General features: G+C 71.5%; 49 protein-coding genes and 1 pseudogene. 29 read left to right on the forward strand and 21 right to left on the reverse strand.

The annotated features are described in order from the left end of the window. The first annotated feature begins 167 nt into the window (after positions 1–167). From AB0M59_RS48065 to AB0M59_RS48075, 3 genes are read left to right on the forward strand one after another with little or no spacing between them, the layout of a single operon-like run. The gene (locus AB0M59_RS48065) at positions 168–1,532 is read left to right on the forward strand and encodes a pitrilysin family protein (RefSeq protein WP_364629265.1); all 1,365 of its coding nucleotides are present in this window, start codon (positions 168–170) and stop codon (positions 1,530–1,532) included. Further along, entirely contained in the window at positions 1,529–2,269 is a 741-nt protein-coding gene (gene dapB / locus AB0M59_RS48070) for a 4-hydroxy-tetrahydrodipicolinate reductase (RefSeq protein ID WP_364629268.1), read from the forward strand. The genes AB0M59_RS48065 and dapB overlap by 4 nt, the downstream gene beginning before the upstream one ends. Then, a complete protein-coding gene (locus AB0M59_RS48075; RefSeq protein ID WP_364629271.1) occupies positions 2,266–2,712 on the forward strand; it encodes a tetratricopeptide repeat protein in 447 nt (148 codons plus the stop codon). The genes dapB and AB0M59_RS48075 overlap by 4 nt, the downstream gene beginning before the upstream one ends. Positions 2,713–2,736: 24 nt before the next feature. On the opposite strand, the gene AB0M59_RS48080 is transcribed toward AB0M59_RS48075, so the two are convergent. Beyond that, entirely contained in the window at positions 2,737–3,255 is a 519-nt protein-coding gene (locus tag AB0M59_RS48080; protein ID WP_364629274.1) for a hypothetical protein, read from the reverse strand. A gap of 245 nt (positions 3,256–3,500) precedes the next feature. Between AB0M59_RS48080 and AB0M59_RS48085 the strand changes: the two are divergent. Further along, positions 3,501–3,851: pseudogene (locus AB0M59_RS48085) on the forward strand (GtrA family protein); the annotation flags it as partial. Positions 3,852–3,875: 24 nt separating this feature from the next. On the opposite strand, the gene AB0M59_RS48090 reads toward AB0M59_RS48085, so the two are convergent. Continuing rightward, positions 3,876–4,433, reverse strand: a complete 558-nt coding sequence (locus AB0M59_RS48090; protein ID WP_364629277.1) for a GNAT family N-acetyltransferase — start codon at positions 4,431–4,433, stop codon at positions 3,876–3,878. A gap of 59 nt (positions 4,434–4,492) precedes the next feature. Here AB0M59_RS48090 and AB0M59_RS48095 point away from each other — a divergent pair, with 59 nt between their 5' ends. Then, a complete protein-coding gene (locus tag AB0M59_RS48095; RefSeq protein ID WP_364629280.1) occupies positions 4,493–5,707 on the forward strand; it encodes a crosslink repair DNA glycosylase YcaQ family protein in 1,215 nt (404 codons plus the stop codon). Position 5,708: 1 nt separating this feature from the next. Here AB0M59_RS48095 and AB0M59_RS48100 read toward each other — a convergent pair whose 3' ends face one another. The 3 genes from AB0M59_RS48100 to AB0M59_RS48110 all read right to left on the reverse strand — a co-directional run bounded on the left by AB0M59_RS48100 (position 5,709) and on the right by AB0M59_RS48110 (position 8,358). After that, entirely contained in the window at positions 5,709–6,800 is a 1,092-nt protein-coding gene (locus AB0M59_RS48100) for an ADP-ribosylglycohydrolase family protein (RefSeq protein WP_364629283.1), read from the reverse strand. Positions 6,801–6,868: 68 nt separating this feature from the next. Beyond that, complete coding sequence (locus AB0M59_RS48105) at positions 6,869–7,834, reverse strand: DUF4097 family beta strand repeat-containing protein (RefSeq protein WP_364629286.1); 966 nt, start codon at positions 7,832–7,834, stop codon at positions 6,869–6,871. A gap of 11 nt (positions 7,835–7,845) precedes the next feature. Next, positions 7,846–8,358 carry a toxin-antitoxin system HicB family antitoxin gene (locus AB0M59_RS48110; protein ID WP_364629289.1) on the reverse strand — a complete coding sequence of 171 codons (513 nt, stop codon included), beginning with the start codon at positions 8,356–8,358 and terminating at the stop codon, positions 7,846–7,848. Positions 8,359–8,480: 122 nt separating this feature from the next. On the opposite strand from AB0M59_RS48110, the gene thyX reads away from it, so the two are divergent. The 8 genes from thyX to AB0M59_RS48150 all read left to right on the forward strand — a co-directional run bounded on the left by thyX (position 8,481) and on the right by AB0M59_RS48150 (position 17,877). Next, on the forward strand, positions 8,481–9,233 hold the full coding sequence (gene thyX / locus AB0M59_RS48115) for an FAD-dependent thymidylate synthase (RefSeq protein ID WP_364629292.1): 753 nt from the start codon (positions 8,481–8,483) through the stop codon (positions 9,231–9,233). Continuing rightward, a complete protein-coding gene (locus AB0M59_RS48120; RefSeq protein WP_360669000.1) occupies positions 9,233–9,631 on the forward strand; it encodes an ACT domain-containing protein in 399 nt (132 codons plus the stop codon). The genes thyX and AB0M59_RS48120 overlap by 1 nt, the downstream gene beginning before the upstream one ends. A gap of 128 nt (positions 9,632–9,759) precedes the next feature. Further along, entirely contained in the window at positions 9,760–11,001 is a 1,242-nt protein-coding gene (locus AB0M59_RS48125; protein WP_364629295.1) for an Nramp family divalent metal transporter, read from the forward strand. A gap of 25 nt (positions 11,002–11,026) precedes the next feature. Continuing rightward, positions 11,027–11,473: a hypothetical protein gene (locus AB0M59_RS48130; RefSeq protein WP_364629298.1), complete on the forward strand. Its 447-nt coding sequence runs from the start codon at positions 11,027–11,029 to the stop codon at positions 11,471–11,473. Between the two features lie 106 nt (positions 11,474–11,579). Beyond that, positions 11,580–13,073, forward strand: coding sequence for a serine/threonine-protein kinase (locus AB0M59_RS48135; RefSeq protein ID WP_364629301.1), 1,494 nt, complete (start codon positions 11,580–11,582; stop codon positions 13,071–13,073). A 102-nt stretch (positions 13,074–13,175) separates the two neighbouring features. Beyond that, entirely contained in the window at positions 13,176–14,189 is a 1,014-nt protein-coding gene (gene dapA, locus AB0M59_RS48140) for a 4-hydroxy-tetrahydrodipicolinate synthase (RefSeq protein ID WP_364629304.1), read from the forward strand. Then, positions 14,186–15,883, forward strand: coding sequence for a ribonuclease J (locus AB0M59_RS48145; RefSeq protein WP_364629307.1), 1,698 nt, complete (start codon positions 14,186–14,188; stop codon positions 15,881–15,883). The genes dapA and AB0M59_RS48145 overlap by 4 nt, the downstream gene beginning before the upstream one ends. Before the next feature lie 347 nt (positions 15,884–16,230). After that, on the forward strand, positions 16,231–17,877 hold the full coding sequence (locus AB0M59_RS48150; protein ID WP_364629309.1) for a VWA domain-containing protein: 1,647 nt from the start codon (positions 16,231–16,233) through the stop codon (positions 17,875–17,877). Here AB0M59_RS48150 and dgt read toward each other — a convergent pair. The 5 genes from dgt to AB0M59_RS48175 all read right to left on the reverse strand — a co-directional run bounded on the left by dgt (position 17,874) and on the right by AB0M59_RS48175 (position 23,287). Then, positions 17,874–19,235, reverse strand: coding sequence for a dGTP triphosphohydrolase (dgt, locus tag AB0M59_RS48155; protein ID WP_364629312.1), 1,362 nt, complete (start codon positions 19,233–19,235; stop codon positions 17,874–17,876). The two genes, AB0M59_RS48150 and dgt, sit on opposite strands and share 4 nt — an antisense overlap. 136 nt (positions 19,236–19,371) lie before the next feature. Further along, positions 19,372–20,727, reverse strand: coding sequence for an amino acid permease (locus AB0M59_RS48160; protein ID WP_364629391.1), 1,356 nt, complete (start codon positions 20,725–20,727; stop codon positions 19,372–19,374). An 89-nt stretch (positions 20,728–20,816) separates the two neighbouring features. Beyond that, positions 20,817–21,764, reverse strand: coding sequence for an EamA family transporter (locus AB0M59_RS48165; RefSeq protein WP_364629315.1), 948 nt, complete (start codon positions 21,762–21,764; stop codon positions 20,817–20,819). Positions 21,765–21,813: 49 nt separating this feature from the next. After that, positions 21,814–22,428: an NAD(P)H:quinone oxidoreductase gene (gene wrbA, locus AB0M59_RS48170; RefSeq protein ID WP_364629318.1), complete on the reverse strand. Its 615-nt coding sequence runs from the start codon at positions 22,426–22,428 to the stop codon at positions 21,814–21,816. Between the two features lie 34 nt (positions 22,429–22,462). Further along, a complete protein-coding gene (locus AB0M59_RS48175) occupies positions 22,463–23,287 on the reverse strand; it encodes a lysophospholipid acyltransferase family protein (RefSeq protein ID WP_364629321.1) in 825 nt (274 codons plus the stop codon). 299 nt (positions 23,288–23,586) lie between these two features. Between AB0M59_RS48175 and AB0M59_RS48180 the strand changes: the two genes are divergently transcribed. Together AB0M59_RS48180 and AB0M59_RS48185 are read left to right on the forward strand one after the other, a co-directional pair. Beyond that, complete coding sequence (locus AB0M59_RS48180; protein ID WP_364629324.1) at positions 23,587–26,082, forward strand: DNA translocase FtsK; 2,496 nt, start codon at positions 23,587–23,589, stop codon at positions 26,080–26,082. A 36-nt stretch (positions 26,083–26,118) separates the two neighbouring features. Then, positions 26,119–26,547 (forward strand): hypothetical protein, encoded by a 429-nt coding sequence (locus AB0M59_RS48185; protein WP_364629327.1) that lies wholly within the window; start codon positions 26,119–26,121, stop codon positions 26,545–26,547. A gap of 7 nt (positions 26,548–26,554) precedes the next feature. Here the strand turns inward: AB0M59_RS48185 and AB0M59_RS48190 are convergent, their stop codons facing one another. Both AB0M59_RS48190 and AB0M59_RS48195 read right to left on the reverse strand, forming a co-directional pair. Then, positions 26,555–26,989: a phospholipase gene (locus tag AB0M59_RS48190; protein WP_364629330.1), complete on the reverse strand. Its 435-nt coding sequence runs from the start codon at positions 26,987–26,989 to the stop codon at positions 26,555–26,557. Between the two features lie 126 nt (positions 26,990–27,115). Beyond that, positions 27,116–27,619, reverse strand: coding sequence for an amino-acid N-acetyltransferase (locus AB0M59_RS48195; protein ID WP_364629394.1), 504 nt, complete (start codon positions 27,617–27,619; stop codon positions 27,116–27,118). A 96-nt stretch (positions 27,620–27,715) separates the two neighbouring features. Between AB0M59_RS48195 and rimO the strand changes: the two genes are divergently transcribed. From rimO to AB0M59_RS48230, 7 genes are all read left to right on the forward strand, one after another. Continuing rightward, positions 27,716–29,152, forward strand: a complete 1,437-nt coding sequence (gene rimO, locus AB0M59_RS48200) for a 30S ribosomal protein S12 methylthiotransferase RimO (protein WP_364629333.1) — start codon at positions 27,716–27,718, stop codon at positions 29,150–29,152. Beyond that, positions 29,149–29,790, forward strand: a complete 642-nt coding sequence (gene pgsA / locus AB0M59_RS48205; protein ID WP_364629336.1) for a CDP-diacylglycerol--glycerol-3-phosphate 3-phosphatidyltransferase — start codon at positions 29,149–29,151, stop codon at positions 29,788–29,790. The genes rimO and pgsA overlap by 4 nt, the downstream gene beginning before the upstream one ends. A 50-nt stretch (positions 29,791–29,840) precedes the next feature. Continuing rightward, entirely contained in the window at positions 29,841–30,338 is a 498-nt protein-coding gene (locus tag AB0M59_RS48210; RefSeq protein WP_364629339.1) for a CinA family protein, read from the forward strand. 99 nt (positions 30,339–30,437) lie between these two features. Continuing rightward, positions 30,438–30,905, forward strand: a complete 468-nt coding sequence (locus AB0M59_RS48215) for a helix-turn-helix transcriptional regulator (protein ID WP_364382760.1) — start codon at positions 30,438–30,440, stop codon at positions 30,903–30,905. A 409-nt stretch (positions 30,906–31,314) separates the two neighbouring features. Next, the gene (locus AB0M59_RS48220; protein WP_364629341.1) at positions 31,315–32,160 is read left to right on the forward strand and encodes a PspA/IM30 family protein; all 846 of its coding nucleotides are present in this window, start codon (positions 31,315–31,317) and stop codon (positions 32,158–32,160) included. Between the two features lie 29 nt (positions 32,161–32,189). Continuing rightward, positions 32,190–33,182: a hypothetical protein gene (locus AB0M59_RS48225; protein WP_364629344.1), complete on the forward strand. Its 993-nt coding sequence runs from the start codon at positions 32,190–32,192 to the stop codon at positions 33,180–33,182. 434 nt (positions 33,183–33,616) lie between these two features. Next, the gene (locus tag AB0M59_RS48230; protein WP_364629347.1) at positions 33,617–35,062 is read left to right on the forward strand and encodes an amidase family protein; all 1,446 of its coding nucleotides are present in this window, start codon (positions 33,617–33,619) and stop codon (positions 35,060–35,062) included. Here AB0M59_RS48230 and AB0M59_RS48235 read toward each other — a convergent pair. The 5 genes from AB0M59_RS48235 to AB0M59_RS48255 all read right to left on the reverse strand — a co-directional run bounded on the left by AB0M59_RS48235 (position 35,034) and on the right by AB0M59_RS48255 (position 39,970). Further along, positions 35,034–36,071 carry a quinone-dependent dihydroorotate dehydrogenase gene (locus tag AB0M59_RS48235; RefSeq protein WP_364629350.1) on the reverse strand — a complete coding sequence of 346 codons (1,038 nt, stop codon included), beginning with the start codon at positions 36,069–36,071 and terminating at the stop codon, positions 35,034–35,036. The genes AB0M59_RS48230 and AB0M59_RS48235 overlap by 29 nt on opposite strands. 65 nt (positions 36,072–36,136) lie before the next feature. After that, positions 36,137–36,709, reverse strand: a complete 573-nt coding sequence (locus AB0M59_RS48240; RefSeq protein ID WP_364629353.1) for a GNAT family protein — start codon at positions 36,707–36,709, stop codon at positions 36,137–36,139. 386 nt (positions 36,710–37,095) lie between these two features. Then, the gene (gene add, locus AB0M59_RS48245; RefSeq protein WP_364629355.1) at positions 37,096–38,142 is read right to left on the reverse strand and encodes an adenosine deaminase; all 1,047 of its coding nucleotides are present in this window, start codon (positions 38,140–38,142) and stop codon (positions 37,096–37,098) included. Positions 38,143–38,263: 121 nt separating this feature from the next. Next, positions 38,264–39,073, reverse strand: a complete 810-nt coding sequence (locus AB0M59_RS48250) for a DNA-formamidopyrimidine glycosylase family protein (RefSeq protein ID WP_364629358.1) — start codon at positions 39,071–39,073, stop codon at positions 38,264–38,266. Positions 39,074–39,076: 3 nt separating this feature from the next. Then, positions 39,077–39,970 carry a ParA family protein gene (locus AB0M59_RS48255; RefSeq protein ID WP_364629361.1) on the reverse strand — a complete coding sequence of 298 codons (894 nt, stop codon included), beginning with the start codon at positions 39,968–39,970 and terminating at the stop codon, positions 39,077–39,079. A gap of 140 nt (positions 39,971–40,110) precedes the next feature. On the opposite strand from AB0M59_RS48255, the gene AB0M59_RS48260 reads away from it, so the two are divergent. From AB0M59_RS48260 to AB0M59_RS48270, 3 genes are all read left to right on the forward strand, one after another. Continuing rightward, positions 40,111–40,836 (forward strand): methyltransferase domain-containing protein, encoded by a 726-nt coding sequence (locus AB0M59_RS48260; protein WP_364629364.1) that lies wholly within the window; start codon positions 40,111–40,113, stop codon positions 40,834–40,836. A gap of 106 nt (positions 40,837–40,942) precedes the next feature. Next, entirely contained in the window at positions 40,943–42,157 is a 1,215-nt protein-coding gene (dinB, locus tag AB0M59_RS48265; protein WP_364629397.1) for a DNA polymerase IV, read from the forward strand. 428 nt (positions 42,158–42,585) lie between these two features. Beyond that, on the forward strand, positions 42,586–42,993 hold the full coding sequence (locus AB0M59_RS48270) for a DUF3040 domain-containing protein (protein ID WP_364629366.1): 408 nt from the start codon (positions 42,586–42,588) through the stop codon (positions 42,991–42,993). A gap of 341 nt (positions 42,994–43,334) precedes the next feature. On the opposite strand, the gene AB0M59_RS48275 is transcribed toward AB0M59_RS48270, so the two are convergent. The 3 genes from AB0M59_RS48275 to AB0M59_RS48285 all read right to left on the reverse strand — a co-directional run bounded on the left by AB0M59_RS48275 (position 43,335) and on the right by AB0M59_RS48285 (position 48,356). Then, positions 43,335–45,812: a DUF3488 and transglutaminase-like domain-containing protein gene (locus tag AB0M59_RS48275; protein WP_364629369.1), complete on the reverse strand. Its 2,478-nt coding sequence runs from the start codon at positions 45,810–45,812 to the stop codon at positions 43,335–43,337. A gap of 70 nt (positions 45,813–45,882) precedes the next feature. Further along, on the reverse strand, positions 45,883–47,157 hold the full coding sequence (locus tag AB0M59_RS48280) for a DUF58 domain-containing protein (RefSeq protein WP_364629372.1): 1,275 nt from the start codon (positions 47,155–47,157) through the stop codon (positions 45,883–45,885). A gap of 107 nt (positions 47,158–47,264) precedes the next feature. Next, entirely contained in the window at positions 47,265–48,356 is a 1,092-nt protein-coding gene (locus AB0M59_RS48285) for a MoxR family ATPase (protein ID WP_364629374.1), read from the reverse strand. Between the two features lie 306 nt (positions 48,357–48,662). On the opposite strand from AB0M59_RS48285, the gene AB0M59_RS48290 reads away from it, so the two are divergent. Genes AB0M59_RS48290 through AB0M59_RS48305 form a run of 4 tightly spaced genes read left to right on the forward strand, consistent with a single transcriptional unit; the run spans position 48,663 to position 50,854 of the window. After that, positions 48,663–49,013, forward strand: coding sequence for a hypothetical protein (locus AB0M59_RS48290; protein WP_364629377.1), 351 nt, complete (start codon positions 48,663–48,665; stop codon positions 49,011–49,013). After that, the gene (locus AB0M59_RS48295; protein WP_364629380.1) at positions 49,006–49,557 is read left to right on the forward strand and encodes a DUF3558 domain-containing protein; all 552 of its coding nucleotides are present in this window, start codon (positions 49,006–49,008) and stop codon (positions 49,555–49,557) included. Before AB0M59_RS48290 ends, AB0M59_RS48295 begins: the two co-directional genes overlap by 8 nt. A gap of 17 nt (positions 49,558–49,574) precedes the next feature. Further along, positions 49,575–50,132 carry a PPE domain-containing protein gene (locus AB0M59_RS48300; RefSeq protein ID WP_364629383.1) on the forward strand — a complete coding sequence of 186 codons (558 nt, stop codon included), beginning with the start codon at positions 49,575–49,577 and terminating at the stop codon, positions 50,130–50,132. After that, positions 50,129–50,854 (forward strand): ESX secretion-associated protein EspG, encoded by a 726-nt coding sequence (locus AB0M59_RS48305; protein WP_364629385.1) that lies wholly within the window; start codon positions 50,129–50,131, stop codon positions 50,852–50,854. The genes AB0M59_RS48300 and AB0M59_RS48305 overlap by 4 nt, the downstream gene beginning before the upstream one ends. A gap of 63 nt (positions 50,855–50,917) precedes the next feature. Here the strand turns inward: AB0M59_RS48305 and AB0M59_RS48310 are convergent. Beyond that, the coding region (locus tag AB0M59_RS48310) for a hypothetical protein (protein ID WP_364629388.1) at positions 50,918–51,602 on the reverse strand (685 nt) is incomplete at its 5' end.

Genomic DNA, 51,602 nt, shown 5'->3' on the forward strand with positions numbered 1-51,602 from the left:
GGCGTGACCAGCCGCTGCCCGGCGTCGAACATCTCCTCGGTGAAGACGCCTTCGAGGTCGCCCGCGACGGCCACCGAAGACACGTGGTGCAAACAGTGTTCTAACCCTGTTTCTCACTCACGACCCCGGCGGCAGGGGGCCTTCGCGGCATCGTGAGTAAGGAACCCATGGCACGGCAGGTTTCCGGGCACGAGCAGCCCGTCGGCACCACCCGCACGCTCGAGTCCACTCCGGACGGTGCGGTCGTCAAGCGCAGCGTCCTGCCCGGCGGTCTGCGCGTGATCACCGAGCACGTCCCGGCGTCCCGCTCGGCCACGGTCGGGCTGTGGGTCGGCATCGGCTCCCGCGACGAGCCGGTCGCCGTCGCCGGTGCCGCGCACTACCTCGAGCACCTGCTGTTCAAGGGCACGAAGAACCGCGACGCCGCGCAGATCGCCGAGGAGATCGACGCCGTCGGCGGCGAGTTCAACGCCTTCACGGCGAAGGAGCACACCTGCTACTACGCGCAGGTGCTCGACGCCGACCTCCCGCTCGCCGTGGACCTGGTCACCGACGTCGTGTTCGAGGCGCTCTGCACCGACCGCGACATGGACATGGAACGCAGCGTCGTCCTCGAAGAGATCTCGATGCGCGACGACGACCCCGAAGACCTGCTGCACGAGACGTTCGTGACCTCGATCCTCGGCGACCACCCGCTGGGCCGCCCGGTGCTGGGTACCGAGAAGTCGATCATCGGCATGACGCCGCCGGCCCTGCGCAACTTCTACAAGCGGCGCTACACGCTGCCGCGGATGGTGCTCGCGGTGGCCGGGAACATCGACCACGGGCAGGTGCTTCGCCTGGTGCGCAAGGCGTTGCGCGACAAGCTGGCCGGCTCGGCGACGCCGGTCGCGCCGCGCGAGGGCCGCGCCCGGATCAAGACCGTCCCGAAGCTCGCCCTGCACACCGACGACACCGAGCAGGCGCACGTGATGCTCGGCCTGCGGTCGCTGTCGCGCCACGACGAGCGCCGCTTCGCGCTGTCGGTGCTCAACGCGGCGCTCGGCGGTGGCATGTCGTCGCGGCTGTTCCAGGAGATCCGCGAGCAGCGCGGGCTGGCCTACCAGGTGTACTCGTCGGTCGCGAGCTACGCCGACACCGGGCACATGGCCGTGTACGCGGGCTGCCAACCGGAGAAGCTCGGCGACGTCGCCGGCGTCATCCGCGAGATCCTCGACAAGGTCGGCGTCGACGGCCTGACCGACGCCGAAGTGGCCCGCGCCAAGGGCCAGTTGCGCGGTGGGATCGTGCTGGGCCTGGAAGACACGTCGTCGCGGATGTCGCGGATCGGCAAGAACGAGCTCAACTATGCCCACTACCTGGGCGTCGACGACACGATCGCCCGCATCGACGCCGTCACGACCGACGAGGTGTGTGCGCTCGCTCGCACTTTGTTCGCGCGGCCGGGCGGGGTCTCGGCGGCGGCGGTCGTGGGGCCGTACGCTCACGCCGACGACCTTCCGGACGACCTGCACGAGGTGATCGCTTCATGACCATCAACGTCGGTGTGCTCGGCGCGCGCGGCCGGATGGGTGCGACGGTGGTGAACGCCGTCGAAGGCGCTTCGGACATGAAGGTCGTCGCGGCTTTGGACGCGGGTGACGACTTCGCGGCGCTGGCCGAGGCGCAGGTCGTCGTCGACTTCACCCACCCCGACGCCGTCATGGACAACCTGAAGTACCTGGTGGAGCACGACATCCACGCGGTCGTCGGCACCACGGGCTTCAGCGACTCGCGACTGGCCGAGCTGCGTGCCCTGCTGGAGCCGAAGCCTTCGCTGGGCGTGCTGATCGCGCCGAATTTCGCCCTCGGCGCGGTTCTGGCCATGCGGTTCGCGGCCCAGGCGGCGAAGTTCTACGCGTCGGCCGAGATCATCGAGCTGCACCACAACCGCAAGGCGGACGCTCCGTCGGGCACCGCCGCGCACACCGCCCGGATGATCGCCGCGGCGCGCGCGGAGGCCGGCGTGGCGCCGGGGTCCGACGCGACGACGTCCGAACTGGACGGCGCCCGCGGTGCTTCGGTCGAAGAGGTCCGGGTGCACTCGGTCCGGCTGCCGGGCCTGGTCGCGCACGAGGAGATCCTGTTCGGCGGCGAGGGGGAGACCCTGACCATCCGGCACGACTCGCTCGACCGGACGTCGTTCATGCCCGGCGTGCTGCTCGGCGTGCGCACGGTGGTGGCGCGGCCCGGCCTGACGGTCGGGCTGGAAAACGTCCTCGACCTGTGAAGGCCCGCAACGTCGCGCTGTTGATGACGGCGGCGCTGGTCGTCTACCTGGTGCTGCTCGCGGACCGGGCGTTCGCGCTGTTCCAGTCGGGGACCGGGGCCGGCATCGCGCTCGGGATCGGTGTGCTGCTGCTGCCGCTGCTGGGTATCTGGATCGTCGTCGTCACCTGGCGCAACGGCCTGCAGATCCAGCGGCTCTCCCGCCGGCTGGACTCGGAGGGCGCGCTCCCGGACGTCTCGGACCTGCCGCGCCGCCCTTCGGGACGCGTGGATCGCGACGCGGCCGACGCGTGGTTCCAGGACCGCCGCGCGGAGGTCGAGGCGGACCAGGAGAACTGGCGAACCTGGTACAAGCTGGCGTACGCGTACGACATCGCGGGTGACCGGCGCCGGGCCCGCGAGACGATGAAGAAGGCCGTGGAGCTGGAAGCCGCCGAACGCTGAGTCCGGCGACGCCGGTTCCGCAGCTCAGTGGTGCAGCCAGCTCGCGAACACCGCGGGTGAAGCGGCTATCAGGCTGAAGCGGATCCACCTTCCGGCCAAGCCGGTCGTCAGGAACGTCGCGAGCCGCATGCGGACCACGCCGGCCAGCACGCTCGTCGCCATGAACGGCGGCAGGCCGACCAGTGAGCTGACCCCGTACGTTCCCGCCATCCAGTGCGGGTGCCGGTGACAGCGCTCGCGCAGCCGGTCGACCCAGCCGCGCAGCCGCTTGGTCCGCAGCTCCCAGCGCACTCGCCGCGCGGTCATCGGCCGCTCGCGGTGGAGGCGGTCGTGCAGCGCCTTCGGCAGCTTGATGGTGCCGCGCGCGGCGAGGAAGTAGAGCGACTTCCCGGCGATCTGCCCGACGGCCACCGCCGCGCCGAGCCACAGCCAGTGCAGCCCGGGCTGGCTCGCGCACAGCCCGATCAGGAACACTTCGGCGTTGATCAAGGGCACGATGGCCGAACCGAACGCGACCCCCAGCGTCAACAGGATCCAGCTCATCGTGTCACCTCCTGCGCTCGTTCGTGTTTCTCCAAGTTATCAGTTCGAAACCTGGGGTCACGGGGGTTAACCCCCCTATGCGGTAGGGGGGTCGCACCAGAAGATCACCTGCAAGACGGTTTCCGGTCACCTCCCGCTGGAACGCTGAGGGAGTGGCCGCCGAGCAACCCCGTACGCCCGCTGACCGGTTCGGTGCCCGCTGCCGGGCGATCGTGCGGGTACTGCCACTGGGCTTGTCGCGGATCGTGGCGCCGACGTTTCTCGGCTTCTGCCTGATCAACGGGTTCACGTTCGGCGTCGACCTGGGGCTGCTGACCGTTTTCCACGGCCTCGCCGGCTGGCCCGTCTGGCTTTCCATAACGGTGTCTTACGTTTGCGCGTTCGGATTGAGCTTCGTGCTGAACCGGACGTTCAACTTCCATTCCCACGCCGCGGTCGGAATCCAGCTGGTGCTTTACATCGGTGCGATTGCTGTCAATTACGTGGCGTTTTTGCTGGGTGTGGGCGCGGGGTTGACGGCCCTGGGCGTCGAGTACCACCTCGCGCGGGTGCTCGCGGGCGCTTGCGAGGGCGTGTTCATGTACGCCGTGCTGCGATGGGTGATCTTCCGGGACGCCGGCTCAGGCGAGCGCGAGGTCGAGGGGGCCGGTGAGGCGGACCTCGCGGACCATGCGGTCACCGGTGTCGAGGGTGCGGACCGTGCCGTCGGGGTTCCAGCCGGCCCGGCGGTAGAAGCCGAGGGAGGCGTGGTCGCCCTGGGCGACCCAGGCGATGCCGCGGCCGGCGCCGTCGGCCCGCAGGCCCGCGGCGGCCGTCGCGAGTAGCCGTCCGGCGTGCCCGCGCCGTCCCCACCGCGGCTCGACGAGCAGGCTGGCGACGAGGCCGGTGGTGCCGGCGTCCTCGGGCAGGCTGCCGTCGGCGGCGGCGACCTCGCCTTCGGGCGCCCGGCCCACCACGCAGAACCCGACGGTGAACTCGCCCTCGGTGGCGACGTAGACCTGGCTGCCCGGGTAGTCGATGGTCTCGGTCCAGGTGCCGACGAGGTCGGCGGCGTCCAGCTCGGCCAGGGCGCTCTTCCCCAGCAGGTCCTCGTAGGCGGCGTGCCAGGTGTCGCGCTGGATGCGGGCGATCTCCGCGGCGTCGGACAGGTCGGCGGGGCGGACGGCGGCGTCGCTCATGCGCTGAACATATCGGGGGCCGCGTTTTTGTCGGTGGTGGGTGGCACCATGACGGGACCATGCAAACGATCAGCGTCTCGACGGCCCGGAAGACCTTCCTGGCCGCACAGGGCTTCAGCGACCCGCGTCCCTCCGGTGAGCCGTCCCGGCGGCACCTGAAACGCGTGCTTTCGCGCGTCCAGCTGCTGCAGCTGGACTCGGTGAACGTCGCGGTCCGGGCGCACTACATGCCGGTGTTCTCGCGGCTGGGCGCGTATGAGCCCGCGCTGCTGGACAACGCGGCGTGGTCGCACTCGGCTCGTCAGCCCCGGATGCTGGTCGAGACGTGGGCGCACGAGGCGAGCCTGCTCCCGGTCGAAGACTGGCCGCTGATCCGCTCGGGCGCGAAGCGCGACGGCTGGTGGAAGCACTACGGGCCGCTGATCGAGAAGTCACCGGGGCTGGTCGAAGAGATCCTGTCGGTGGTGAAGGAGCTGGGCCCGATCGGCGCGGGCGGCATCGAGCGCGAGGTGGAAGCGGACGCGCAGCGCCGCGGCCCGGGCTCCTGGTGGGAGCGCTCGGAGGTCAAGCGCGTCTGCGAGTACCTGTTCGGCATCGGCCAGCTGACCACGGGCACGCGCCGTTCGTTCGAACGGCTCTACGACCTCACCGAGCGGGTCGTCCCGCCGGAGATCCTCTCGCGGTCGGTGTCCGCGGAGGAAGGCGCGCGCGGCCTGATCGAGCGTTCGGCGCGGGCACTGGGCGTCGCGACGGAGACGGACCTGCGCGATTACTACCGTCTGGGCCCGGCCCCGGCGCGCCAGGCTGTGTCGGAGCTGGTGGAGTCGGGAGTCCTGGAGCCCCTGTCCGTCCACGGCTGGAAGGCGACGGCGTACCGCCACGTCGACGCGCGCACCCCGCGCGCGGTCACGGGGAGGGCGCTGCTGTGCCCGTTCGACCCGCTGATCTGGGAACGCGCCCGCACCGAGCGGCTGTTCGGGTTCCACTACCGCATCGAGATCTACGTCCCGGAGCCGAAGCGGGTGTACGGGTACTACGTGTTCCCGTTCCTGCTGGACGGCTCGCTGGTCGCGCGGGTGGACCTCAAGGCCGACCGCGCGGCGGGCGTGTTGCGGGTCCAGGGAGCGTTCGCCGAGGAGGGCGCGGACGTCGCCCGGGTGCTCCCGGAGCTGGCGGCGGAGCTGCGGCACATGGCGGAGTGGCTGGGCCTGTCCGGTGTGGCGGTGGGCACCCGCGGTGACTTGGCCAAGCCGCTGGCGAAACTGGTGCGCTGACTCAGTAACTCACTGTTCGGGCCGTCTCGGTGGCGAAGTCGTCGGCGAGACGGGTGATCGTCGTCCGGCCCTCGAGGCGGGTGAGCCATTCGAACGGCAGGACTTCCTCGCCCGACGCCGCGCCGAGGAGGTTGCCGCAGATCGAACCCGTCGAGTCGCTGTCGCCCGAGTGTGTCACCGCCAAGCGGAGCTTTTCCTTGAACACCACCGACTTCAGGTGTCCCGCCGGCGCGCTGATCCGTGTCGGCGCCAAGGCCGCGTAGACCGCGATCGCCAGGGCCTCCTCCGCCACCCAGCCGCCCCCGAGCGACTCCACCCGCTCCGGTCCGGGGTCGCCGGCTTCGACGAGGTCGAGCGCGCGGCGCAACGCTGCCGCCGTCTCTTCGTGGCCCGGATGCCGGGCCAGCAACCGCATCAAGCGCAAGACGGCGCCTTCCACCGACTCGCCTTCGAAGAGGTACGCGATCATCGCCGCGAAAGCACCCGCCGCGTAGTAGCCGGTCGGGTGCCCGTGGGTGATCTGCGCGCAGTTCGCCGCGAGCACGAACGCGCCCTCCGGCCGGCCGGCGAACCCGAACGGCGCCGAGCGCATCACCGTCCCGCAGCCCTTCGAGTCCGGGTTCACCGGCCCCGGCCGGCCGGTCAGCTCGGCGTACGGCTGGGGCGTGAACGACGCCCGCAGGCCGGAAAGGCACGCCGAACCGGGACCGCGCCGCGCGTAGAGCCACGGTTCCAGCCGCAGGCGTCCGCTCCGGTGCCCGGCGTCCGCGGGCGGGGGAGCCGGGTGCTCCTGGGTGTCGAGCCAGCGCAGGTAGCCCTCGCGGACCAGCGCGCCCAGCGCGCCGCTGATGCCCTTCGCCTGAGCCCGGACCCACCCGCGCTGGAAGCCTTCGAGGCCGAACAGCGTCATCTGCGTGTCGTCGGTGATCTCGGCGACGCCGTGCTCGTCCGGCACGAGTTCCACCGGCTGCCGGATGTTCGCCAAGGACTCGAGCTCCACCGGCTTGCCGAGGGCGTCGCCCAGCGCGCCGCCGAGCAGACAGCCCCGCAGCCGGGTCCGGTACACCGCGTCCGCCGTCCCCGCGAAAGTCATGCCGCCATCCTGGCAGCAAGAACGGGTCGTTCCCGGCCCCCACCGGGAACGACCCGTTTCCCCCTTACTCAGCCGGCCGCGCGCGTCACCACGGCGTTGCCGGAGCCCGTGCGGGCCCGCACCTTCAGCTTCACGCCACCCGAAGGGGCGCTGTCGGCGACGTCCAGCTCGCTGGACACCTTGCCGCCGCTGGAGGTCAGGTCGACCTCCGCCGCCGTGCCGCCGCGGATGCCGATGCGGACCTCGCCGGAGCCGGTGATCAGGTCGAGCGTGCCCGACGCCGCGTCGGCCACCGACAGGTCGCCGCTGCCCGTGCGGGCCATCACCTCGCCCGAAACCGCGCCCAGCCAGACGTCACCGGTGCCGGTGGCCAGCGTCGCGGAGCCGGCGATCGACGACGCCTCGACGTGGCCGCTACCGCTGCGCAGCTGGAGCCCGCCGAGCGTCGGGCCGAGCTTGATGCCGCCGCTGCCCGTGCGGACCGTCGCCGAGCCGTCGGCCCGGTCGAGCTTGACCTCGCCGGAGCCGGTCAGCAGGTCGACGCGCCCGGCCGAACCGGTCACCGTGACGTCCGCCGCGCCGGCCCGCACCTCGACGTGCGAACCCGCCGGGGCGCGCACGATCACCGACAGCGCGACGTTGCGCAGCTGCCACGCCTTCGGCGCCTGGACGACCAGGCGGTTGCCGAGCTTTTCGATCCGGCTCTGCCGCACCGCCTCGGCGGGGTCGGCCCCCGACGGGTCGACACCCAGCTGGTCGCCGAAGCGCTCGCCGACCCAGGACAGCAGGCTGTTGACCCCCGCGACCCACGGCTGCTGCTCGCCCCGGTCGTGCCGCAGCTCGACGCGGGCGCCGGAGTCGCCTTCGAGCACGACCTCGACGCGCCCGATCGTCACGCCGACGTCGAGCTCCAGCGGGACGTCGGTCTCGAACTCGTCGATCCGCACCAGCTCGTCACCCGGCGACGAGGCCTCGGAAGTCTCAGCAGCCTCAGCAGGCTCTTCGGCCGGTGTCGTCGTCTCTTCGTCACTCATCTTCGATCCCCTCAGCCTTCGACCCAGCCGTGCAGGTGCGACCCGGGCCGCTCGCCCTTGCCGTGGTGCTTGGGGCCCCCGCCGAGCGCGCCGTGCCCCAGCGCGCCTTGCACGGCTTGGGAAACGAACGTGTTCAGCGAGACACCCTGTGCCTGTGCTGCCCGCTCGGCCTGGCCCTTGATCTGCTCGACCAGGCGCAGCGTGATGCGTGAGATGTCACCGCCGTCGATCGGTGGTGGCGGCGTGGTGTCACGTGGTGTCGCGCGGGGCGGCGCCTCTTCGGCGGCTCCGGTGACGACCACGCGGACGTCCCGGCCGTCCAGTCGCACGTCGACCACCTGGCCGGGCAATGCGGCCGTGACCTCGGCGGCGAGGTCGGCGAGGGCGTTCATCAGCGTCAGGCGGACGGCGGGTTCGAGCGCGGAGGACAGCAGCGCGGCCGCCCGCCGGGTGTGCTCGTCCCCGGCGGCAGCCGTGTTCGCGAGGTCCTCGCGAAGGTTGGCGATGTACGGCGTCAGGTCCATGACACCACTATGACGTCATTCGTGGTGTCAGTCAAGGAAGCCGGTGATGTCACGTGTCCCCCGGGAGTGGGGGCCGGCGCGCGGTTAGGCTGCCGGGGGGAGCTTGCGGAAGGAGTGCGGACGTGGCCGAAACTGTGTCACCGAGGGTGCAGCTGATCGCGAAGACGGAGTTCTTCCCGCCCGCGGACGTCCCGTGGACGACCGACGCGGACGGTGGCGAGGCGCTCGCGGAGTTCGCCGGCCGTGCCTGCTACCAGTCGTGGAAGAAGCCGAACCCCGCCACCGCGACCAACGCCGGCTACCTCGAGCACATCATGGACGTCGGTCACCTTTCGGTGCTGGAGCACGGTTCGGTGACCTTCTACATCACCGGGATCTCGCGCTCCCTGACCCACGAGCTGATCCGCCACCGCCACTTCTCGTACTCCCAGCTCTCCCAGCGGTACGTGCCGGAGCGCGACGCCGAAATCGTCGAGCCGGACGTCATCGCGAACGACCCCGTGCTGCACGAGAAGTTCCTCGCCGCGGCCCAGGCGAGCGTCGACGCCTACACCGAGCTCCTGGCCGGTCTCGAGGAGAAGTTCGCCGACGTCCCGAGCGCGACGCTCCGCCGGAAGCAGGCCCGCCAGGCCGCGCGGGCCGTGCTGCCGAACGCGACCGAGACCCGCATCGTCGTCACCGGGAACTACCGGGCCTGGCGCCACTTCGTCGCGATGCGCGCCACCGAGCACGCCGACGTCGAAATCCGCGAGCTGGCCGTGGAGTGCCTGCGCCACTTGCAGAAAGCCGCGGCGAACGTGTTCGCCGACTTCACCATCTCGACGCTGCCGGACGGCACCGAGATCGCTACGAGCCCGAAGGTGTTCGAAGGCTGATGAAGCGTCTCGCGATCGATGTCCGGCCCGGTGAGTACGCCGTCGTGCGGCTGCCCGCCGACGCCCCGGTGCCCGCCGAGCTCCTCGCGCCCGGCGAACCCGCGTTCGTCTCGGTGACCCGGACGCCCGAAGAGCTGTCCGTGATCTGCCCGGCCGGGCGGGAACCGTCCGGCGGCACGGCGTCCGAGGACGGCTGGCGGCTGCTCTCGGTCCGCGGGCCGCTGGAGTTCACGCTCACCGGCATCATCGCCGCGCTGGCCTCGGAGCTGGCCGCGGCCGGGGTCGCGCTGTTCTCGATGTCCACGTTCGACACCGACCACATCCTGGTGCGCGCCACCGACCTCGGCCACGCCGTCAAGGCGCTGCGCGAGTCCGGTCACGAAGTCGCGCACCCCTGACGCTTTTCGGCGGGTGATTCACGGGTACTCCCGGCACGAGGGTGGGAGCCATCACCCTTGAAATCGAAAGTTCGGCACGCCTAAACTTCGATTTGGGATCCCCGACACCCGGTTGAGAGGCAGGCGCCATGGCGGTCACCGAGGCTGTCCGGCCGAGACTCGCGACGCGGCTGCGCACGGGCTCGGCCCTGCTGGGCCCGGCGTTCGTCGCCGCGATCGCCTACGTCGACCCCGGGAACGTCGCGTCCAACATCAGCGCCGGCGCCCGCTACGGCTACCTGCTGGTCTGGGTGATCGTCGCGGCGAACCTGATGGCCGTGCTCGTGCAGTACCTGTCGGCGAAGCTCGGCCTGGTCAGCGGGATGTCGCTGCCGGAGGCCCTGCGCGCCCGGCTGTCCCGGCCCGCGCGGCTGGCCTACTGGCTGCAGGCCGAGGTCGTCGCCATCGCGACCGACCTCGCGGAGGTCGTCGGCGGCGCCATCGCGCTCTACCTGCTGTTCGACCTGCCACTCGTCGCCGGCGGCCTGATCACCGGTGCGGTCTCGCTGACGCTGCTGGCGGTCCAGGACCGCGGCGGCCAGCGGACGTTCGAGCGCGTCGTCACCGGCCTGCTGCTGGTCATCGCGGTCGGCTTCCTGGCCAGCCTGTTCGTCGAGCCGCCGTCGGCGGCGGGCACGCTCGGCGGCCTGGTGCCGAAGTTCGACGGCTCCGGCAGCATCCTCATCGCCGCCGCGATGCTCGGCGCGACGGTCATGCCGCACGCCGTCTACCTGCACTCCGGCCTGGTCCGCGACCGCCACGGCCTCCCGGACGTCACCACCCGCCGCCGCCTGCTGCGCGCCACCCGCGCCGACGTCGGCCTGGCGATGCTGCTGGCCGGCGCGGTGAACCTCGGCATGCTGCTGCTCGCCGCGACGAACCTGCAGGGCCAGGCGGGCGTCGACAGCATCGAGGGCGCGCACGCCGCGGTCGCGGTGGCCCTCGGCCCGGGCATCGCGCTGCTGTTCGCGATCGGCCTGCTGGCGTCGGGCCTGGCGTCGACGTCGGTGGGCGCGTACGCGGGCGCGATGATCATGCAAGGGCTGCTGCACAAGCGGATCCCGCTGGTCCTGCGCCGTCTGGTGACGCTCACGCCGGCGATCGTGGTGCTCGCCCTCGGCGCCGACCCGAGCGCGGCACTGGTCGTCTCCCAGGTCGTGCTGTCGTTCGGGATCCCGTTCGCGTTGGTACCGCTGATCCGGCTGACGGCGGACCGTGATCTGATGGGCGCGGACGCCAACCGCAGGCTGACGACCATCGCGGCAGCACTGATCGCGCTGGTGATCATCGCGCTCAACCTGGTGCTGATCTACCTGACCTTCACCGGTTGAGCCCACGAACAGGGAGGCCGCGGCCATGGCCTGGATCTTCGCCCTCAACGCCGAATGCGGTGGGCGGGAGACCCACGCACGGGACCTCGCGCGCCACTTCCAGGGTTTCCCGTCCCGCATCTTCTCCGACCGCGGCAACGGCTGGTGGTGCGGGATCGCGCCCGAAGACCTGGCCGAGAAGGGGATCGAGTCCGCCGAGGACGCGACGGCCGTGACCGCCGCCGGGCGCCGGCTCTACTGGCTGCTCCGCACGGCGCCGCCGGTCTACCGCTACGCGCTGGCGGGGACGGAGACCGACGGGTTCCGCACGTACGACGAGCTGATGGCCGAGAACGACCTGACGCGCTTCCCCGGTCTCGTGGTCAGCGAAGACATCTGGACCGCGACCGGCAAGCGCGCCGCGTTCAGCGACTTCGCCCCCGGCTACCGGTGGATCCCGTACCGCGGTGAGGCGCACACGCCACGCCGTTGAGTCGTGCCCCGCGCGGTCACCCGGCCGAGTCACGAATTCGGCGGAACCCCCAGCGGCGCCCGGCGGTCCGACTAGCATCTGCGCGACCGCCGCTTGAAGGAGCACCGTGACCGACGAACAGACCCGGCCGTACCCACCGCAGGCGCCCGTCACGCCTGGTCAGCGGGTTGTCGCCGGCCGTTACGCGCTCCTCGGCGAGCTCGGCCGGGGCGGCATGGGCGTCGTGTGGCGGGCGCAGGACCAGGTCATCGGCCGGCAGGTCGCGGTCAAGGAGCTGCGGCTGCCCGACGCCGAATCCGCCGCCGTCTTCTCCGAACGCGCGCTGCGCGAGGTGCGCACCGGTGGGCGGCTCAACGACCCCGCCGTGGTCACCGTCTACGACGTCGTCACCGACGGCGGCGCCACCTTCATCGTGATGGAGCTCGTCGAAGCCCCGAGTCTCGCCGACCTCGTCCGCCAGCGCGGCCCGATGCCCGCCGCGCAGGCGGCGCAGCTGGGGGAGCGGGTGCTGGCCGCGCTGCAGGCCGCGCACGCCGCCGGGATCGTGCACCGCGACGTCAAGCCGGCGAACATCCTCGTCGCGCCGGACGGCCGCGTGAAGCTCACCGACTTCGGCATCGCCCACGCCATCGACGACCCGCGCCTCACCACCAGCGGCATGATCGTCGGCTCGCCCGCTTTCATGGCGCCGGAGCGCGTCGAAGGCCGCGAAGCGATGCCCGCGTCCGACCTGTGGTCCCTCGGCGCGACGCTGTTCTACGCCGTCGAAGGCACCATGCCGTTCGAGCGCGCGACCACCGCCGCGACCTTGCACGCGATCATGACCGAGATCCCGTACCTGACCCGCGGCCAGGGCCCGATCGCCGCGGCCATCCTCGGCCTGCTCGTCGCCAACCCGGACGCGCGCCTCACCGCCGCCCAGGCGCAGAACCTCCTGACCACGGCCCAGGGCGTCCGGCCGACGCCGCCGAACGGCACCGCGATGGTCCAGCCCATGACCCGGCTGACGCCGCAGCCGCCGAAGAAGAACTTCCGCGCGCTGTGGATCTCGCTTGCCGCGGTGGCGGTCATCGGCGCGTTGATCGGCGGCTTCTTCGCGGGCAAGGCCTACGAGACGCCCGCCGTGGACCAGCAGAAGCAGCCGACCATGACCTTCGGCGTCAACGGTCAGCTCCGCGTCGACGTCAGCGACTACTACCGCTGCTACAACGGCCCCGTCCAGGACGGCGGGATCATCAGCAAAGAAGACAACAACACGCCGTGCGAGAAGAGCCACACGCTGGAGATCTACGAGATCGGCGGCATCCTCTCGGTCGAGAACTGGAACTCCGACGACGCGAAGCTGGCGGCATACCCCGGACAGGCCGCGGTCCAAGCGACCGCCGAAGCGGCGTGCGCGACCGTGTTCCGCTCCTCCATCGTGCCCGAGGCCAAGCGGCAGGACCTGAACTTCCGCGCGCTCATCCCCACCCAGGCCGAGTGGGAGCGCGTGCCGTCCGGCGTCGACGGCGACAACACGCCCACCCGCGAGTACTACTGCGTGCTCGCCCGTGCCGACGGCGGACCGATCACGGCGCCGATCGCGACCAAGGTCAAGTAGAAGTTCCGCGACGAGCGGCAGGCTCACGGAAATCCTCCGCACTTCGCCGGGCGTGACCAGGTCGGCGCGGTTTTCGTCGGTGCGACGGGGTACCGTCTGGGCATGTCCAACCCACCTACCGCAGCGCCGGGAAGACCCTTCGGGCGCGTGCTCACCGCGATGGTCACCCCCTTCGACGCCGAAGGCGCGCTGGACCTGAAGCGGGCGCAGGAGCTGGCCGAGCACCTCGTGGAGCTGGGGAACGACGGCCTCGTCATCAACGGCACCACCGGCGAGAGCCCGACCACGAGCGACGCGGAGAAGCAGGAGCTCATCCGCGCCGTGGTCGAGGCCGTCGGCGACCGCGCGACCGTCGTGGCCGGCGCCGGCACCAACAACACGGCGCACAGCATCGAGCAGGCGAAGCAGGCCGAGGCGGCCGGCGCGCACGGCCTGCTGGTCGTCACCCCGTACTACTCGCGGCCGAGCCAGGCCGGCCTGCACGCGCACTTCACGACGGTCGCCGACAGCACCGGCCTGCCGGTGATGCTCTACGACATCCCGCCGCGCTCGGTCGTGCCGATCGAGGTCGACACGCTGCTGCGGCTGGCCGAGCACCCGCGGATCGTCGCGGTCAAGGACGCCAAGGGCGACCTGATCGCCGGCTCCGAGGTCATCGCCAACACCCACCTCGCCTACTACTCCGGCGACGACGGCCTGAACCTGCCGTGGATCTCCGTCGGCGGCACCGGCGTGGTGAGTGTGATCGGTCACGTCGTCGCCGGCCGGATCCGCGCGATGATCGACGCCTACGAGAACGGCGACACGTCCACCGCGCGCACCAACCACCGCGGCATGCTGCCGGTGCTGCGCGCGATGTCGCGGGTCGGCGGGGTCGCCTTCAGCAAGGCGGCGCTGCGGCTGCGCGGCTTCGACGCCGGCGAGCCGCGGCTCCCGATCGTCGCCCCGACGGCCGAACAGACGGCCCTGATCGCCGGTGATCTCGGGCAGGGCGGCGTGCCCCTGGGCGACACGGCGGCCCGGGACTGGCATGGTGAGCGGGTGGCACAAGCAGATTCGAGGGCCGCCTACGTGGCGCCGACCTCGCACACCAGCGTTGGGACCCTGCCTCGGTGAGCTCACTTCCCCCAGGTCCAGGCCCCACCAACGCCCCGCCCGCACTGCCCGCCGGAGCCCTGCGCGTCGTCGCGCTGGGCGGTATCGGCGAGGTCGGGCGCAACATGACCGTCTTCGAGTACGGCGGCCGGCTGCTCATCGTCGACTGCGGGGTGCTCTTCCCCGAGGACGACCAGCCCGGCGTCGACCTGATCCTGCCCGACTTCCGCGCGATCGAGGACCGCCTCGACGACATCGAAGGACTGGTGCTCACCCACGGGCACGAGGACCACATCGGTGCCGTCCCGTTCCTCCTGCGCCTGCGGCCGGACCTGCCGATCTACGGCTCGAAGTTCACCAACGCCCTGCTCGCGGCGAAGGCCAAGGAACACCGGCAGCGGCCGAAGCTGATCCAGGTCCGCGAGGGCGAGCGCCGCGACGTCGGCGTGTTCAACCTCGAGTTCTTCGCGGTCAACCACTCCATCCCGGACGCGCTGGCCGTGGCCATCCGCACCCCGGCGGGCGTGGTGCTGCACACCGGCGACATCAAGCTCGACCAGCTCCCGCTGGACGGGCGCCTCACCGACCTGGCCGGCTTCTCCCGGCTCGGCGACGAGGGCGTCGACCTGTTCTGCGTCGACTCGACCAACGCCGAGGTGCCCGGGTTCGTCATGCCCGAGCGCGACATCGGCCCGGTCCTCGACGACGTCATCCGCCGCGTCGACCAGCGCGTGATCGTGGCCTGCTTCGCCAGCCACGTCCACCGCGTCCAGCAGGTGCTCGACGCCGCGCTCCGGCACGGCCGCCGGATCGCGTTCGTCGGCCGGTCGATGGTCCGCAACATGGGGATCGCGGCCGAGCTGGGCCTGCTCAACGTCCCGGACGGCCTGCTGGTCGACCTCGACCAGGCCAGCAACCTGCCGGAGAGCAAGGTCCTGTTCGTCTCGACGGGTTCGCAGGGCGAGCCGCTCTCGGCGCTGTCGCGGATGGCGCGCGGCGAACACCGGCAGATCTCGATCCGCGCGGGCGACACCGTCGTGCTGGCCAGCTCGATGATCCCGGGCAACGAGACCGCGGTGTTCGGCGTGGTCAACGGCCTGACCCGGCTCGGCGCGAACGTCGTCCACCAGGGCAACGCCAAGGTGCACGTGTCCGGCCACGCGTCGGCGGGGGAGCTGCTCTACCTGTACAACGCGGTGCGCCCGAGCAACGTGATGCCGGTCCACGGCGAGTGGAAGCACCTGCGCGCGAACGGCGAGCTGGCGATCCGCACCGGCGTCGCGCCGGACAACGTGGTGATCGCCGAAGACGGCGTGGTCGTCGACCTGGTCGACGGCAAGGCGTCCCGCACCGGCCGCGTCGAGGTCGGGCACGTCTACGTCGACGGCCTTTCGGTCGGCGACGTCGGCGAGTCGACCCTCTCCGACCGGCTGGTCCTGGGCGAGGGCGGGTTCATCTCGATCAGCGTGGCGGTGGACTCCAGCACGGGCCGCCCGGTCAGCGCCCCGACGGTGTCCGGCCGCGGCTTCTCCGACGACCCGAAGGCGCTCGACGCGGTCGTGCCGCTGGTGGAGATGGAGCTGGCGCGCACGGAGTCCGAGGGCATCACCGACACGCACCGGATCGCGCAGGCGGTCCGCCGGGTGGTCGGCCGCTGGGTCGCCGACACCTACCGCCGCCGCCCGATGATCGTCCCGACGGTCATCCCGGTCTAGCTCCAAGCCTCTGAAGGCCACCATCAGGGCACCAGGTGCCCTGATGGTGGCCTTCAGCGCATTCAGCGCCCCAGTTTGGCGAGGAGCAGGGCGAGACCCACCGTGGCGGTCTGGCGCAGCAGGGCCCAACGGTCCCGGCGCTGGTCGGTTCGTGTCGGTTTCATGCGTACCCCCAAGCGTTGAGGGCTCCAGTGTCGCGCGCGAGCCGGGCGCGGACATCCCACTCCGGGATATACGCATCCTTCCCGGGTATGAGGCCGCCTGTTACGCCATCCGGACCACGAGCCGGTGGTTTCCCGGGCGCTAACCTTGATCCCCACCCCGCCTCCCGAAGAGAGGCCGCGCCGATGGGACGTCACTCACCGGACGGAAGACGACTCCGGCTGTTCGTGCCCGCCATCGCGACCGGTCTGGTGGTCGTCCTCGGGGCCGCGGCCTGGGTCACCGTCTCGGTGGTGAAGTCCCGCTCCACGTGCGAGCAGCCGGCGAAGGTCCTCGTCACCGCGTCCGCCGACATCGCACCCGCGCTTTCGCTCGTCGCGCGTGGTCTCGACCTCCGGTGCGGCAGCGTCGAGGTCCAGACCAGGGAGGCGGCCGCCGCGGCCGAGCGGCTCGCCATGTCCGACGGCAGCCCGCGGCCGCAGGTGTGGGTGCCGGACTCGACCCTCGCGCTGCGCCGCGCCCGCCAGCTCGGCGCCGCCGACGTCCCCGAGACCGGGGCGTCGGTGGCCAGCTCGCCGGTCGTGCTGGCCGTCGCCGAGGACGTCGCGAAGGGCATCGGCTGGCCCGAGCGCACGCCCACCTGGGCCGACGTCCTGGGCGCGCAGGGTGCCGTCCCGGGGATGTCCGACCCGGCGCGTGACTCGGTCGCCGCGATGGCGCTGCTCGGCCTGAGGGAGAGCGTCAAAGCGACGCCCGAGCCGGCGGGGTCGTACGTCGCGCTGCTGCGGCGGTTCTCGGCCAACACGCTCGGCGCGGAGACGGACCTGATCGCGCGGCTGCCGGGGTCGAGCGGCACCGGCGGCACGGCCGCGGTGACGATGTTCCCCGCGTCGGAGAACTCGTTGCTGCGCCACAACATCGAGGACGCGACGTCACGGCTCGTCGCCGTCTACTCGGCCGCGGTGCCCACCTTGGACTACCCGTTCGCCGAGCTGGGCGGGATCACGCCGGAGCAGCGGCCGATCATCGACGCGCTGCGGGAAGCGGCGCTCGGCGACGCGGGCGCGGACGCCATCGCGAAGACGGGCCTGCGCGCGGCGGGCGGGCAGGCCCTGCGCGACCACGCCGACGACCCGAGGGTGTCGACCGCCGGTTTCCGGGCCGCGAACCTGCCTGCCGCCGCGTCGGTCGACGAGCTGCTCAACCAGTGGGCCGGAATCAACCTGAGCGCGCGGGTGCAGGTGCTCGTCGACGTGTCGGGGTCGATGAACGCGCAGGTGCCGGGGACCGGGCTGAACCGGATGCAGCTGTCGATGCAGGCGACGGCGAAGGCGCTGCACCTGTTCAAGCCCACGACGCAGCTGCGGATGCTGGCGTTCTCGACCCGGCTGGACGGCGACAAGGACTACCGCGAGCTGCTGCCGATGGCCCCGGTGGCGCAGCACCTGGCGAGCGGCGCGCTGGACAAGCTCGCCCAGGTGAAGGCCACCCCGAACGGCGGAACGGGGCTGTACGACAGCGTGCTGGACTCCTACCGCACGGCGCGCCGCGAGTGGGAGCCGGGCCGGCTCAACCTGGTGATCGTGCTGACGGACGGCCGCAACGAGGACCCGCACGGGATTTCGCGTGCGGATCTCCTGGCAGAGCTGGCGAAGCTGCAGGACCCGCGCCGCCCGATCCCGCTGATCGGCGTGGGCATCGGCCCGGACGCGGACAAACCGGAACTGGACCAGCTGACCGCGGCGACGGGCGGTCAGGCGTTCGTCGCGCCGGACCCGGCGAAGATCACGGACGTGTTTTTCGGGGCGCTGAGCCGGATCGCCGGCGGCTAGCTGAACCAGGCTCCGAACATCGAACTTTGTGATCGGCCGCTCAACCTTTCGTCCAGATCGACGGCCTGAGCTTCGGTCAGCACGCAGATGTAGTCGACGATGGCGCGTGCTTCCCGGGCTTCCGAAGACCTCGGGTAGAGAGATGCGAACTCGGCGTCGTGTCCCAAGTCTCGATATATCGAGCGAAGCTGGATGGGCAACCGAGGACTTTTCGGTGACTCGGCCAGGCAGTCATGGAGCCGGTCGTAGAGGGATTGGACGATGCGCTTCTGCCCTTTTTGCATCACTGCCAACGACGGTCTGTCGATGACGTAGAACCAGGTGAGCTCCTTCAGCGCTTCGACGAGGTACTGGCAACGTGGATCCACCGTCACGTACGGAGGTTCCGCCACCAAGGAGACCGCACCAACGCACTCGGTGAGGTTCATCGTCGTTATCGTGTTCATCGCGGAGCGGTTCTGGCGCGTATCCCAGCACGACGAGGTGATTCCCTTCGCGAACCTGTCGATGACCTTCTTCAGTTGGTCGTCGAAGTCGGCCGGGGCGAAATCCGCCATTGCTCCCAAGCGGCGGTGGGCGTGCTTGGCGATACGGGCGTGGTCCCTTCCCAGGTCGTGCAGCGGAATGAGCCCGGCCCGGAAGTAGTCCTCGATGTCGTGGGTCGCGTATGTGATGTCGTCGGCCCAATCCATGAGGATGGCGTTGGCCGACCTGAGCCCGACCGGGGTTCCCTTCCGAGTCCACCGGAAGTCTTGGAGTTCGCTCGTGTACGCCCCCCACTTGCTGCCAAACCGACGGTCGGTCCAGGGCGGGACGGCGAAGGGATCGTCGGCGGACATCGATCGCGGCCGGGGGTACTTGAGCATCGCGTCGAGGGCCGCTCGGGTGAGGTCGAGGCCCGGATAGTCGGTTCTCCGCCTGGCGAGCTTCGTGACTATCCGGAACGACTGAGCATTCCCTTCGAACCCTTCCATACCGTGAACGCGGCGCAGGCACGTGTCGAGGACTGGTTCGGCGATATGTCCGAAAGGCGGATGTCCGATGTCGTGGACGAGTCCCGCCGTCTCCACGACGTCGGCGTTGATCCCCGACATCTTCCGGAGCTCCCGACCTTCCTCCGATTCGCCGTGTTTCAAGTGCTGAACCAGGCGACGGCCGAGCTGGGCCACCTTGAGGCTGTGGGTCAGGCGGTTGTGCAGAACTCGCTGCTCGTTCACCGCGGCCACTTGGGCCACACCGGAGAGGCGGCGGAATGCTGACGAATACAGGACCCGGTCGCGGTCTCGTTGGTAGGGAGAACGGAAAGGGTCCTTCTCGACTTCGACGTGCCTTCTCTTCGCTCTTCGCGGTTTCCCCATGGTCGCCCCTCGCTGGTTCGCAGTTGCCGTATATCAACGTCGTGGCTGATGGCTTGTTACTGCGTAGGGGCGGGGGATTGCCATAGTTGCCGTGTCGTGTCACACCTGCAAGCGTGTTGCGATCTTTGTGCGCCGTCTATTGCGATTGAGCATCTTCGGTGCCGCGAGTGTCCGACTCAAGCACTTGAGATGCTGAGCCGGATCGCCGGCGGATGAGGGCGTACACCGCCAAGATCACCGCCAGGCTGATCAAGCTCAGGTAGAGCTGCACCCGCGTGTCCTCGTCCACGAACAGCATCGACGCCACCACGACCAGCGTCACCACCAAGGTCAGCCAGCTCAGCCACGGATAGCCCCACATCCGCAGCTTCAGCAGCTCAGGCGACGACGCTTCCAGCCGCCGGCGCATCCGCAGCTGCGAGCCGCAAATGATGGCGTACACGAACAACGCCACCGCGCCCGCCGAGTTGATGATGAAGTAGAAGATCTTGTCCGGCGACACGTAACTCATGACCACCGCGACGTAACCGACCGAAGTGGACACCAGGATCGCCTTCCACGGCACGCCGCGCGCGTTGGTGTCCGCGATCCAGCTCGGGGCCCAGCCGTGGCGGCGCAACGCGAACAGCATGCGGGATGCCGTGTACAGCCCCGAATTCAGCACCGACAGCGCCGCCGTGAGGACCACCGCCGAGACGATCGTCGTCGCCGCAGGGACGCCGAAACGGTCGAACGCCGCCGCGAACGGGCTCGTCTCGCTCGGGACCTCGCGCCACGGCGTGATCATCACCAGCAGTGCCACCGAGCCGACGTAGAACACGATCACGCGCCAGACGATCGTCGACGTCGCCTTGCGGACCGCCGTCTCCGGCTCGCTCGACTCCGCCGCCGCGATCGTCACGATCTCCGCGCCGAAGTAGGAGAAGATCACGATCACCACGCCGTGGACGACGGAAAACCCGCCGTTCGCGACGAAGCCGTCGAGGCCGATGTTGCCCACCGAGAAGTGCGCGCCCGGCCAGAGCCCGAGCACGAACAGCAGCCCCAGCGCCAGGAACACCACGATGGTGGCGACCTTGATCGACGCGAGCCAGAACTCCGTTTCGCCGAACGACCGCGCCGACGCCAGGTTCGTCGCCGTCAGCAGCAGCATCAGCGCCAGTGAGAACACCCATTGCGGCACACCGGGAATCCAGCCCTGCAGGATCTTCGCGCCGGCCACGGCTTCGAACGCGACCACGCCGACCCAGAAATACCAGTACAGCCAGCCGATCGTGAAGCCCGCCCAGCCGCCGAGCGAATCGCGCGCGTACTCCATGAACGAGCCGAGCGCCGGTGCGGCCGTCGCCATCTCGCCGAGCATCCGCATGACGAGCACGACGAGCAGCCCGCCCAGTGCGTAGGAGAGCACGGCCGCCGGGCCGACGGTGTGGATCACCGCGCCGCTGCCGATGAACAGGCTCGCGCCGATGATGCCACCGAGGGCGATCATCCGGACGTGCCGCTGCCGCAATTCGGGCCGCAGTCCCTGAGTCGTCACGGTGGGGGATTCTCGCACCCACGTGCCATTCAGTGAAGAGATCAGCTCGTCAAGATCGCCGACTTCCGCTGCACCAGGTACGCACCGGCCAGCAGGATCGCCGAGCCGAGCAGCTGCGCCAAGGTGAGCTCCTCGCCGAGCAGCGCCCACGCCGTGACCGTGACGATCACGGGCTCGACCAGCCCGAGCACGCTCGCCACCGACGCCGGCAGGTGCCGCAGCGACGAGATCCCGAAGATGTAGGCGAGCACCGTCGCGACCAGCACCAGCAGGGTCATCAGCAGCCACACCGGCGGGTGCCAGGCGCCGAACTCGACATCCACGGCGAGCAGGCCGACCGGCCACGTCCACGGCGGGGCGACGAGGCTGATCAGCACCGCGCCGATCACCATGCCCCAGGTGACCAGGCCCAGCGGGTCGATGTCGGCCACCGCGCGCTCGCCGAGCAGGAAGTACCCGGCCGAGCACAGTGCCGCGCCGAAGCCGGCGAGCAGCCCGACGCCGTTCAGCGTCACGCCCTGCCAGACCTGGGCGACCAGCGACAGCCCCACCATGGCCAGCGCGATGCCGCCCCACACCGACCGCGGCAGCCGGTGCCGCCGCACGAACCGCACCCACAGCGCGATCAGCACGGGGGAGATGAACTCCAGCAGGATCGCGATGCCGACGGGGATCCGGCCCGCGGCGACGAAGTACAGCAGCTGCACGCCGGCGACGCCGAGCAGCCCGTACCCGGCCAGCACCGGCAGCTCGCTCCGGCGCACCCGCAGCTTCCGCGGCGCCACCAGCGCCACCCCGGCGAGCAGCACGAGCCCGGCGACCCCGATCCGCATCGCGGCCACCTGCTCCGGGCTGAACCCGGCGGACATCGCGGACTTGCCCAGCGTGCCCGACGTGCTGAAGAACAGCGCCGCGAGCAGGACGAGCGTGGTCCCGCGGCCGCGGTGGGCGACCCGGGGAGGTGTGAGGACGGGCAGCTCGGTGGTCACCACCGCGACTGTAGGGCCCACGGCGTGACTGCCAAAGGGGTTTTTCCGGTTATTCGGCCTGCTTCAGCCCGGTCGCGACGTGCGTCGCGATGGTCGCGAGCCGCCGGCCCTGGACGCGCAGCGCGCCGAGGGCCAGCTCGTCCGGTGCGGCCGACTTGCGGGACACGAAGGAGCCGCCGTACGGGTTGCCGGACTCCATCAGGTGCGGGTCGGTGTAGCCGAGCGGCACGACGATCGCGCCCCAGTGGTAGAAGACGTTGTTGATCGCCAGCAGCGTCGACTCCAGGCCGCCGTGCCGGGTGGACGCCGTCGTGAACGACGTCGCGACCTTGTCGGCCAGCTTCCCCTTGGCCCACAGGCCACCCGTGCTGTCCAAATAGGACTTCAGCTGGGCCGCGGGGCCGCCGAACCGGGTCGGGCTGCCGACGGCGAGGCCGTCGGCCCACAGGAGGTCGTCGAGCGTGGCCAGGGCGTGGTGCGGGCCCGAGTCGATCCAGGCCTGCCAGCGCGGGTTCTGCGCGATCGCGTCGGCGGGCACCGTCTCCGGGACGGTCCGCACCCGGACGTCGGCGCCGGTCTCGCGAGCCCCGGCGGCGAGGCCTTCGGCCAGGGCGGCGGTGTTCCCGGTCGAGCTGTAGTAGACGACGAGTATCCGTGTGCTCACGTCCGCCGACTCTAGGCGGCGTCGGGACGGCGTCTCAGAATCCGGACTTGGGCTGCTGAGGTTTCCACGGGCTGACGGTGTCGGTCGGCCGCGTCGGGTCGTGGAAGCGGGGCCGGTCGAGCTCGCCCGCGCGCAGCGGGATCAGGCCGTCGGTGATCGCCTGCATGATCTTCGCGTGCGCGCGCACCCCCGCGCCCGGGCGCTCCGGCTCGACGTCCGACAGGTCGACGGGGTCGCCGAAGTGCACCCGGAACTTCGGCCGGCGCAGGGGAGCGCTGAGCCCGGAGCGGGCGAGTGGGACCAGGTCGGCCGGGCCGTTGACGGTCTCGGTGCCCCAGTACACGGCTTCGTGCGCGCCCCACTGGCTGATCGGGATCACCGGCACGCCCGCGGCCAGCGCCAGCCGCGCCGCGCCGGTCTTGCCGCGCTCGGGCCACAGGCCCGGGTCGTGGCTGATCCGGCCCTCCGGGTAGACGATGATCGGCTCGCGCGTGGTCTTGAGCGCTTCGACGGCCTCGGCGAACTGCCCGACGGCGGTCGCGGCGACCTTCCGGTCGACCCGCAGGTGGCCGCTGACCCGCAGCGCCGGGCCGATGACCGGGGCGTCCAGGATGCCGCCGGCCAGCATGAACCGCGGGTTGATGCCGATCCGCTTGCACGCGGCCATCAGCACGAACGCGTCGAACACGCCGATGTGGTTGGCGGTCATCAGCAGCGGCTTGCCCCGCAGCTGGGCGGGGATCCGGCCGGAGACGGTGAGCCGTCCGACGAGGTTCACCAGCCCGCGGTCGATGTTGAGCATGGTCCGCCAGATGGCGGGGGCTCGGCGAGAGGTGTTGTCGGAGTGCAGCGCGACCATGGGGCAGAGCATGGCAGACGCCGATTTCACCCGAATGCGCGCTGGCCGATCGGTTCACCCGGATGGCCGCCGGCCCGTCGCCAAGGTCTTGAATGAGTCATTCAGGACCCGGGAAGACCTGAATGACTCATTCAAGACGTTCGGGGGCGACCCTCGCGGCGGCGTGCCCCCCGCTTCGAGCCGGCGCGGCGACCTGGTTCACCCGGATGGCCGCTCGGGCCCGGATGTGAGGCAGAAGTTCACCCTGCGCCGAGAGTGGCGCATGGGACGAACGGCCACGGCCGGTTACCGTTGAGGGCATGGCTGGGTCGGCGACGAGGAAGCGAAGCACGGGAAGCGGCGCGAAGGGGGCTGCGGCGCGTAAGCCGCGTACACCCGCGAAGCCACGTACGTCGTCCACTCGCAAGCCCGCCCCCCGCTCGCGCCGCAAGACGCCCGGGATCTTCGGCAAGGGTGTCCGCGGCACCTGGAACCTGCTGGCCAAGGGCATCGGCACGCTGGCCAGGACCGTCGGCCGCACCCGCGAGCTCGAGGCCGAACACCGCCGTGACGGCCTCGCGCTGGGCCTGATGGCGCTGGCCATCGTCGCGGCCGTCGGGGTCTGGTGGCGCGCCGCCGGGCCGATCGGGGCCGGGGTCGAAATCGCCACCCGGTCCGTCCTCGGGGCCGGGGCCGTGACGCTTCCGCTGGTCCTCGTCGTCGTGGCCGTCGCGCTCATGCGGTCCGAACCGCACCCCGAGACGCGGCCGCGGATGGTGATCGGCACCATCATGGTCGTCCTGTCGGTCCTCGGGATGCTGCACATCTTCACCGCGCTCCCGGCCACGAACGACGGCCGGATGTACGCCGGCGGAATCATCGGCGCCTTCTCCGGCGGCCTGCTCGCCCTGGGGGTCACCACCTGGGTCGCCGTGCCGCTGCTCATCCTCGCGCTCGTCTTCGGCGTGCTCGTGTTCACCGGCACCCCGGTCCGGGAGATCCCGCACCGGCTGCGCAACTGGGGCCTCGACGAAGAGGAGATGGCCGAAGCGGACCAGAAGGCCGGCTTCGCGACCGACGAGGACACCGTCACCGAGGCCGACCCGAAGGCCGCGCGCCTGCGCAAGCCGTCTCGCCGCCGCCAGAGCAGCGGGGACCACGACGGGGAGCAGCTCGACCTCGACGCCGCCCTCGCCGAGCTGCCGACGCCGATCAAGCCCCCCAAGGCGAGCGCAGTCGTGCCCAAGCCGGTCGAGGTCCCCGAAAAGAAGTCGAAGAAGGCCCCGGAGCCGCCGCTCGCCGTCACGCGGACCGTCGAGGGCGACTACCAGCTCCCGCCGCCCGACCTGCTGAAGCTCGGCGACGCGCCGAAGTCCCGCAGCAAGGCCAACGACGCCATGATCGAGGCGATCACCGGCGTCCTGGAGCAGTTCAGCATCGACGCGCAGGTCACCGGCTTCACCCGCGGCCCGACGGTCACCCGCTACGAGGTCGAGCTCGGCCCGGGCGTGAAGGTCGAGAAGATCACCGCGCTGACCAAGAACATCGCCTACGCCGTCGCGACCGACAACGTCCGGCTGCTGGCGCCGATCCCCGGCAAGTCCGCCGTCGGCATCGAGGTGCCGAACTCCGACCGCGAGATGGTCCGCCTGGGTGACGTCCTGCGCGCGCCGACCACGGTCAAGGACAACCACCCGATGGTGATCGGCCTCGGCAAGGACATCGAGGGCCACTTCGTCACGGCGAACCTGACGAAGATGCCCCACCTCCTGGTCGCCGGCTCCACCGGTTCCGGTAAGTCGAGCTTCGTCAACTCCATGCTGGTCTCGCTGCTCGCGCGGGCGACGCCGGACGAGTGCCGGATGATCCTGATCGACCCGAAGATGGTCGAGCTGACGCCGTACGAGGGCATCCCGCACCTGATCACGCCCATCATCACCCAGCCGAAGAAGGCCGCCGCCGCGCTGGCCTGGCTGGTCGAGGAGATGGAGCAGCGCTACCAGGACATGCAGGTCAACAAGGTCCGGCACATCGACGACTACAACAAGAAGGTCAAGTCCGGCGAGATCACCGCGCCGCCCGGGTCCGAGCGCGAGTACCGGCCCTACCCCTACATCATGGCGATCGTCGACGAGCTCGCCGACCTGATGATGACCGCCCCGCGCGACGTCGAGGACGCGATCGTCCGCATCACCCAGAAGGCCCGCGCGGCCGGCATCCACCTGGTCCTCGCGACGCAGCGGCCGTCGGTCGACGTCGTGACCGGCCTGATCAAGACGAACGTGCCTTCGCGGCTGGCGTTCGCGACGTCGTCGCTGACCGACTCGCGGGTCATCCTCGACCAGCCGGGCGCGGAGAAGCTGATCGGCATGGGCGACGCGCTCTACCTGCCGATGGGCGCCGGCAAGCCGGTCCGCATCCAGGGCGCGTTCGTCGGCGACGAAGAAATTTCCGCCGTCGTCAACTACGCCAAGGAGCAGGCGCAGCCGGACTACCAGGACGGCGTCACGGCGCAGAAGGCCGGCGAGAAGAAGGAGATCGACCCGGACATCGGCGACGACCTCGACGTCCTGCTGCAGGCGGCGGAGCTGATCGTGACGTCCCAGTTCGGTTCGACGTCGATGCTGCAGCGCAAGCTGCGGGTCGGCTTCGCCAAGGCGGGCCGCCTGATGGACCTGCTGGAGAGCCGCGGGATCGTCGGCCCGTCGGAGGGCTCGAAGGCCCGCGACGTGCTGATCAAGCCGGAGGAGCTGGAAGGCGTCCTGTTCATGATCCGCGGCGGCGACCCGGTCGCGGCGGACCCGGACGACGAGTAGTGCAACCCGCCGATGGGGTCGTTCCGTCCTGAGCACATGGACCTGCAGCGTTTGGCAGCCGGACTGTTCGCCTTCGCCGTCGTCGCGGTGGGCGCCGGGAGCTCGGTCGCCTCCGGGCAGCCGGTTCCGGCCCGGCCGCCCGCGCCGGCGACCGTGAGCACCACGCCCGGGCAGGAAGTGACCCTTCACCTCGGCGAAGAGGCGGCCGTGCAGGGGAAGGACCTGGCCGTGCGCTACCTGCGGGTCGTCTCCGACTCGCGGTGCCGCCCGAACATGACCTGCATCTGGCAGGGCGAAGCGACGCTCGCGTTCCTGCTGAGCGAGCCCGGCCGCGGCGAGAGCACGACGGCCGAGCTGCACAGCGGGCCACGGACCGGCCCCCAGGCGACCTCGTTCGCCGCCAGCCGCGTCGAGCTGGTGTCGGTGAGCGAGGACGGCCTGGAGGCGACGGTACTGGTCGGCTGAGCGCGAATCAGCTGCCGAACTTGCGCACGGCCTGGTAGTACGTCCAGGCGGCGGCCTTGCAGGCCACGTTGGAGCCGCAGACGCCCTTGAGGTCCGAGTAGAGGTTGTCGTCGATCTTCAGGCGGTTCGCCTCGGAGAAGCGGCCCTGCTTCTTGTAGTTGCGGTAGCCGAAGTCGTGCCGGTGGCAACCGGGCAGGAACTTCCAGCCGAACGGGTTGTCCGGCGCCCACGAGCAGCCGTCCGAGGACCAGTCGAGCTGGCCGTTGTAGGGCGCCTGGCCCCGGATCGTCTCGAAGTTCGAGAGCGAGGTCGAGAAGAGGTACTGGTCGGTGACCGTCGGGATGTCGACGGCCGCCGCGGTGCCGGCGCCCAGCAGGGCGCCTCCGCCGACAGTCGCGGCCACCGCGATGGTGGCCCCCAGGTTCCGGAGAGTCGTGCGCATCGTGTGCAGTCCTTGCTGATCAGGTGGAGGATTAACCAGATCATCTTGGAGCCGGGCGGTGGCGCGCGTCACCGCCCGGAAGGATGTTAAGGGGAAACCTTCAGAATCCAGGCGGTGATTAGGGGTTCAGAGCTCGAGCAGCATCCGGGAGTTGCCCAGGGTGTTCGGCTTGACGTACGGCAGGTCGAGGAACTCGGCGACACCCGTGTCGTGCGAGCGCCGCATCTCCTCGTAGACCTCGTGCGAAACCGGCGTCCCCTGGATCTCCACGAAGCCGTGGCCGATGAAGAAACTGGTCTCGAACGTCAGCACGAACAGCCGCCTGAGACCCAGCTCACGCGCTTCGTCGATCAGCCGGGCCACGAGGACCCGCCCGACCCCCTGGCCGCGGACGGCCTTGTCGACCACCACCGTGCGCAGCTCGGCGATGTCCTCCCAGAGCACGTGCAGCGCGGCCGCCCCGACGACCTCGTCCTCCACCTCGGCGACCCAGAACTCCTGGACCGCTTCGTACAGCGTGACCAGGTCCTTCTCCAGCAGGACGCGGCCGGCGTCCGAGTCGACCAGGGCCTTGATCTTGCGGACGTCGGCGATCCGCGCGCGGCGGACGGCGGGCGAGGCGGACGGCACGATCGTCAACACTGCCACATCGCCCGGCGCCGGCGCCGACACGACCGGGCTACGCCGTCGTCGGCCCGCCCGGGACCGGCGGCTACCCTGAACGTCGTGCCTTCCCCTGCCGTTGACCCTGCCGCCACCCGACGCGTCTCCCTGCTGACCCTGGGCTGCGCCCGCAACGAGGTCGACTCGGAGGAGCTGGCGGGCCGGCTGGCGGCCGGCGGCTGGGAGCTGGCGGCCGATCCGGAGGACTCCGACGTCGTGGTGGTCAACACCTGCGGCTTCGTCGAGTCGGCCAAGAAGGACTCCGTCGACACGCTGCTGGCGGCGTCCGACACGGGCAAGAAGGTCGTCGCGGTCGGCTGCATGGCCGAGCGCTACGGGCACGAACTCGCCGACAGCCTCCCCGAGGCCGACGCCGTGCTGGGCTTCGACCACTACGCCGAGCTCTCCGACCGGCTCGACGACGTCGTCGCGGGCCGCAAGGTCGCCTCGCACACCCCCGGCGACCGGCGCAAGCTGCTGCCGATCAGCCCGGTCCAGCGGCCCGCCGCGGCCGAGACCGTCGAGGTCCCGGGCCACGCGCAGCACGGCTGGGGCCCGCGGGTGCTGCGCACGCGTCTCGACGACTCGCCGGTGGCCGCGCTGAAGATCGCCTCCGGCTGCGACCGGCGCTGCTCGTTCTGCGCGATCCCGTCGTTCCGCGGCTCCTTCGTCTCGCGGCAGCCCGACGAGATCGTCGCCGAGGCGATGTGGCTGGCCGAGCACGGCGTCAAGGAGCTGTTCCTGGTCAGCGAGAACTCGACGTCCTACGGCAAGGACTTCGGCCGCGACGGCGCCACCGCGCTGGAGCGGCTGCTGCCGCGGCTGGCGGAGATCGACGGCATCGAGCGCGTCCGCGTCTCCTACCTGCAGCCGGCCGAGACGCGCCCGCAGCTGGTCAAGGCGATCGCCACCACGCCGGGCGTCGCCGAGTACTTCGACCTGTCGTTCCAGCACTCCAGCGAGCAGGTGCTGCGCCGGATGCGCCGGTTCGGCTCGACGGACTCGTTCCTCGCGCTGACCGAGCAGATCCGCGAGCACGCGCCCGAGGCGGGCATCCGCACCAACGTCATCGTCGGCTTCCCCGGCGAGACCGAGCACGACCTCAGCGAGCTGGAACGCTTCCTGACCGGCGCGCGGCTCGACGCGGTCGGCGTCTTCGGCTACTCCGACGAGGACGGCACCGAGGCCGAGACCTTCGACGGCAAGCTCGACGCCGACGAGGTCGCCGCGCGCGTCACGCGGATCTCCGCGCTGGTCGAGGAGCTGACCGCGCAGCGCGCCGAGGACCGGATCGGCACCTTCGTCGACGTCCTCGTCGAGCTGGACGACGACGGCGAGCTCACCGGCCGCGCCGCCCACCAGGCCCCCGAGGTCGACGGCGAGTGCGTCATCCTCGACGCGCCGGAGAAGACGGAGGTCGGCGACTTCCTGCGCTGCGAGGTCGTGGACTCGGCGGGTGTGGACCTGGTCGTCCGCGCGGTACCGGACGCCGACCGGTGAGTGCGCTCCCCAGCGACGCCGCCGACGAGGGTGTGACGCACGAGGTGCCCGCTCAGGTCCCGGAGCCGACCCCGGTCCCGACCCTGAACATCGCGAACCTCCTGACGCTCTCGCGCTTGGTCCTGGTGCCGTTGTTCGTCGTCGCGCTGTTCACCGGCGACGGCCACGACACCACCTGGCGCGCGATCGCCACCGGCCTGTTCGCCGTCGCCTCCTTCACCGACCAGCTCGACGGCTGGGTGGCGCGCCGGTACGGCCTGATCACCGACTTCGGCAAGATCGCCGACCCGATCGCGGACAAGGCGCTGACCGGCGCCGCGCTGGTCGGGTTGAGCGTGCTCGGCGAGCTGGGCTGGTGGGTCACGATCGTGATCGCCGTCCGCGAAATCGGCGTCACGCTGCTGCGGTTCTGGGTGATCCGGCACGGCGTGATCCCGGCCAGCCGCGGCGGCAAGGCCAAGACCATGGCCCAGATCGCCGCGATCACCGCCTACCTGCTGCCGCTGCCGGCCGGGGCCGACCCGGTCCGCTGGGCGCTGATGGGCCTGGCCGTGGTGCTGACCGTGGTGACCGGCGTGGACTACCTGGTGCGGGCCGTGCGGCTGCGCGCGGCCGGGCGCCGCGTCACCGGGAGCTGACGGTGCCCGAAGTGTCGCGAGTGACTCATTCGCGGCTTCCGGCGTCCCCGATGAGTCATTCGCGACCCGCGGTGGAGCCGGCCGACGAACCGGCCGCCGCCCTCATCGCCGCCTTGACCGCCCGCGGCGAGACCGTCGCGGCCGCCGAGTCGCTGACGGCCGGGCTGGTCTGCGCCACCCTGGCGCGCGTGCCCGGGGCGAGCGCCGCCCTGCGCGGCGGCCTGGTCGTCTACGCCACCGAATTGAAGACCGCGCTGGCCGGGGTCGACGCCGCTCTGCTGGCCGAACACGGCGCCGTCCACCCGGAGGTGGCCGCCCAGCTGGCCGAGGGCGCCCGCGAGCGGTGTGGCGCCACCTGGGGCCTCGGGCTCACCGGCGTGGCCGGGCCGGCCGCCCAGGACGGGGTCGCGCCCGGAACCGTGCACGTCGGGCTCGCCGGGCCGGGAACACGCACAGTCCGTACCCTGGCCCTGCACGGCGACCGGGACTTGATCAGGACCGAATCGGTCCGGGCGGCGTTTTCCCTGCTCGGGGAACATCTGACCTGAAATGGGCGTTCGCCCTTGGCGTACGGGCACACCAACTCCTGCGCTCGGGGCACCGCTCTGGGTAACGTAGGGGGTACTTGTACGGAAGGGAGGCGCGTGATGACCGTGCTGTTGCGTGAGGCGATCGGTGATCGGCTCCGTCATGCCCGCACCAACCAGCGTCGTACGCTGCGCGACATCTCCCGCGCCGCCAGGGTCAGCCTCGGCTACCTCTCCGAGGTGGAGCGGGGCCAGAAGGAAGCGTCGAGCGAGCTGCTCGCGTCCATCTGCCAGGCCCTGGACCTTCCGCTCGGCGAGCTGCTGCACAAAGTGGCGGCGGACGTTTCGGCCCTCGACAACGTCGAGGTCGCACCGGTCGACGAGCGGATCGTGGAGGGCGCGCCCCGGGAGAAGGTGCCCGAGCGCGGTGCCAAGGCCTCCGCGGCCGGCATCGAAGGCGGCCGCCTGATGTCGGGGCTGATCGGCAACGACCTCGCCGACCTGCGGGTTTCCCCGGCGCCGCGGATGAACACCACCCTGCGCACGACGATCGGGCAGCCGAAGCTGGCCTCGACCATCGCTGCGTAGCGAGAGGCAGACGCGAAGACGGCCCTGGGCAACCCGCCCGGGGCCGTCTTCGTGGGGACAGGCGCCAGGCGGGTGCTCGCTGCCCCCCTGAGCTGGCTTTTTCCGGGAGGCGGAGGCGTGCGGCACAGGTACCCCGACTTCTCCCGCGGTTGGTTCCGAGGTCCGGACACGACCACACCGCCGGGCCGATTTCGGCCGTCGGCCCCGGGCAACCCGCCCGGGGCCGTTCGCGTTACCTACGGGGGTGATCAGGGGCGAACCCTGAAATCCCCCGGGGTCGCCTGGAACGGACGTGGCCGACCTGACACGATGGAACCCAACGCCGGGGTCGGTGCGTTGCATGTGCAGGGGAGCGACGCCCCACCCCGAGTACCTAGGCCCGTGGGACGCAAGAAGGCAGGCGGAGGAGATGGCCAACCCGTTCGTGAAGTTCTGGAAGTACATGATGGCGGCGTTCTCGTCGAAGATCGACGAACACGCCGACCCGAAGGTACAGATCCAGCAGGCCATCGAGGAGGCGCAGCGCAACCACCAGGCGCTGACGCAGCAGGCCGCCTCCGTGATCGGCAACCAGCGGCAGCTGGAGATGAAGCTCAACCGGCAGCTCGGTGACGTCGAGAAGCTGCAGGCCTCGACCCGGCAGGCCCTCGTCCTCGCGGACGAAGCGCGGTCGAAGGGTGACGAGCAGAAGGCTGTCGAGTTCGAGAACGCCGCGGAGAGCTTCGCGACGCAGCTCGTCACGGCCGAGCAGAGCATCGAGGACCTGAAGACGCTGCACGACCAGTCGCTGCAGGCCGCGGCCCAGGCCAAGAAGGCCGTGGAGCGCAACTCGCAGATGCTGCAGCAGAAGCTGGCCGAGCGCACGAAGCTGCTCTCGCAGCTGGAGCAGGCGAAGATGCAGGAGCAGGTCTCCGCTTCGCTGAACCAGATGAGCCAGCTGGCGGCGCCGGGCAACACGCCGTCGCTGGAAGAGGTCCGCGACAAGATCGAGAAGCGCTACACCACGGCGCTGGGCTCGGCCGAGCTCGCCCAGAACTCGGTCCAGGGGCGCATGATGGAGGTCCAGGCCTCCACGACGCAGCTGGCCGGTCACTCGCGGCTCGAGCAGATCCGCTCGTCGATGCGCGGTGACTCGGTCGCCCAGGTGACCGATGGCGGCGCGGCGGCCCAGAAGCCGGCGAGCAGCAGCTCGGCCGACATCCAGCGCGAGATCCAGGCGCGTGTGCAGGCCGAGCAGGGCAAGAACCCGGCCTGACGCGGGCAGCGAGTTCTAAGGGGGCGAGCATGGGGCAGCAGGGCAGGCGACGCGACTTCAGCGAGTTCAGCGCGAAGCTGGAGAAGCACATCGAGAAGCTGCCCGACTACGCCGTGCGCGCTCAGGAAAAGCTCCAAAAGGTGCAGAAGTACTTCCCGCCGGCCGACCAGGCCGGCGGGAAGCCCGCACCGCAGCGTCCTCGTCCGAACCCGCTGCAGCGGCCGCCGGTGCGGCGGCCCGACATGTCGGCGACATTCTCGACGATGGCGAACCAGGTCCCGGCGTTCGCCGAGGCCCGGGCCAAGTGGGACCGCTGGAACCACCCGGCCGCGAAGCACGAACGCCGCAAGCGCCGGACGTCTCGCGCGATGACGCTGTGGATCCTGCTGACGATCCTGTGCGGCGTCCTCGCCGTGGCGGCCGGGCTGGGCTGGATGAGCGCCGCCGGCGCGCCGATGATGCCGCAGGCGATCATGGCGTTCGCCGGAGCCGTCGTCTTCGGCACGTTCGGCGTCCGCAGCGGGCTCAAGCTGCGGGAACTGAAGCGCACCCCGCTCCCGTCCGCACCGGCCGGCCCGCCGCCGCTGCCGCCCGCGGGATCCGCCGCGCGCGAGCCGATGGAACGGCTCGCGGAGTGCGAGGCGTCGCTGGGCGAGCTGCTGCGCCAGCTCTCCGTACCGTCCTCGGTGGGCACGACACCGGTGTCCGAAGTGTCCGTCGCGGACGCCGGGCAGACCGCGACCGAAGCCGCCGCCGCCCTGCGCGGCCTGGCGGGCCGCATCCAGGCGATCGAACGCGGCCGGAACTCCGCCCCGGCCCGCGAGCAGGCGGCCCTGGACGCGGCGGTCGGCAAGCTCCGCGAACAGCTCGAAGACGGTCTCGAGGGCTACCGCGGCCTGGTCGCCGCGGCCGGCCACACGGTCGCCGCGTCGAGCGACGGCCTCGTGACGTCCAAGCAGGCCCTCACCGACGCCACCGACCGCCTGGCCGGCCTGGCCATGGCCCTGCGCGAACTCTCCTGACCCCGGCCCGGCGTGATCCGGGCCGTAACTCGCGTGATCAGACCCGGAACTCGCGTGATCAGAGCCGTCACGGCTCCAATCACGCGAGTTCCGGCTTCAATCACGCCAGTTACGTCCTCGATCACGCGGATTCGGCCTCCGCTGGGCCGTTGGGATTCGAAACTCGGCCGTTCGGGTGCCGCATCCGACGGAATCGGGTCTTCGTCACCCCGCGTGCGTGATCGTGCGTTTCACCCCGGCGTCGCGCCCTGTTCACCTCTTGGTGCCGAAACCCGCGCGTAATCGGAAACAGCTGGCTACGGAAACGTCGACCACCTAACGTTTCTGTCATGCATGCAGAGGTGTCACTCGCCGGGAGGCCCGCCGTGCTTTGAGGATCGCCGGTGCCGACCGTACACAGTGGACTTTCTCGATCGCCGAGGGAAGGACGCCCCGTGAACACGCTCCCGCCGGACCCGGATCCCGCACCGCCCACCCCACCGAGCGCCTCGCAGCGCGTCATCACGGCCTTCGAGCGCATCACCGAAGCCAACCGTCCCGAACTCTGGTCCACCCTCCGCGCCGTCGAGGACGTCCTCGTCGACGCCAAGGCCGTCGAAGAACGCGTCCAGGCGGGGGAGGACCTGCCGCTGGCGGGCACCGTCTTCGCCGTGCCGGAGCTGATCGACGTCGCCGGGCAGCCGTCCGGCCGTTCGGTCCCGGAAACCAGTGCCACGGTCGTCTCCCGGCTCACCGCGGCCGGCGCCGTCGTGCTCGGCAAGACCGGGGCCGCCACCGTGGCCTCGGCCTGGGACCGGACGAAGACCGGGGGCCGTGGCGCCGCGGTCGCCGTCGCGCTGGGCATCGTCGACTTGGCGCTGAGCACCGCGGGCGCGGTCCCGGCGGCCCTGAACGCCGTCGTCGCGCTGAAACCGACCCGCGGCCTGCTGCCGATGACCGGCGTCCGTTCGTCCGAAGCCGTCTCCGTGTACACGACCGGCCTGGTCGCCGGCCGTCGCGCGCTCGCCCTGATGACCGGACCGGACGGCCTCTCCACGGCCCGCACCTGGCCCGCCGACGTCCGGCTCGGCGCCGGCGAACACCCGCGCGTCGCGTACCCGAGCGACCTTCCGCTGGGCCCGGCCGCGGCCATCGCGTTTCAGGACACCGTGAAGCGGCTGACGGCGGCGGGCGTCGTCCTCGAGCCGGTCGAGATCTCGGCGGGGGTGCCGGACGGCTTCGACGCCCTCCTCCTGCCCACCGTGCCCGACCACCCGGAGCTCGCCGAGGCGCTGGCCGACCCGGCCGCCGTCAACCACCGCCTGGCCGCCTGCACCGCCTTCGCGAACCTGCTCGACCTGGCGGCGGTCACGGTCCCGGTGCTGCCGGGCGACAAGCGCCCGTTCGGCGTCACGTTCCTGACGCGGGCGTTCGAGGACCAGATCGGTCTGGACCTCGCGACGGTCTGCACGGACGAGCCCATGACGCCCTACCCGGAACCGGGCGAGGACGTCGTCGTGTTCGGCGCGCACCTGCGCGGCCAGCCGCTCAACGCCCGGCTCACCGAGCTCGGCGCCCGGTTCACCCGACCGGTCCGGACCACCGAGGGCTACCGGATGGTGCTGCTGGACACCGAACCGCCGCAGCCGGGCGTGCTGGACCACGCCGAGGGCAGCAGCCTCGACGGCGAGTGTTGGCGGCTGTCCCCGGCGGCGTTCGACCAGTTCGTCACCACGCTGAAGGACCCCTTCGTACTGGACCGCGTCGAGCTCTACGACGGTTCCCGGCCCCTGGCGGTCCGGTGCGCTCCGACAGCGGACGGGAGCGGTCTGGACCGCTACGAATCCTGGCGCGGCTACGTCCGGTTCACCTCTACCGCCGGGCTGCGAGACCCCGGCTGACCCGGCGCACCAGGCCCGGCCCGTGCAGCGCGAACCCGCTGTAGAGCTGCACGAGCGACGCCCCCGCGTCTACCAGCCGGACGGCGTCGTCCGGGCCCATGATCCCGCCGACGCCGATGATCGGCAGGCTCCCGCCGGTGTGGTCGTGCACGAATCGCACGACCTCCGCCGCGCGGGCGGTCAGCGGCCGGCCGGACAGTCCTCCCCCCTGTCCGGCCAGGCCGCTCTCCACGGGCGCGATGCCGTCGCGGGCGAGCGTCGTGTTCGTGGCGATGATCCCGGCGACGCCGTGCTCGAGCGCGACCTCCAGGAGTTCGGCGAGGGCGTCGTCGGTGAGGTCCGGCGCGACCTTCACCAGGATCGGTGTCGGGGTGCCTGAGCCCGCCAGCTCCGTGGCCGTCGTGCGCAGCTCGCCGAGCAGCTCGCCGAGCGCGGCACGGTCCTGCAGCTGCCGCAGCCCCGGCGTGTTCGGCGAGCTGACGTTGACGGCGAAGTAATCCGCGTACGGGTACAGCGCACGCAGGGAGAAGCGGTAGTCCTCGACGGCGTCTTCGAGGGGCGTGACCTTCGACTTGCCGATGCTGACCCCGAGCGGCACGCCGGGTTTCCCGTCGCGGGCGAGCTTGGCCGCAAGCGCTTCCGCGCCGTTGTTGTTGAAGCCCATGCGGTTGATCACCGCGTCGCTGGCGGGGAGGCTGAACAGCCGCGGCTTCGGGTTGCCCGGCTGGGCCAGCCGCGTCACCGTGCCGACCTCGACGAAGCCGAAGCCCAGCGCGGCCCACGCGGGCAGCGCGCGGCCGTTCTTGTCCATCCCGGCGGCGAGGCCGACGCGGTTGGGGAACCGCAGGCCCAGCACGGTCACCGGGTCGTCGACCCGCAGGGCGCCGCCGACCGCGGGCGCGACCTTGCCGAGCCGGGCCAGGGCGCCGATCGTGCGCTCGTGCACCAGCTCGGGGTCGTGGTAGGACAGCCGGTACAGCGCCGGGCGGACGATCTTGTCGAAGAACACGCCCCCATGCTGCCAAACCGCGCGAACCGCGCGACCGGAGCGTCACTTTCACGTGAAAGTGACCGCTACGCGCCGGCGGCCCGCAGGTCCTTCCACTCGTCTTCGAGCATCGCGTAGACCAGCTCGTCGGTCCACTCGCCCTTGACGATCTCGTTCTCCTTGAGGTGCGCTTCCCGGCGCATCCCGAGGCGCTCCATCAGCGCGGCGGACGCGGTGTTCCGGCCGTCGCACCGGCCGATGATCCGGTGCAGCCCCAGATCCTCGAAGCCCAGCCGCAGCAGCTCCGTGGTCGCCTCCGCGGCCAGGCCCTTGCCGTGGTGGTCCGGGTGGAAGACGAAGCCGATCTCGCCCTGCCGGTGCTCGCTGCTGAGCCACTCCAGGTTCAGGTCGCCGATCAGCTGCCCGGTCGCGGCCAGCTCGACCGCCACGGCCAGGAACTGCCCTTCCTTGGTCAACGTCGAGCTGTGCACCCGTTTCGCTAGCGCCGCGGCCGATTCGGCGCGGCTGCGCGGGCCCCAGTAGAGGTAACGGGCGACGTCGGCGCGGGACTGGAAGGAGTTCAGCGCGTCGAGGTCGCCGGATGTGAACGGGCGCAGGAGCAAGCGTTCCGTGGTGACCGGGTAGTCGGGCCGGAGCATGCTTCCAGGCTAGCGACCTTCAGCCGTCCGGGGGACAGAACGGAGTAAGGCGGTCGTCGAATCCCGTGGTCGGATCGCCGGGCGGTCATCCAGCGTCGTCAGGCGGCTTGACCTGCACAAATGAGCGCATGAAGGAACCCCCGGGGTGTCTCTCGAACGCCGTCAAACGTCCGAGTCCGAGCCGGACTGGTGCTCGGAAACCCCGGGGGCACGGTGACTGCCTGGTATTCGCTATCAGGCATCACGTGGAGCAGGCGATGAGCCGAAGGTGGCTCAGCTGTAACGCTGCTCAAAGTCCTCCACGTGCCATCCGCTAGCGGACAGCCACCTCACAAGTCCTGTTGGAATACAACTTAGGACCACCTCCTCTCTTGTGTACTGCCACGCTAGGCGAAGATCCCGGTGTCCGGCAACGTCAATTCTGTGATCTCGGTCCGCAGGAGCGCTTTGCGCCGCTCGTCGAGGAAGGACGCGTCGACGGCGTTCTCCGCCAGCCGCACCAGTTCGGCCGGGGTCAGCCCCAGGGTTTCGGCGACGGCGACGTACTCGCCGGTGAGCGTGGCGCCGAACATCGGCGGGTCGTCGGTGTTGAGCGTGACGACGACGCCGTGGTCGAGCATCCGCCGCACCGGGTGCGCGGCGAGGTCCGGAACCTGGCCGGTGCGCACGTTCGACGTCGGGCACACTTCGAGCGGGATCCGGTGTGCCGCAAGGTGGTCCAGCAGGGCCGGGTCGGCGGCGCAGCTGGTGCCGTGGCCGATGCGCTCGGCGCCGAGGTCGTGCAGCGCGGACCAGATCGTGGCCGGGCCGGTGGTTTCGCCGGCGTGCGGGACGCTGTGCAGCCCGGCTTCCCTGGCACGGGTGAAGAACGGCTCGAACTGCGCGCGGCCGACGCCCAGTTCCGGGCCGCCGAGGCCGAAGGACACCAAGCCCTCCGGGCGTTCGCGCAACGCGAACACGAGCGTCTCCTGCCCGGCCTTCGTGCCCTTTTCGCCGGGAATGTCGAAACACCAGGCCAGTTCGACGCCCAGTTCGGCGGCGCGGGCCCGGCCGGCCGCGAGCCCGGACAGCAGGTCGTCCCCGGGAACGCCGTCGAGCAGGTGGTTGTAGGGCGTCACGGTGACTTCGGCGTAGCGGCAGTTCTGAGCGGCGAGGTCCGCGGCCAGGCCCGCCACGAGCGTGTGGACGTCGTGGCGGTCGCGCACGAGTGAGGTGACCGCGAGGTAGACGGTGAGGAAGTGGCCGAAGTCGCGGAAGGTGAAGAACTCCGCGAGCTCGCGCTCGTCGGTGGGGACGCCGGCGGACGGCCGCCGCCGGGCCAGCTCCAGGACGGTCGGCAGGCTCGCCGAGCCGACGAGGTGGACGTGCAGTTCGACCTTGGGCAGGGCGTGCGCGAACGCGCGCAGCGCCGGCCCGGCCGGGATTTCGGGCATGACGAAGCTCCCTGGGAGTGCGGAAGGGTGACGAAGGGACGCGCGCGACTCAGGGAGCGAGGTCGCCGCGTTCGGTGTCGGCCCCGTAGAGCGGGAGCTTGAACGACGTCACGGGCTCAGCTTAGCTCGCGGGAACGGGACCGTGCTGGTCTTTCGGGCAGAACCACGTCGGCCGCCGCTGGACGTCGTGGCCCTGCGTGCGGACCTGGACCCGGCCGCCGCAGCGGAAGCAGCCCTGGCGGGTGCGCTCGTAGACCCAGTTCTTGCGGTTGCGGTCGAGGTGGCCGGTGGTGCTCTGGTCGAAGCGCCCGGCGGTGGCGTTGGCCAGCAACAGCTTGCGGGCCAGCGCGACCGTGGCACGTGCGTCCACTTCGGACACCGGCGTCCACGGGGTCACGCCGAGCAGGAAGGCGATCTCGCACTTGTAGAGGTTCCCGACGCCCGCCATCACGCGCTGGTCGAGCAGCGCGAGGCCCAGCTCCCGCTCGGGCTTCGCGGCCAGGGCCGCGGTCGCGCGGGCCGCGTGCTCGTCCGTCCACTGTGGATCCAGCAGGTCCGGGCCGAGGTGGGCGACGAGGTCGCGTTCCTTCGGCGTGGCCACGAGCTTGAGGTCGTGCACGCGGAAGCCGATCACCTGGACGTCGGCCGCGGTCAGGACGACGCGGGCGTGGTGACCGGGCCGGCGCCACTTCGCGCCGGCCGGGTAGACGTCCCACATGCCGTCCATCATCAGGTGCGAGTGCAGGGTGAGGTCGCCGGAGAAGCGCGTGAACAGGTGCTTGCCGACCGTCCCGACGCCGAGTACTTCGCGGCCGGCCAGGTCCACAGTGGCCAGTTGCGGCACGCGGAACTGCCCGCGCAGCAACGTCTTTCCCGCGAGTGCCCGGTCGAAGCGCTTTCCGACGAGGTACACGGTGTCACCTTCGGGCACGGCTCACCCCGTGGATTCGGACACCTCGGCCGGGGCCTCGGGCGTCTCCGGGGCCGGGCCCTCGGGCCAGTCCGGGCCCTCGGGGTCTTCGCCGGCGATGCGGTGGCGGCCGGCCCGGTTGGAGCGCAGGATCTTCGCCAGCACCATGTTGAACGTCAGCGCGATCTCCTGCGCGCCGGGCGAATGCCACTCGTGGATCGGGCTGCACGCGCCCTGCGCCTGCTGCACGGCCAGCCGGTCGGGGATCGCCGTCGGCATCACCAGCGAGCCGAAGTTGTCGCGCAGCTCCGCGATCCGGAACTGGTGCTCGTAGGAACGCACGCGCAGCTTGTTCACCAGGACGCCGATCGGGCGCAGGTCCGGGTTGAGCTCCTTGCGGATCTTCTCGATCGCTTCCAGGGCCCGGTTCGCGCCGGCGACGGCGTAGATCGTCGGCTCGGTGACGATCAGCGCGCTGTCCGCGCCGACCAGCGCCGACTTCGTCAGCCGGCCCAGCGACGGCGGGCAGTCCAGGATCACCAGCTCGTACGGCGTCTCGCGCAGCGGCGTGCGGTGCAGCTCGTCCAGCGCGCGGGAGAAGTTGGCGAGCCGCTCGCTGCCGGCGTCGGGGTCGTTGAGCAGTTCCAGCTCTTCGGTGCCGACGAGGACGTCGACGTCCTCGCTCCAGACGCTCGGCGCGATGGCGCGTTCCAGCGTCTCGCGCGTCGGGTTCTCGAGCACGTCGGCGAGGGTCGCGTCGGTGTACGGCGGGTCGAGCGAGGTCGTGGCGTTGCCCTGCGGGTCGAGGTCCACGACCAGCGTTCGCGTGCCCCTACGCAGGGCGGCGGACGCGATACCGAGAGCGACCGTCGTCTTGCCGACGCCTCCCTTGAGGCTGAGTACGGCGACCGTGTGCACGTTCACCAGCCTACGGGTGCGCGCGAGGGGCGCCGCTCGGCAAGGTCACGCTCCCGGGGTCCGGACTGGTCCGGCGGGGTGCGTTCACTCGAAGGGAGGAGCCGGGGAGGTGGGCCGGGGCGGGCACTACCCTGTGCGACATGAAGACGGAGACCGTGGCGGCCCGGGGTTCGGGCGCCGTCCGCCGGGTGCTCGAGGCCGAGCTGAAGGCCGCCCGCGCCCGGGGCGCCGAGCACCCCCGCGTCGTCGACGTGGGCGGCGGCAGCGGCGGCTGGGCGGTGCCGTTCGCGGCGGCCGGCTGCCGGGTGACGGTCGTCGAGCCCAGTCCGAACGCCCTGGCCACGCTGCAGCGCCGGGCCGAGGAAGAGGGCGTCTCCGAGCTGATCACGGTCGTCGCGGACGACTCGGACGCGCTGGGCCGGTACGTCGAGGCCGGCTCGGCCGACCTGGTGCTGGCGCACGGGCTGCTGGAGATCGTCGACGACCCGGCCGCGGTGCTCACCGCGCTGGCCACGGCGGTCGCGCCGGGCGGAGCGGTGTCGGTGCTGGTCGCGAACCGGCACGCGGCGGTGCTGCACCGCGCGCTGTCGGGCCGGGTGGGCGAGGCCCAGCAGCTGCTCGAAAGCGCGGACGGGGTCGCCCCGGGCGACACGGTGCTGCGGCGGTTCTCCGCTTCCGGCCTGCGCGCGGACTTGGAGGCCGCGGGCCTGGAAGTCACCTTGCTGCAGGGCGACCGGGTGATCTCCGACCTGGTGCCCGGCGACGTCCGCGAGGACGAGCTGGCGGAGTTCGAGCGGGTGGCGGCGGGGTCGCCGGCGCTGCGGGACATCGCCGGCCGGCTGCACGCCGTCGCGCGGCTCGCCTGACCCTTTCCGGCGGGTTTCGGCCGCGGCGCTCCCGCTGATCCGAAACTGTCGGGGGTGACCGGTAGCGTCCTCGGTCGTGGGGCGAAATGCTGAACTGCCGGGCGGGATGGGCCGGTTCCGCGTCCGGCCGGGGGAACCGGCGCCGGACGACACCGGGTGCGGGATGCTGCACGTCGACATGGACGCGTTCTTCGTGTCGGTCGAGCTGCGCACCCGGCCCGAGCTGGCGGACAAGCCGGTCGTCGTGTCCGGCGGCGGGCCGAGAGCGGTCGTCGCGGCGGCGAACTACCCGGCGCGGAAGTTCGGTGTGCGCTCGGCGATGCCGTTCTCGACGGCGAAGCGGCTGTGCCCGCACCTGATCAACATCCCGCCGACCGGCGGGCTCTACAGCGAAGTCTCCCGCGGCGTGATGGGTATCTTCCGCGAGCTGACGCCGCTGGTCGAACCCCTGAGCCTGGACGAGGCGTTCCTGGACGTCAGCGGAGCGTTGCGGCGCCTGGGCGCGACACCGGCGTCGCTGGGCGCGCAGATCCGCTCGCGGGTCGAGGCCGGGCACGGGATCACCTGCTCGGTGGGCGTCGCGAGGGTCAAGTTCGTCGCGAAGCTGGCGTCGGGGATGGCGAAGCCGGACGGCATGGTCGTGGTGCCCGCGGCGGAGACCCTGGCGTTCCTGCACCCGCTGCCGGTGTCGGCGCTGTGGGGCGTGGGAGCGCGGACGGAGGAACACCTGCGGCGGCTGGGGCTTAGCACGATCGCCGACGTCGCGGCGTTCCCGCCAGAGCGGCTGAAGAAGTCCTTGGGGACGGCGGTGGGGGAGCACCTGTACCGGCTCGCGCACGGCGTCGACGAGCGGTCGGTGGTGGTCGATTCGCCCGAGAAGTCGATCGGCGCGGAGCACACGTTCGACGTCGACCGGCATTCCCGCGCCGAGCTGGGCCTGGAGCTGCTGCGCCTGGCGTCGCGCGTCGGGGCGACGCTGCGAGAGCGGGGAGTGCGCGGCCGGACGGTCTCGATCAAGGTGCGCTTCGCGGATTTCCACACGATCACCCGGGCCCGCACGCTGGGCTCGGCGACCGACGTGGCGCGTGAGATCCACGCGGTGGCGGTGTCGTTGCTCACGGAGCACGCGCCGACGGGGGCGGTGCGGCTGATTGGGGTGCGCGTCGAGGGGCTGGACACGGGGGAGGCGGGGGAGCAGCTGGTGTTCGACTCGCCGGCGCCTCGGTGGCGCGATGCGGAGGTGGCGGCGGACGTGGCGCGGTCGAAGTTCGGGTCGGCGGCGGTGCGGCCGGCGTCGCTGCTGGGGCCGCGGGAGAGCTGACGCGGCTGGGGCCAGAGTTCGCGGGCACCTTCGGGCTTGCGCCGCTCCGCCTGCGCAGGCCTTTGTGGGCGGCCGATCGCGCCGGCGTCCGCCCTGTCGCGGCCGGCGCACCCTCGAACTCGCGCCGCGCTCCCCGCGCCGCCGCCAGCCCTCGGCAAATCGCGCACACTCCGCGTGATCTTCGGCTCGGTCACCTTCCCCCACATCGCCGCACAGGCCGTGAATCGGTCACTTTCGGTGGCGGTGACGGTCCGCAACCCCGCTCGGACAGGATTTAGCCCAATTCGATCCCTTCTGGATGCGGGATCGGGTAGTCGTCCGGGCGCGGGCCTCGTATCCTGGACAGTGCCACCCCGCCTGGGGTTGGCTGTTGGGTCCAGAACGTTGCGCGGCCCGGCGCCCGCGACAGCTGTGCCGGAGGAGGAAAGATGCCACTCTCCGAGCATGAGCAGCGGCTGCTCGATCAAATCGAGCGCGAGCTCTATGCCGAGGACCCCAAGTTCGCATCCACGGTGCGTGGCACCCGGTTGCGTCGCCCCGCTCGCCGACGGCGTATCCAGGGCATCGCCCTGTTCGTAGTGGGCGTGGCCCTGCTGGTGCTGGGCGTGGTGGTGCCGCAGTTCCGGGTGGCCGACATCCCGCTGATCAGCGTGCTCGGGTTCCTCGTGATGTTCTTCGGGGTCATGTTGGCCGTCACATCGATCCGGCACGGCGCCGAGTCGGACGGCAAGGGCGGCGGTGGATCGGGATCTCGCGGAGCCAAGCAGTCAGGCCGCCGGAGCTCCTTCACCCAGCGCATGGAAGAGCGCTTCCGCCAGCGCTTCGAGGAACAGTAGCGCCGCTAGACCACGGAGATCCGCGTCCCGCCAGCCCTGGCAGGACGCGGATCTTCTTGTGTGCTCGACCGGCCCCGCCTGCCCCGCAGCAGCAGTGGTGACAGCGGGTGACGCCCGGACGGGTGACCCACGTGACCAGGAACGTAACTCGCGTGATCGAACCCGGAACTCGCGTGATCAGAGACGTAACTCATGTGATCAGAGACGTCACTCGCGTGATCGAAGAGGCATCTCGCGTGATTGAGGGGGCATCACGCGTGATCGGAAGGGCATCGCGCTGATGCCCCTCCAGACACACGTGATGCCCGCCTGATCACGCGTGATGCCCGCCGGCGCACGCCTCAGTCGCGGTTGCGGAAAAGGGACTTCGGGAACAGACGGCCCTTCCAGGACAGCGGGGCGTTCCGGTGCAGGCTCCGCCGCAGGTGGTCGAACGCCGAAGGGAGCGTCGGGTCGGCGTCGCCGTCCTCGCCGTACCAGGACTTCTCCACCACGCCGATCACCGTGCGCAGACCGTCCCGGCCTTCGTCGTCCAGGTGGTGCTTCGCCGCCAGCTTCTGGCCCGCCACGCGGACCGTGTCGCTCGGCGGGATCGGCAGCCCGCGGTCGGCGCACTCGGCCCGCAGCTCGGACCACGCCGCGTCCGCCGCCCCGGGACGCTGCCCGACGATCTCCTGCAGCCGGCGGCGGCGGCCGACGTCGCGCGCCGCCGACGGGCCCAGCAGCCCGGCCAGCAGCAGCACCACGATCAGGCTGAACCACCAGGCGACCAGCCACGTCAGCACGCCGAGCACCGCCACCCACAGCGCGGCCGCGATCAGCGGCAGCCAGTTCTTGAGCATCGCACCGAGCCCGGCGGCAGCGGGCTCGCGGTCCGGCCGTCCGCGGCGCCCGCCGGCGACCACCAGGACCGTCGCCACCAGCGCCAGCGCGACCAGCGCCACCACGAGCACCCAGAGCCAGGTCGGCGTGCCTTCGTCGGCGGCCTCCTGGCCCTGCGCCTGCGGGTTCTGCTCGGTGTCGCGGGGCGCGCCGGTCGGCGCGGCGCTCGACTGGACCGTGCTCGGCGCCACCTGGGTGTCGTCGGGCTGGTTGCCGTCCTGCGTACCGGCCTGCAGGTACGACGGGGTGATACCGCGGCCGTCGGACAGCGGCGTCGGGTCGAACGTGACCCAGCCCTTGTCGCCGAAGTAGGCCTCGACCCACGCGTGCGCGTCCTGCGTGCTGATCGAGAGGTAGTCGTTGACCTGCGCACCGGGCGTGAACCCGATGGCCACCCGCGACGGGATGCCCGCCACCCGCAGCATCACGGCCATCGCGGACGCGAACTGCTCGCAGAAGCCGCGCTTGCCGTTGAGGATGAAGTCCGCGAGCGCGTCGGCGTCGTTCGCCGGCGCGGTCTTCGTGTCGTAGACGAACCCGTTCTGCGCCGTGAAGTACCGCCAGATCGCCGACGCGCGGTCGAAGTCGTTGGACTCGTTCGCGATCAGCTGCTGCGTCTTCGCGCGGACGCGGTCGTCGACGCGGTCGATCTGGGTGTAGCGCGGCGGCAGGTCGTCGACCCGCGGGGTCACGCGCAGCTCCCCGGCCGTGGGTTCCTTCAGCGACGCGTACTCGGTGTAGGTCGGCGGAACCTCGCTGCGCGTCGTGAACACCGTGCCGCTGACCTGGTCGTAGAGGTAGCCGTTGGCGGCGCCGTCGATCATCCGCGGCGCGCCGTACACCGGCAGCCAGTTGTCGCGCCAGCTCGCCGGCTCGACGTCGATCCGGCGCGCGGCACCGCTGCCGTCGTCGCCCGGCGCGGGCGGCAGCTGCGGCCCGACCGGGACGCCCTGCTGCGAACGGCCTTCGTCGTGCAGGCCCCAGCCCTTGTTGGGGTAGTAGGTGTCCAGCGTCATCGCGCGCAGCAGCCGCCGGTCGGTGCCGAGACCGCGGACCTTGAACAGCTCGCGGTTGGCCCCCTGGTCGAGCATGCCGCGCAGCTCGGTGAACGGCTGGATGCCGAACCCGCCGGAGCCCGCGCCGGGGCCGTCGCCGCCGTTGCCGAACGGGATCCGCCCGACCGTGCCGACCCAGCTGATCGCGCCGCCGAACAGGCCGAGCACGATCGCCGCGGCCACCACCGCGACCGGCGCGGACAGCACGGCCGGCTTGCCGCTGCGCCCGGGTGCTTCCCGGGTGCGCCAGCGCCGGTGCCGGTGGTTGCCGTCGACCGCCAGCAGGCCCGCGAACGCTGCGCCGCCGAGCAGGAACGTCCACCACGGCAGCATTTCCTCGCTCAGCGCGGCCGGCACGGCGTAGACGCAGAGCAGCACGAGCCCGGTCGCGGCCGGGGCCGCGGCGGCCACCGTCAGCGTGTCGACGAGGACGGCGACCAGGCCGACCAGGATCGTCACCAGGCACAGGATCGGCTGGCTGCCTTCGACCGGCGGCAGCCCGACGCGGATCTGTTCGGCGGCGGCCGAGAGCGTGCTCCCGATCTCGCCGAACGCCTCCGGGCCGGGGATGACCTGCAGGATCCCGTGCGTGGTGAACGCGCCGGTGATCAGGAAGAGCAGCACGAGCAGCTGACCGAGGCCGACCAGCACGGTCGGCACCTGCAGCGAGCGCAGCGCCAGGCCGGTCGCGGCGATCAGCAGCACCGCGACGAACAGGTAGCCGAACCAGGCCAGGCCCGACACGACGCTCGTCACCGACGTCGCCGCGCAGAGGGTCGCGATCCCGGCGGCGGACGGCGCGAGCAGGCTGCCGCGCCAGGCCGACAGGGGGTGCTGGGAAGAGGGGCGCTTCGCCGGACGCGGCGGGGCCTCGGTGCTCATCGCGGACCGCCGATCGGGGACGGGCTCGTCGCGAGCAGCCGGGCGGAGTGCAGGTGCGGCGTGGTCGCGGTCATCGCGGACCGCCGATCAGCGTGCCGCGGCGGGCGCCGCTGCGGCACAGCTCGGCCCACACCTGCGGCATCGGCGAGCCGGGACCGGCTATCACCACGCCCCAGCCGGACGCGCGCAGCAGCGCGGCCGAGTCCTCGGTGGCGGCGGCCCGCTGTTCGGGCGCGCTCACCCCGGCCGACCACGTGGGCGTGTCGAGCAGGACGGCGAGGCTGCGGATGCCGCGCGGGCGGAACTGGGCCAGCTCGTGCACGGCCTCCGTGCTGACCGTGCCGAGCACGGCGATCAGCTCCTGGCCGTCGGCCGGGTCGCTGGCCAGCGTGATGTCGCGCTGGTGCGCGGGCTGCAGCGCGGCGAGGGCGTCGAGCACGACGTGGTCGTAGTGGTCGCCGCCGTCGCCGGGGGTGTCGGCGAGCGTGGCGCCGTGCTCGCTGACCAGCCGGACGCGGTGCCCGGCCCGGCGCAGGTGCAGCGCGGCCGAAGCGGCGAAGGACACGGCCCACTCGAGGCTTGCGGCCGGGCCGCTGCCGTGGTGGGCCGCGGCGCGGTGGTCGAGCAGCACCGTGGTGCCGCCGCGCCACGGCCGTTCCTCGACGCGCACCATGATCTCGTCGCGGCGGGCGGTCGAGCGCCAGTGGACCTTCCGCAGGTCGTCGCCCTGGCGGTACTGGCGGACGATGACGTCGGCCTCGCCCTGCCCGGCGTGCAGCCGGACCGTGCCGTCGTCGCCGACGCCGATGCCCGCGCCACTCGGCAGGCCCCACAGCGGGACCACCCGGGGCACGACGACCAGCCGTGAGTGCCCGATCAGCTCGCGCTCGAACTCGCACAGCCCGAACGGGTCGGTGATGGTCGCGCGCAGCGGCCCGACCTGCTGGATCCCGCGCAGCACCGGCTGCAGCGGGTAGCGCAGCGCGACGCGCCGGTCGTGCGGGAGGCGTTCGACGACGAACCGCGGCCGCGAGCCCAGCGCGTACGGCACGCCGTCCTCGAGCAGGATCTCGCCGGCCGGCAGCCGCCCGCTGCGCCACAGCTCCAGCTGGACTTCGCCGGCGCCGCCCACCGCGACCCGCTGGGGGCGCAGCGCGCGGGTGGCGCCGATGCGCAGCCGGGTCGCCGAGATGAACACGGCGACCAGCAGCGGGAGCGCCACCACGAAGACGGCGACCCGCAGCAGGTCGCGTTCGTTGAGCACGAACGAGCACACCGCGGCCGCCAGCCCCGCGGCCAGCAGGCAGCGGCCGCGGGTGGTCAGGCCGGACAGGGCACGCAGCACGTCGTTCTCTCCGTTCGCCGGTGCGACTGTGAAGTTTGTGCCAATCCGACCACAGTCACGGCCGGATGGCTTTTGCGGCGACGGATACGTGCCGCTCCGGGTCCGGCCTACTTTTGGGCCGGATTGGCACTGGGCCGGGAGCCCTGCGGCACCGGCACCCGGTGCAGCACCGCCCGCACGACGTCGGTCGCCGACCGGCGCGCAGCGTGGGCCTCGGTGGTCAGCACCAGGCGGTGCGCCAGCACCGGCACCGCGATCGTGTGCAGGTCGTCGGGCACGACGTAGTCGCGGCCCGACAGCGCCGCCTGCGCCCGCGCCGCGCGGACGAGGTGCAGCGTCGCGCGCGGGGACGCGCCGAGCCGGATCTCCGGGACCTGGCGGGTCGCCGAGACGACGTCGACGGCGTAGCGGCGGACCTCCGGCGCCATGTGCACCCCGCGGACCGTCTCGATCAGCCGGTGCACGGTCTCGCCGTCGGACACCGGCTGCAGGTCGTCCATCGGGTTGTGCCCGGCGTGCTCGTCGACCATGGCCAGCTCGGCCTGCTGGTCGGGGTAGCCGATGGAGACCCGCGCGGTGAACCGGTCGCGCTGGGCTTCGGGCAGCGCGTAGGTGCCTTCCATCTCGATCGGGTTCTGGGTGGCGATCACCATGAACGGCTCGTCGAGGTGGTAGGTCGAGGTGTCGACGGTGACCTGGTGCTCTTCCATGCACTCCAGCAGCGCCGACTGCGTCTTCGGCGAGGCGCGGTTGATCTCGTCGCCCACCACGATGTTCGCGAACACCGGGCCGGGGCGGAACTCGAACCCGCCGCTCTGCCGGTTGTAGATGGAGACACCGGTGACGTCGCTGGGCAGCAGGTCCGGGGTGAACTGGATGCGGCTGACCGTGCAGTCGATCGACCGGGCGAGGGCCTTGGCCAGCGACGTCTTCCCGACGCCGGGCACGTCCTCGACCAGCAGGTGGCCTTCGGCGAGCAGCGTGACCAGCGCGATCCGGATGACGTCGGGCTTGCCGACCAGCACCCGCTCGACGTTCGCCGCGATCCGCCGTGCGGCCTCGTGCAGTTCGTCCAGCGACACTCTGGCCGGGCGCGCGGCGGCGGCCCGCCCGTTGCCCGAGGACTCCGCCGGATAAGGCGGCCGCCCGGATGCCTGCTCGCCCGATCCGGGCGTCGCAGACTGGATTCTCGACGTCACTCGACCTCCTGGTGGCGCATGGCCGCGCGCACTGTGCGCACCGCCGGGCCGAACGGCCCCCATCGCTGCTGTCCGCGCGCAGCGACCAGCCTTCCATCCAGTGTGTCAAACCCGGGCGAACCTGGGGGCGGAACCCCGTGAAGCCCGGGGGATCACGCCCGGCACGTCGGTCGATGACACTGCGCAAGCAGGGACGATACCCCGAATGGGTGTGTTGTCACCCGATTCTGGGTGCTCCCGCTGACACCCTGCTCTGTCGTATGCTGCGATGCGAGGTCGCCCGGCTACGGAGAGGCGTAACCGCCCATGAGCGAGGTGAGAGCGCAGCCACCGTTCGACGTCCGCGGTTTCGCGGTCGCGCCCGAGCTGGCCACGGACGCCTACGCGAAGCTGGGTGCCCTGCAGGACGTCGTCGGCGAGATGGTCCGCGAGGCCAAGGTGCTCGGCCGGAGCGTCCCCCTCGGCGGCGGGTACGCCGGGGAGATCGGCAAGTTCATGGCCGAGTACGGCATCGGCGGGCAAGGCTCGGCCGTCCGGCAGCTGACCGCGTTCGGCAAGGAGCTCGAGACCCTCAAGCACCGGATCGGCCAGGCGCTGGCGAAGTACCAGCACGCCGACGAGACCGCCGCGGACGGGGTGGACTGCTCGGGTGGCTGATCGGATGCGATTGCTGTGGGTACCGGCCCTCCTCGTGCTGGTCGCCGGGTGCGGGCAGCAGCCGAACACCCAGCCGGCCGCCGCCGGTCACGCCTCGGCGCACGCCACCGCGACGGTCGAACAGCCGCCCGTCGTCGCTTGGACCGGTCTCGCCGCGATCGACCCCTGCGCGCTGCTCGGCCCCCAGGATCGCTCGACCGCCGGGGTGAGCGTGCTCGGCAAGCCCAAGGAGATCGCCGGCGCCCGCGCGTGCGATTGGACCGTGCCCGGCACCTTCGGCGTCACCGTGACCCTCAGCGAAACCGACGGCCTGGCCGACCTCGAGGTCGCGAAGAAGACGGCGACCAAGACCAAGGTCGGCGCGCACCCCGCGTTGCAGGTGGCGGACAAGAAAGCCGCCGACGGCACCTGCGCCGTGCTGCTCGGGGTGGGTGACACGGCCAGCGTCCAGATCGACGTCAGCAACACCGGCTTCTCGGACACCCCGCTCGCGTGCCGCCGCGCGGGCACGGTGGCCGGGCTGGTCGAGCCCAAGCTGCCCTGAATCCGAGAAGGTGCCCCGTGACCGAACCCCCAGTGCCCACCGCGAGGTACGAGGCCTACAGCCACGAGGCGATGGCCGCGGAGGTCGAGCGGGACAACGACCCGGTCGCCGCGGGCGAGGCGGGCGCGCGCTGGGAGGGGCTGGCGAGACGGCTGCACGAGTCGACCGCCGACCTCGCCGCCCTGGTCGCGTCTTCGGAAGAGAACTGGCGCGGCCAGGCGGGCGACGCGGCGCGCGCGGCGGTGGGCCGGGCCGCGCGGTGGCTCTCGCACTCCGCCGCCGTCTCGGCTTCGGTCGGCAGTGCGGTCGGCGCGCAGGCGGACGCGGCCGCGCGGGCCCGCGCCGACATGCCGCCGCCGGTGACGTACGACCCGGCGTCGATGATCCGCGACGCCGCGTCGTCCGGGAACGTGCTCGTGCTGGCCGGGCTGGCCGACGAGATGGCGGCCCGCCGCGCCGAGGCGGAAGCCGCGCGGCAGAAGGCGATCGACGTCATGCGGACCCGCGACGCGGCCCTGCGCGGCCACGTGCCCGCGGAGTCGTTCGCGGACCCGCCCACGCTGGGGCCGGCTTGATCCGCGTCTCCGCGTCGGCGTTCGACATCCTCTGGACCGACCTCGGCCACGACCGTCCGCCGGAGCCGCTGACCGTGCGCAGCGTCGGCGGGACCGACGAGGAACGCGCCGAGGTGCGCAAGGCGGTGTACGAGAACCTCGCCGAGCGCGGCCTCTACGACGGTTCGGCGCTGGAGCCCGCGCTGGCCTCGCGCTTGGAGCTCCTGGCGGGCGGCGAGGTGTTCGTGGCGTGCGAAGCGCTGGTGGACATGACGGCGCCGGCACCGTTCCGCGCGGTGACGGCGACCCGCGGCCGCCGCGGCGTGCTGGCGACCCAGCCGGAGCAGACGATCGGCCTGGACTCGATCCGCTCGACCGAGCTCTGCACGGCGATCCTCGACGTGTTGCCGGAGCTGACGGCCGGGCCCGGCTACGGCGTCAACTTGGCGGCGTCGGCGCTTTCGGGCTATTCGGACTCGGCTTCGACATCCGCCCAGCAGCAGGAGGTCCTGGCGATCCAGGCCCGCCCGGTGTACGCGGCGGGGCTGTTCAGCGTCAGCCGGCGGACGGCGTCGGGCCGGGTTTCGCGCATGGGGGGGCTGACGTGGTTCGACACCGACGTCGGGGCGTACTGCGCGATGAAGACCTCGGGCCGGGGTGGGCAGGAGTGGGTGAGCGTGGCACCGGTCGACAGCGCGCGTCTCGCTGCGCGAGTCGCATCCCTCCTCACCCCCGAAGACTGACCCCCCGGCTTCCAGTTGTCTTGAATGAGTCATTCAGGACCTCCGAAGACCTGAATGAGTCATTCAGGACGCGAGCCGGACCGGGGGACGGGGGCGGATCGCCGCGGCGCGGTAGGCGGCGGCCAACTCGGCGACGACCGCGGCCGGTTCCGTGCGGAGCCGGCTGGGCACCGTTTGCACCACGGCGACACCGGCCGCGGCGTACCGGTTGTTCCGGGCGAGTGTCGCCGCATAACCGGGCTGTCCGAAGTGGAATTCGTAGGAGTCGATCTCCCAAGCCAGAGCGACGTCGTCCCACCACGCGTCCGGGGTGGCGACGTAGCAGCCTCGCTCGTCGCGCAGTTCGAAGTTCCAGACCGGCTGGGGCAGGCCCGAGCGGCGGAGCAAAGCCACGGCTTCGGCTTCGGCGGCCGACCGCGCGCCCCGGGTGATTTCCCGGAGTGCCGCCCGGGGGAGGGCGCTGCCCCGGGTGGTCCCGTTCTCCAGCTCAGCCGACAGCTCCGCCGGGTCGATCTTCAGTTGCTGGACCGCTTCGGCCAGCAACGCCCGGACCGCTCCACGCTCGGACAGCCGACGACATTCGTCGAGCACGGAGCGGGTTACGGGGGCCAGGGGCAGGCCGTCGACCGGGACCGCGGCGGGCATCCGGGTCGCGCCGATGTCCTCGCTCGCCACCACCGAAGCCGGGTCGATGCCCGCCGCGGCCAAGGCCTCTTCCGTGCGCACCCGGGCGAGTCTGCCACTAGCC

Source organism: Amycolatopsis sp. NPDC051371 (assembly GCF_040682155.1).
Taxonomy (GTDB): Bacteria; Actinomycetota; Actinomycetes; order Mycobacteriales; family Pseudonocardiaceae; genus Amycolatopsis.

Bases quoted from the DNA above. Each gene is read 5' to 3' on its own strand.
- AB0M59_RS48065 (WP_364629265.1), top strand. From the start codon at position 168: ATGGCACGGCAGGTTTCCGGGCACGAGCAGCCCGTCGGCACCACCCGC.
- dapB (WP_364629268.1), top strand. From the start codon at position 1,529: ATGACCATCAACGTCGGTGTGCTCGGCGCGCGCGGCCGGATGGGTGCG.
- AB0M59_RS48080 (WP_364629274.1), bottom strand. From the start codon at position 3,255: ATGAGCTGGATCCTGTTGACGCTGGGGGTCGCGTTCGGTTCGGCCATC.
- AB0M59_RS48090 (WP_364629277.1), bottom strand. From the start codon at position 4,433: ATGAGCGACGCCGCCGTCCGCCCCGCCGACCTGTCCGACGCCGCGGAG.
- AB0M59_RS48095 (WP_364629280.1), top strand. From the start codon at position 4,493: ATGCAAACGATCAGCGTCTCGACGGCCCGGAAGACCTTCCTGGCCGCA.
- AB0M59_RS48100 (WP_364629283.1), bottom strand. From the start codon at position 6,800: ATGACTTTCGCGGGGACGGCGGACGCGGTGTACCGGACCCGGCTGCGG.
- AB0M59_RS48105 (WP_364629286.1), bottom strand. From the start codon at position 7,834: ATGAGTGACGAAGAGACGACGACACCGGCCGAAGAGCCTGCTGAGGCT.
- AB0M59_RS48110 (WP_364629289.1), bottom strand. From the start codon at position 8,358: ATGGACCTGACGCCGTACATCGCCAACCTTCGCGAGGACCTCGCGAAC.
- AB0M59_RS48120 (WP_360669000.1), top strand. From the start codon at position 9,233: ATGAAGCGTCTCGCGATCGATGTCCGGCCCGGTGAGTACGCCGTCGTG.
- AB0M59_RS48125 (WP_364629295.1), top strand. From the start codon at position 9,760: ATGGCGGTCACCGAGGCTGTCCGGCCGAGACTCGCGACGCGGCTGCGC.
- AB0M59_RS48130 (WP_364629298.1), top strand. From the start codon at position 11,027: ATGGCCTGGATCTTCGCCCTCAACGCCGAATGCGGTGGGCGGGAGACC.
- dapA (WP_364629304.1), top strand. From the start codon at position 13,176: ATGTCCAACCCACCTACCGCAGCGCCGGGAAGACCCTTCGGGCGCGTG.
- AB0M59_RS48150 (WP_364629309.1), top strand. From the start codon at position 16,231: ATGGGACGTCACTCACCGGACGGAAGACGACTCCGGCTGTTCGTGCCC.
- dgt (WP_364629312.1), bottom strand. From the start codon at position 19,235: ATGGGGAAACCGCGAAGAGCGAAGAGAAGGCACGTCGAAGTCGAGAAG.
- AB0M59_RS48160 (WP_364629391.1), bottom strand. From the start codon at position 20,727: ATGATCGCCCTCGGTGGCATCATCGGCGCGAGCCTGTTCATCGGCAGC.
- AB0M59_RS48175 (WP_364629321.1), bottom strand. From the start codon at position 23,287: ATGGTCGCGCTGCACTCCGACAACACCTCTCGCCGAGCCCCCGCCATC.
- AB0M59_RS48180 (WP_364629324.1), top strand. From the start codon at position 23,587: ATGGCTGGGTCGGCGACGAGGAAGCGAAGCACGGGAAGCGGCGCGAAG.
- AB0M59_RS48185 (WP_364629327.1), top strand. From the start codon at position 26,119: ATGGACCTGCAGCGTTTGGCAGCCGGACTGTTCGCCTTCGCCGTCGTC.
- AB0M59_RS48190 (WP_364629330.1), bottom strand. From the start codon at position 26,989: ATGCGCACGACTCTCCGGAACCTGGGGGCCACCATCGCGGTGGCCGCG.
- AB0M59_RS48210 (WP_364629339.1), top strand. From the start codon at position 29,841: ATGAGTCATTCGCGACCCGCGGTGGAGCCGGCCGACGAACCGGCCGCC.
- AB0M59_RS48215 (WP_364382760.1), top strand. From the start codon at position 30,438: ATGACCGTGCTGTTGCGTGAGGCGATCGGTGATCGGCTCCGTCATGCC.
- AB0M59_RS48220 (WP_364629341.1), top strand. From the start codon at position 31,315: ATGGCCAACCCGTTCGTGAAGTTCTGGAAGTACATGATGGCGGCGTTC.
- AB0M59_RS48225 (WP_364629344.1), top strand. From the start codon at position 32,190: ATGGGGCAGCAGGGCAGGCGACGCGACTTCAGCGAGTTCAGCGCGAAG.
- AB0M59_RS48240 (WP_364629353.1), bottom strand. From the start codon at position 36,709: ATGCTCCGGCCCGACTACCCGGTCACCACGGAACGCTTGCTCCTGCGC.
- add (WP_364629355.1), bottom strand. From the start codon at position 38,142: ATGCCCGAAATCCCGGCCGGGCCGGCGCTGCGCGCGTTCGCGCACGCC.
- AB0M59_RS48260 (WP_364629364.1), top strand. From the start codon at position 40,111: ATGAAGACGGAGACCGTGGCGGCCCGGGGTTCGGGCGCCGTCCGCCGG.
- dinB (WP_364629397.1), top strand. From the start codon at position 40,943: ATGGGCCGGTTCCGCGTCCGGCCGGGGGAACCGGCGCCGGACGACACC.
- AB0M59_RS48270 (WP_364629366.1), top strand. From the start codon at position 42,586: ATGCCACTCTCCGAGCATGAGCAGCGGCTGCTCGATCAAATCGAGCGC.
- AB0M59_RS48275 (WP_364629369.1), bottom strand. From the start codon at position 45,812: ATGAGCACCGAGGCCCCGCCGCGTCCGGCGAAGCGCCCCTCTTCCCAG.
- AB0M59_RS48290 (WP_364629377.1), top strand. From the start codon at position 48,663: ATGAGCGAGGTGAGAGCGCAGCCACCGTTCGACGTCCGCGGTTTCGCG.